The sequence below is a fragment of the Kitasatospora fiedleri genome (assembly GCF_948472415.1).
Classification (GTDB): domain Bacteria; phylum Actinomycetota; class Actinomycetes; order Streptomycetales; family Streptomycetaceae; genus Kitasatospora; species Kitasatospora fiedleri.
Window position 1 is genome coordinate 57,672 of the sequence record NZ_OX419519.1, and the last position, 56,627, is coordinate 114,298.

General features: G+C 74.2%; 45 protein-coding genes and 21 pseudogenes (1 of these 66 only partly in view). 39 read left to right on the forward strand and 27 right to left on the reverse strand.

Going from position 1 to position 56,627, the window contains the following annotated elements; translation table 11 throughout:
* Positions 1-80: 80 nt before the first annotated feature.
* The 7 genes and pseudogenes from QMQ26_RS37695 (at position 81) to QMQ26_RS00345 (ending at position 4,778) form a co-directional block, all read left to right on the forward strand.
* The gene (locus QMQ26_RS37695; RefSeq protein WP_404814028.1) at positions 81-401 is read left to right on the forward strand and encodes a hypothetical protein; all 321 of its coding nucleotides are present in this window, start codon (positions 81-83) and stop codon (positions 399-401) included.
* Positions 356-1,550: pseudogene (locus QMQ26_RS00320) on the forward strand (DUF2252 domain-containing protein). Before QMQ26_RS37695 ends, QMQ26_RS00320 begins: the two are co-directional and overlap by 46 nt.
* A gap of 56 nt (positions 1,551-1,606) precedes the next feature.
* Positions 1,607-2,112: pseudogene (locus QMQ26_RS00325) on the forward strand (GNAT family N-acetyltransferase).
* An 82-nt stretch (positions 2,113-2,194) separates the two neighbouring features.
* A pseudogene (locus QMQ26_RS00330) lies at positions 2,195-2,422 on the forward strand (ATP-grasp domain-containing protein); the annotation flags it as partial.
* 273 nt (positions 2,423-2,695) lie between these two features.
* A complete protein-coding gene (locus QMQ26_RS00335; protein ID WP_282206695.1) occupies positions 2,696-3,115 on the forward strand; it encodes a RidA family protein in 420 nt (139 codons plus the stop codon).
* Positions 3,116-3,296: 181 nt separating this feature from the next.
* Positions 3,297-4,546 (forward strand): annotated as a pseudogene (locus tag QMQ26_RS00340) (cytochrome P450).
* A gap of 88 nt (positions 4,547-4,634) precedes the next feature.
* Entirely contained in the window at positions 4,635-4,778 is a 144-nt protein-coding gene (locus tag QMQ26_RS00345) for a ferredoxin (protein ID WP_282206696.1), read from the forward strand.
* A 78-nt stretch (positions 4,779-4,856) separates the two neighbouring features.
* Here QMQ26_RS00345 and QMQ26_RS00350 read toward each other — a convergent pair.
* Positions 4,857-5,199 (reverse strand): annotated as a pseudogene (locus QMQ26_RS00350) (hypothetical protein).
* Between the two features lie 127 nt (positions 5,200-5,326).
* Between QMQ26_RS00350 and QMQ26_RS00355 the strand changes: the two are divergent.
* Entirely contained in the window at positions 5,327-5,623 is a 297-nt protein-coding gene (locus QMQ26_RS00355; protein ID WP_282204314.1) for a hypothetical protein, read from the forward strand.
* Positions 5,624-5,642: 19 nt separating this feature from the next.
* Here QMQ26_RS00355 and QMQ26_RS00360 read toward each other — a convergent pair whose 3' ends face one another.
* From QMQ26_RS00360 to QMQ26_RS38580, 4 genes and pseudogenes are all read right to left on the reverse strand, one after another.
* A complete protein-coding gene (locus QMQ26_RS00360) occupies positions 5,643-6,692 on the reverse strand; it encodes a LacI family DNA-binding transcriptional regulator (protein ID WP_100834475.1) in 1,050 nt (349 codons plus the stop codon).
* A gap of 847 nt (positions 6,693-7,539) precedes the next feature.
* Positions 7,540-8,422, reverse strand: a pseudogene (locus tag QMQ26_RS00365) (DUF1996 domain-containing protein); the annotation flags it as partial.
* Positions 8,423-8,518: 96 nt separating this feature from the next.
* Positions 8,519-8,941 (reverse strand): annotated as a pseudogene (locus QMQ26_RS37700) (discoidin domain-containing protein); the annotation flags it as partial.
* 137 nt (positions 8,942-9,078) lie between these two features.
* Complete coding sequence (locus QMQ26_RS38580; RefSeq protein WP_282204315.1) at positions 9,079-9,651, reverse strand: discoidin domain-containing protein; 573 nt, start codon at positions 9,649-9,651, stop codon at positions 9,079-9,081.
* 1,192 nt (positions 9,652-10,843) lie between these two features.
* Here QMQ26_RS38580 and QMQ26_RS38585 point away from each other — a divergent pair.
* Entirely contained in the window at positions 10,844-10,972 is a 129-nt protein-coding gene (locus tag QMQ26_RS38585; RefSeq protein ID WP_282204316.1) for a hypothetical protein, read from the forward strand.
* A gap of 839 nt (positions 10,973-11,811) precedes the next feature.
* Here QMQ26_RS38585 and QMQ26_RS38590 read toward each other — a convergent pair.
* Positions 11,812-12,489: pseudogene (locus QMQ26_RS38590) on the reverse strand (discoidin domain-containing protein); the annotation flags it as partial.
* A gap of 444 nt (positions 12,490-12,933) precedes the next feature.
* Between QMQ26_RS38590 and QMQ26_RS00385 the strand changes: the two are divergent.
* The 5 genes and pseudogenes from QMQ26_RS00385 (at position 12,934) to QMQ26_RS00405 (ending at position 18,596) form a co-directional block, all read left to right on the forward strand.
* Positions 12,934-14,022, forward strand: coding sequence for an ABC transporter substrate-binding protein (locus QMQ26_RS00385; RefSeq protein ID WP_282204317.1), 1,089 nt, complete (start codon positions 12,934-12,936; stop codon positions 14,020-14,022).
* Positions 13,932-14,162 (forward strand): hypothetical protein, encoded by a 231-nt coding sequence (locus QMQ26_RS00390; RefSeq protein WP_282204318.1) that lies wholly within the window; start codon positions 13,932-13,934, stop codon positions 14,160-14,162. Before QMQ26_RS00385 ends, QMQ26_RS00390 begins: the two co-directional genes overlap by 91 nt.
* 104 nt (positions 14,163-14,266) lie before the next feature.
* Positions 14,267-15,227 (forward strand): annotated as a pseudogene (locus tag QMQ26_RS00395) (carbohydrate ABC transporter permease).
* Positions 15,224-16,122, forward strand: a pseudogene (locus tag QMQ26_RS37710) (carbohydrate ABC transporter permease). The pseudogenes QMQ26_RS00395 and QMQ26_RS37710 overlap by 4 nt, the downstream one beginning before the upstream one ends.
* 11 nt (positions 16,123-16,133) lie before the next feature.
* Positions 16,134-18,596: pseudogene (locus QMQ26_RS00405) on the forward strand (glycoside hydrolase family 3 C-terminal domain-containing protein).
* 93 nt (positions 18,597-18,689) lie between these two features.
* On the opposite strand, the gene QMQ26_RS00415 reads toward QMQ26_RS00405, so the two are convergent.
* Complete coding sequence (locus QMQ26_RS00415; RefSeq protein ID WP_100834482.1) at positions 18,690-19,190, reverse strand: peptidylprolyl isomerase; 501 nt, start codon at positions 19,188-19,190, stop codon at positions 18,690-18,692.
* A 146-nt stretch (positions 19,191-19,336) separates the two neighbouring features.
* Here QMQ26_RS00415 and QMQ26_RS00420 point away from each other — a divergent pair, with 146 nt between their 5' ends.
* From QMQ26_RS00420 to QMQ26_RS00435, 5 genes and pseudogenes are all read left to right on the forward strand, one after another.
* Positions 19,337-20,536 carry a hypothetical protein gene (locus tag QMQ26_RS00420; protein WP_282204319.1) on the forward strand — a complete coding sequence of 400 codons (1,200 nt, stop codon included), beginning with the start codon at positions 19,337-19,339 and terminating at the stop codon, positions 20,534-20,536.
* Positions 20,537-20,840: 304 nt separating this feature from the next.
* Positions 20,841-20,963: pseudogene (locus QMQ26_RS37715) on the forward strand (helix-turn-helix domain-containing protein); the annotation flags it as partial.
* 148 nt (positions 20,964-21,111) lie between these two features.
* Complete coding sequence (locus tag QMQ26_RS00425; RefSeq protein WP_282204320.1) at positions 21,112-21,963, forward strand: NB-ARC domain-containing protein; 852 nt, start codon at positions 21,112-21,114, stop codon at positions 21,961-21,963.
* A gap of 62 nt (positions 21,964-22,025) precedes the next feature.
* Complete coding sequence (locus QMQ26_RS00430; protein WP_282204321.1) at positions 22,026-22,328, forward strand: hypothetical protein; 303 nt, start codon at positions 22,026-22,028, stop codon at positions 22,326-22,328.
* Positions 22,250-23,059, forward strand: coding sequence for a tetratricopeptide repeat protein (locus QMQ26_RS00435; protein ID WP_282204322.1), 810 nt, complete (start codon positions 22,250-22,252; stop codon positions 23,057-23,059). The genes QMQ26_RS00430 and QMQ26_RS00435 overlap by 79 nt, the downstream gene beginning before the upstream one ends.
* 96 nt (positions 23,060-23,155) lie before the next feature.
* Here the strand turns inward: QMQ26_RS00435 and QMQ26_RS00440 are convergent, their stop codons facing one another.
* Entirely contained in the window at positions 23,156-23,383 is a 228-nt protein-coding gene (locus tag QMQ26_RS00440; protein WP_100834484.1) for a phosphopantetheine-binding protein, read from the reverse strand.
* 103 nt (positions 23,384-23,486) lie between these two features.
* Positions 23,487-24,333: pseudogene (locus QMQ26_RS00445) on the reverse strand (hypothetical protein).
* Positions 24,334-24,928: 595 nt separating this feature from the next.
* On the opposite strand from QMQ26_RS00445, the gene QMQ26_RS00450 reads away from it, so the two are divergent.
* From QMQ26_RS00450 to QMQ26_RS37730, 9 genes and pseudogenes are all read left to right on the forward strand, one after another.
* Positions 24,929-26,029: a phytanoyl-CoA dioxygenase family protein gene (locus QMQ26_RS00450; protein WP_282204323.1), complete on the forward strand. Its 1,101-nt coding sequence runs from the start codon at positions 24,929-24,931 to the stop codon at positions 26,027-26,029.
* Positions 26,011-26,208 (forward strand): annotated as a pseudogene (locus QMQ26_RS00455) (DUF6271 family protein); the annotation flags it as partial. The gene QMQ26_RS00450 and the pseudogene QMQ26_RS00455, both read left to right, overlap by 19 nt.
* A gap of 97 nt (positions 26,209-26,305) precedes the next feature.
* Positions 26,306-26,584, forward strand: a pseudogene (locus QMQ26_RS37720) (DUF6271 family protein); the annotation flags it as partial.
* 181 nt (positions 26,585-26,765) lie between these two features.
* Positions 26,766-27,290 carry a DUF6271 family protein gene (locus QMQ26_RS00465; RefSeq protein ID WP_282204325.1) on the forward strand — a complete coding sequence of 175 codons (525 nt, stop codon included), beginning with the start codon at positions 26,766-26,768 and terminating at the stop codon, positions 27,288-27,290.
* A 57-nt stretch (positions 27,291-27,347) separates the two neighbouring features.
* A complete protein-coding gene (locus tag QMQ26_RS37105; protein WP_318552160.1) occupies positions 27,348-27,764 on the forward strand; it encodes a hypothetical protein in 417 nt (138 codons plus the stop codon).
* Positions 27,755-28,864, forward strand: coding sequence for a condensation domain-containing protein (locus QMQ26_RS37110; protein ID WP_318552161.1), 1,110 nt, complete (start codon positions 27,755-27,757; stop codon positions 28,862-28,864). Before QMQ26_RS37105 ends, QMQ26_RS37110 begins: the two co-directional genes overlap by 10 nt.
* A gap of 54 nt (positions 28,865-28,918) precedes the next feature.
* Complete coding sequence (locus tag QMQ26_RS37115; RefSeq protein WP_318552162.1) at positions 28,919-29,044, forward strand: hypothetical protein; 126 nt, start codon at positions 28,919-28,921, stop codon at positions 29,042-29,044.
* Between the two features lie 264 nt (positions 29,045-29,308).
* Positions 29,309-29,803 (forward strand): MFS transporter, encoded by a 495-nt coding sequence (locus QMQ26_RS37725; protein ID WP_282204326.1) that lies wholly within the window; start codon positions 29,309-29,311, stop codon positions 29,801-29,803.
* A 194-nt stretch (positions 29,804-29,997) separates the two neighbouring features.
* Positions 29,998-30,294 (forward strand): hypothetical protein, encoded by a 297-nt coding sequence (locus tag QMQ26_RS37730; protein WP_282204327.1) that lies wholly within the window; start codon positions 29,998-30,000, stop codon positions 30,292-30,294.
* A gap of 519 nt (positions 30,295-30,813) precedes the next feature.
* Here the strand turns inward: QMQ26_RS37730 and QMQ26_RS00485 are convergent.
* From QMQ26_RS00485 to QMQ26_RS00515, 5 genes and pseudogenes are all read right to left on the reverse strand, one after another.
* Positions 30,814-31,443, reverse strand: coding sequence for an LLM class flavin-dependent oxidoreductase (locus QMQ26_RS00485; protein ID WP_282204328.1), 630 nt, complete (start codon positions 31,441-31,443; stop codon positions 30,814-30,816).
* 132 nt (positions 31,444-31,575) lie between these two features.
* Positions 31,576-32,764, reverse strand: a pseudogene (locus QMQ26_RS37735) (MFS transporter).
* 283 nt (positions 32,765-33,047) lie between these two features.
* Positions 33,048-33,302, reverse strand: a complete 255-nt coding sequence (locus QMQ26_RS00505) for a hypothetical protein (RefSeq protein ID WP_282204332.1) — start codon at positions 33,300-33,302, stop codon at positions 33,048-33,050.
* Between the two features lie 2 nt (positions 33,303-33,304).
* On the reverse strand, positions 33,305-34,804 hold the full coding sequence (locus QMQ26_RS00510) for an FUSC family membrane protein (RefSeq protein WP_282204333.1): 1,500 nt from the start codon (positions 34,802-34,804) through the stop codon (positions 33,305-33,307).
* Positions 34,801-34,944 (reverse strand): hypothetical protein, encoded by a 144-nt coding sequence (locus QMQ26_RS00515; RefSeq protein ID WP_282204334.1) that lies wholly within the window; start codon positions 34,942-34,944, stop codon positions 34,801-34,803. The genes QMQ26_RS00510 and QMQ26_RS00515 overlap by 4 nt, the downstream gene beginning before the upstream one ends.
* 461 nt (positions 34,945-35,405) lie before the next feature.
* On the opposite strand from QMQ26_RS00515, the gene QMQ26_RS00520 reads away from it, so the two are divergent.
* The 6 genes and pseudogenes from QMQ26_RS00520 (at position 35,406) to QMQ26_RS00540 (ending at position 37,511) form a co-directional block, all read left to right on the forward strand.
* Positions 35,406-35,546: a GNAT family protein gene (locus QMQ26_RS00520; RefSeq protein ID WP_282206698.1), complete on the forward strand. Its 141-nt coding sequence runs from the start codon at positions 35,406-35,408 to the stop codon at positions 35,544-35,546.
* Positions 35,492-35,743: a GNAT family protein gene (locus tag QMQ26_RS00525; protein ID WP_282204335.1), complete on the forward strand. Its 252-nt coding sequence runs from the start codon at positions 35,492-35,494 to the stop codon at positions 35,741-35,743. Before QMQ26_RS00520 ends, QMQ26_RS00525 begins: the two co-directional genes overlap by 55 nt.
* 111 nt (positions 35,744-35,854) lie before the next feature.
* On the forward strand, positions 35,855-36,373 hold the full coding sequence (locus QMQ26_RS00530; protein WP_282204336.1) for an MFS transporter: 519 nt from the start codon (positions 35,855-35,857) through the stop codon (positions 36,371-36,373).
* Between the two features lie 103 nt (positions 36,374-36,476).
* A pseudogene (locus QMQ26_RS37740) lies at positions 36,477-36,728 on the forward strand (MFS transporter); the annotation flags it as partial.
* A gap of 95 nt (positions 36,729-36,823) precedes the next feature.
* Positions 36,824-37,051: pseudogene (locus QMQ26_RS37745) on the forward strand (MFS transporter); the annotation flags it as partial.
* Positions 37,052-37,241: 190 nt separating this feature from the next.
* Positions 37,242-37,511: an acylphosphatase gene (locus QMQ26_RS00540; protein WP_282204338.1), complete on the forward strand. Its 270-nt coding sequence runs from the start codon at positions 37,242-37,244 to the stop codon at positions 37,509-37,511.
* Positions 37,512-37,533: 22 nt separating this feature from the next.
* On the opposite strand, the gene QMQ26_RS00545 is transcribed toward QMQ26_RS00540, so the two are convergent.
* From QMQ26_RS00545 to QMQ26_RS00580, 8 genes and pseudogenes are all read right to left on the reverse strand, one after another.
* On the reverse strand, positions 37,534-37,929 hold the full coding sequence (locus QMQ26_RS00545) for an amidohydrolase family protein (protein ID WP_282204339.1): 396 nt from the start codon (positions 37,927-37,929) through the stop codon (positions 37,534-37,536).
* A 61-nt stretch (positions 37,930-37,990) separates the two neighbouring features.
* A complete protein-coding gene (locus tag QMQ26_RS00550) occupies positions 37,991-39,019 on the reverse strand; it encodes an ABC transporter permease (RefSeq protein WP_282204340.1) in 1,029 nt (342 codons plus the stop codon).
* Positions 39,016-40,590 (reverse strand): sugar ABC transporter ATP-binding protein, encoded by a 1,575-nt coding sequence (locus QMQ26_RS00555; protein ID WP_404814029.1) that lies wholly within the window; start codon positions 40,588-40,590, stop codon positions 39,016-39,018. Before QMQ26_RS00555 ends, QMQ26_RS00550 begins: the two co-directional genes overlap by 4 nt.
* Before the next feature lie 112 nt (positions 40,591-40,702).
* Entirely contained in the window at positions 40,703-41,752 is a 1,050-nt protein-coding gene (locus QMQ26_RS00560; RefSeq protein ID WP_282204341.1) for a substrate-binding domain-containing protein, read from the reverse strand.
* 251 nt (positions 41,753-42,003) lie between these two features.
* Positions 42,004-43,176: a ricin-type beta-trefoil lectin domain protein gene (locus tag QMQ26_RS00565; RefSeq protein ID WP_282204342.1), complete on the reverse strand. Its 1,173-nt coding sequence runs from the start codon at positions 43,174-43,176 to the stop codon at positions 42,004-42,006.
* Between the two features lie 140 nt (positions 43,177-43,316).
* Positions 43,317-43,721: an RICIN domain-containing protein gene (locus QMQ26_RS00570; RefSeq protein ID WP_318552163.1), complete on the reverse strand. Its 405-nt coding sequence runs from the start codon at positions 43,719-43,721 to the stop codon at positions 43,317-43,319.
* A gap of 88 nt (positions 43,722-43,809) precedes the next feature.
* The gene (locus QMQ26_RS00575) at positions 43,810-45,243 is read right to left on the reverse strand and encodes a ricin-type beta-trefoil lectin domain protein (RefSeq protein ID WP_282204343.1); all 1,434 of its coding nucleotides are present in this window, start codon (positions 45,241-45,243) and stop codon (positions 43,810-43,812) included.
* 2 nt (positions 45,244-45,245) lie between these two features.
* Positions 45,246-46,217 (reverse strand): annotated as a pseudogene (locus QMQ26_RS00580) (galactosylceramidase); the annotation flags it as partial.
* Between the two features lie 749 nt (positions 46,218-46,966).
* Between QMQ26_RS00580 and QMQ26_RS00585 the strand changes: the two are divergent.
* From QMQ26_RS00585 to QMQ26_RS00605, 5 genes are all read left to right on the forward strand, one after another.
* On the forward strand, positions 46,967-49,576 hold the full coding sequence (locus tag QMQ26_RS00585; RefSeq protein WP_282204344.1) for a lectin: 2,610 nt from the start codon (positions 46,967-46,969) through the stop codon (positions 49,574-49,576).
* A 34-nt stretch (positions 49,577-49,610) separates the two neighbouring features.
* On the forward strand, positions 49,611-51,065 hold the full coding sequence (locus QMQ26_RS00590) for a glycoside hydrolase family 76 protein (RefSeq protein WP_100834499.1): 1,455 nt from the start codon (positions 49,611-49,613) through the stop codon (positions 51,063-51,065).
* A gap of 263 nt (positions 51,066-51,328) precedes the next feature.
* Positions 51,329-51,952, forward strand: a complete 624-nt coding sequence (locus tag QMQ26_RS00595; protein WP_282204345.1) for a DinB family protein — start codon at positions 51,329-51,331, stop codon at positions 51,950-51,952.
* A gap of 105 nt (positions 51,953-52,057) precedes the next feature.
* Positions 52,058-52,750, forward strand: a complete 693-nt coding sequence (locus QMQ26_RS00600) for an IMP cyclohydrolase (RefSeq protein WP_282204346.1) — start codon at positions 52,058-52,060, stop codon at positions 52,748-52,750.
* Positions 52,751-52,904: 154 nt separating this feature from the next.
* Entirely contained in the window at positions 52,905-53,474 is a 570-nt protein-coding gene (locus QMQ26_RS00605) for a hypothetical protein (protein ID WP_282204347.1), read from the forward strand.
* Between the two features lie 89 nt (positions 53,475-53,563).
* On the opposite strand, the pseudogene QMQ26_RS00610 reads toward QMQ26_RS00605, so the two are convergent.
* The 5 genes and pseudogenes from QMQ26_RS00610 to QMQ26_RS00630 all read right to left on the reverse strand — a co-directional run.
* A pseudogene (locus QMQ26_RS00610) lies at positions 53,564-54,954 on the reverse strand (NAD(P)/FAD-dependent oxidoreductase).
* Between the two features lie 67 nt (positions 54,955-55,021).
* Positions 55,022-55,396 (reverse strand): cupin domain-containing protein, encoded by a 375-nt coding sequence (locus QMQ26_RS00615; RefSeq protein ID WP_100834503.1) that lies wholly within the window; start codon positions 55,394-55,396, stop codon positions 55,022-55,024.
* On the reverse strand, positions 55,393-55,587 hold the full coding sequence (locus QMQ26_RS00620) for a hypothetical protein (RefSeq protein ID WP_282204348.1): 195 nt from the start codon (positions 55,585-55,587) through the stop codon (positions 55,393-55,395). The genes QMQ26_RS00615 and QMQ26_RS00620 overlap by 4 nt, the downstream gene beginning before the upstream one ends.
* A 2-nt stretch (positions 55,588-55,589) precedes the next feature.
* Entirely contained in the window at positions 55,590-56,252 is a 663-nt protein-coding gene (locus QMQ26_RS37750) for an APC family permease (RefSeq protein ID WP_404814030.1), read from the reverse strand.
* A pseudogene (locus QMQ26_RS00630) lies at positions 56,138-56,627 on the reverse strand (APC family permease) (its annotated part continues 302 nt past the right edge of the window); the annotation flags it as partial. The pseudogene QMQ26_RS00630 and the gene QMQ26_RS37750, both read right to left, overlap by 115 nt.

Consider the following 56,627-nt stretch of genomic DNA (forward strand, 5'->3'; position numbering starts at 1 on the left):
CGGCGGTTTCGGAGGCTCCGGGGGTCCCGGGGGTGGCGGACCGGTTCGGGGGCCCGGCGGGTGCGGGGGCCGTCGCGGTGGTGGAACTGCCGTCGCGCTCGCGGGAGTTCGCGGTGGAGGGCTTCGCGGGGGACGCCTCAGCGGTGCCGGCCCGCCCGTCGGCGGTGCTGCTGGAGCCGGACGCGGTCGCACGCGGGGAGGGTCCGAAGCGGCGCGGCAAGCTGCTGCGCGAGCGGGTGCCGCTGGAGTCGCACGCGCGGCTGGTGCTGTCGGCGTCCCGGCCGGAGGTGGTCGCGGCGTGGAGTCGGCGAACGCGGGACGGCTGGCGCACCTGGTACCGCTGCGGGTGGGCCGGATGGCGGCGTCGCCGTTCGCGTTCCTGCGCGGTTCGGCGGGCCTGATGGCGCACGACCTGGCGACCACGCCGGTCAGCGGTGTGGCCGCGCAGCTGTGCGGGGACGCGCACGCCGCCAACTTCGGCCTGTACGGGGACGCCCGGGGCCGGCTGGCGCTGGACCTGAACGACTTCGACGAGACGGTCTCCGGCCCGTGGGAGTGGGACCTCAAGCGGCTGGCGGCCAGCCTGGTGCTGGCGGGCCGGCAGGCCGGGGCGGACGAGTCCGCCTGCCGGCAGGCGGCGTTCGACGCGGCGGCGACCTACCGGCGGACGGTGCGTCGGTTGGCGAAGCTCCCGGCGCTGGACGCCTGGAACGCCTGGGACGCCATCGCGGACCACCAGTTGGTGGAGTTCGCGGGTGCGCACGAGTTGAGCGAGCTGCTGGCGGCGGTCTCGGCGAAGGCGCTGCGCAACACCGGGGCGAAGTTCGCGGCGCGCTCCACCGTCCGTACCGGGGAGGAGGGTTGGCGGTTCGTCGCGGCGCCGCCGATCCTCAGCGAGGTGACGGATCGTCAGGCCGAGCTGGTGGCGGAGTCGTTGGCGTCCTACCGGCACACCGTTCCGGCGGAGCTGCACCCGCTGCTGGCCCGGTTCCGGGTGCAGGACGTGGCGTTCCGGGTGGTGGGCACCGGCAGTGTCGGCACCCGCTCGTACGTGGTGCTGCTCACCGACCGCCGGGCGGGCCGCTGGTGCTGCAGGTGAAGGAGGCCCGGGCGTCGGTGCTGCTGCCGCACCTGGTGCGGGCCGGGTTCCCGGTGCCGCCGGAGGGCGGGCACGAGGGGCGGCGGGTGGTGCTCGGGCAGAAGCGGATGCAGGTGGTGTCCGATCCGCTGATGGGCTGGACCAGTGTCGCCGGACTCCCCTACCAGGTACGGCAGTTCCGCAACCGCAAGGGCAGTGTCGACCCGGCCGCGCTGTCGCCCGCCCAGCTCGACGACTACGGCCGCCTCACCGGCGCCCTGCTGGCCGCGCCCACGCCCACACCGCGGACGCCGCGCTGATCGCCGGTTACTGCGGCAAGGACGACCGCCTGGACGACGCCGTCGCCCGGTTCGCGGTCGCCTACGCCGACCGGTCGGAGGCCGACCACGCGGCCCTGCTCGCCGCGATCCGCTCCGGCCGCCTCGCCGCGGAGCCCGCGCCGGGCGCGTGAACCGGCCGCCGGGGTGGCGGCGATCACGGCGGTCCCACGTGTGCGCACAATGGGGCATGCGCATACGTGAGGCCCGGGCCGAGGAACTGCCGCTGCTCCAGGAGATCGAGCGGGCGGCCGGACGCTGCTTCCGCGAGGTCGGCATGGACGTGATCGCGGACGACGAGCCGCTCTCGGTCGAAGAGTTGACGGCGTTCCTGGACGCGGGCCCGGCCCTGGTCGCGGTGGACGGCGCCGACCGCCCGGTCGGCTACCTGATCGCCGAGCGGATCGACGGCGCGCTGCACGTCGAGCAGGTCTCGGTGCACCCGCGCACGCCCGCCGCGGCATCGGGCGCGACCTGCTGGAGCACCTGGCCGCGCTGGCCGCCGCCGAGGGGCTCCCGGCGCTGACCCTCACCACCTTCGCCGAGGTGCCGTGGAACGCCCCGTACTACGCCCGCTGCGGTTTCCACCCGGTGCCGCCGGACGCGCTCGGGCCGGGCCTGCGCGAGGTCCGGGCCCGCGAGGCGGCCCACGGCCTGGACCGGTGGCCGCGCCTGGTGATGCGCCGCGACCTCTGACGCCCCCGCCCGGCCGCTCCCGGCCCGCCGGATTCCCGGGCCCGAACTGCTGGACGGCGGCCCGCCGGTGCCGGTCGGCGAAGTGCTGCGGTTCGAGGACGAGTTCCGCCTGTCCGTGCTGGACGGCGCGGTGCGCGCCGCGTCCCGCTACGCCCTGGGCGGTGAACTCTCGTTCGCCGCAGCGGAGTCGGACGCCCCGGAGCTGCCGGCCTTCGCCGCCGGCGTGCCGGCCGCGGCCACCGGCCCCGCCGCGCTGCCGAACGCCGCCGTGGTCGACCTCGGCCGCACCGAACGCGGCTGGGCCGTGGCCGAGGCCAACGCCGCCTGGGCGAGCGGCGGTTACGCCTGCGACCCGGACGCCGTGCTGAACGTGGTGCTGCGCGCCGCCGGTCCGCTCGCCGGACTCCCGGCCGCCGACCGCCCGTTCCTGCGCCCGCTGCCCGAGGTGGTCGGCCGACACTTCCCCGCCCTGAACCGGACTCCCCCACCCGGTGGGCCACTTGGCCGTCCGATCGGGCGCGCGGCGGCCGTGGGCGGGGAAACTGCGGTGCGCCCGGGGCGGGGGTGGGTGAGGATGACCGCCATGAGCACTTCTCACCTCACCCACATCACCGAGCCGCCGGGCGTCGCCCCCGGCACGGGCTACACCCAGGTGGTCACCGGGACGGGCCGGCTGGTCCAGGTCTCCGGGCAGGTCGCGTTCGACGAGCGGGGCGACCTGGTCGGCCCAGGCGATCCGGCGGCGCAGGCCCGGCAGGTGTTCGAGAACCTGCGGCGCTGCCTGGCGGCGGCCGGGGCGGGCTTCCCGGACGTCGTGAAGTTCACCGTGTTCGTCACCGACGTGGCGTACCTGCCCGCGATCCGCGAGGTCCGGGACGAGTACGTCGACACCGCGCGGCCCCCGGCGAGTTCGGCCGTCCAGGTCGCGGCGCTGTTCCGGCCGGAGGTGCTGATCGAGATCGAGGCCCTGGCCGTCGTCGCCGACCGAGCCGCCGCCGACTGAGCGACCGGCTCCCGACTCGCACCAACATCCGCCGATCGAACGCCAGTTGGCAGAGCCACGGGTCCGGCGGTGGCTGATTTGCGTTCTACTCGCGGGCGGGGTCGGCCGCATACGGTCGGGGGACGAGGGGCCGCCGCCCGGCGGCGTCCTCGGCCCGTGCAGGTGCCTTGCAGGAGGACGGATGACCACCGACGCGACCACCGACGCGACCGCCGCCACCACCGGAGCCCCCGGCACGCCGCCGCTGGTGCCGCTGCACTGCCTGCTGCGGGCCGAGGCCGGCCCGCCCCGGCTGGCCGCGCTGCCGACCGGGACGCCGGTGTGGGTGCTGACCCGGCACGCGGACGTCCGGCAGGCCCTCGCCCACCCGGACCTGGGCCGGGCCACGCTGTACGCGCCGGACGCGCCGCCGACCACCCTGACGCCGAACATCCTGGACGACCCGTCCTCGATCCTGAACAGCGACGGGCCCGATCACCAGGCGATCCGCCGCACCGTGCAGCGCGCGTTCACGCCGCGGGCGATCGAGCGCTGGCGGCCCTGGGTGGACGGGGTGGTGCGGGAGCTGGTGGACGGCCTGGTCGCCTCGGGTCGCCGGTCGAGGTGATCGGGGCGCTCACCAAACCGCTGCCGGTGCGGGTGATCAGCCGGCTGATGGAGCTGGAGGGGCTGGACACCGAGCGGCTCGGCTACTGGAGCGACCACGCGCTGTCCACCACGGCGTACAGCGCCGAGGAGATCCGGGCCGCGATCGAGGAGTTCGGCGCGTTCGGGCAGCAACTGGTGCAGGAGCGGCGCGCGAACCCGGGCGAGGACCTGGTCAGCTCGCTGGTGCTGGCCGCCGACCGGACCGGCGGCATGACCGAGCGGCAGATCACCTCGCTCACCATCGGGCTGGTGATCGCCGGGCACGAGACCACCATGACCAGTTTCGGCAACGCCCTGGTCTACCTGCTCGACCCCGAGCGGGCCGAGCAGCCGGAGCACGCCGGGGCCTGGCGGCGGATCGGCACCGACCCGGCGGCGGCGGTCGCCGCGACCGAGCAGATCCTGCGCACCGTCCCGCTCGGCGACCGCACCAACGCGCCGGGCGCGCTCCGCCGGGCGACGGCCGACCTGGAGATCGGCGGCGTGACCATCCCGGCGGGCGCGATCATCGCCGCCGACACCACGGCCGCCAACGCCGACCCGGAGGTCTACCCGTCGGGCCCGCTCGACCTGTTCGCCCCGCTCGGCACCCCGTCGCTGACCTTCGGCGCCGGCCCGCACCACTGCCTGGGCGCCTGGCTGGCCCGGATGGAGCTCGAACTGGGCCTGCACCACCTCGCCCGCGCCCTGCCCGAGCTGCGCCTGGCCACCCCGGTCGACCGGATCGAGTGGCGCACCGGCCTGCTCACCCGCAGCCCGCTGCGCCTGGAGGTGGCCTGGTGAGCGACGCCCCGCAGCTGGTCGTGACGGTCGACCGGTCCGCTGCATCGGCAGCGGCCTGTGCGCCCGCACCGCCCCCGACGAACTCGCCCTGGCCCCCGACGGCCGGGCCACCCCGGTCCGGCCGTCCACCGCGGGCTCCGAGCAGCTCACCGAGGCCGCCGAGATGTGCCCGGTCGAGGCCATCACCGTCCGCGACGCCACCACCGGAGACCTGGTCGCCCCCGCCTGGTGACCCGCCGCCGGCCCCTGCGCACCGCCGGTCGGCGCGGCGCGCGGGGCCGACGCGATGCCCGGGGCCGGACGGCGGCCCTCAGCGTCCTTTCCGGGCGCGGTCCGAGTGCCAGTTCGCCGACCCGCTGGTCTCCCCGGTGGGGCGGAAGCCCAGCCTCAGGGAGAAGCGCTCGGGGCCGTCCTCGCCGACGTGCCAGGTGGTGGTGAGCCGGGTGCCGCCGCGTTCGCGGATCTCGGCGGCCACCGCCTCGACCGCGAAGCGCCCGCAGCCGCGGCCAGGCCACCCCGGGGTGGACGTACGCCTCGGCCGGCGACGCCACCACCGGCGCCACCGGGTGCTCCTGCTCCGGCCGGACCTTGAGGGCGAGCGCGGTGTCGAGGTTGGCGGCGGTGACCGCTTCCAGCCGGAGTGTGCTTGTCATACGGAAACCGTCATCAGCCGATCAACCGATTTCCCGCCCGGGCCCGGAGCGGCCCGACCCGGAACGGCCCGGCCCGGAACCGCCCGGCCGCCCGGGCAAAACCTTGGTCAAACCCCCTGGACGGCAGGTGTCCCCCGCTGCCATCCTCACCGCCGTGCTGATCTTCGTCATCCTGGCCCTGTTCCCGCTCGGGTTCTTCCTCTTCGGCCTCGCCCTGTTCACGGACTTCCGCGGCGTCGCCACCTACTACACCGCCCGCAACCGCGCTGTCGTCGAGGAGATGGCCCGCAACGGCCAGGACGCGCGCGCGTTCCTGGTGCTCGGCAACAACCGCCGGATGGGCCCGCTGCTGATGGTGCTGAGTGCCGGGGCGGTCGCCTTCATCGTCTTCCAGATGATCAGGATCGCGCAGGACGGCGGCTGACCGCGCGCCGGTCCCCCGTTCAGGCGGACTGGCGCTCGATCAGGGTCGGTTCGAACAGGACGGTGGTGGCGGCGCGGCCGGGTCGGGCCAGGTGGTCGAGCAGGACGCGGGTCATCTCGGCGGCCATCTCCTCGACCGGCTGGCGCACGGTGGTCAGGTGGGGGCGGCCGGCCGTCGCGGCGGAGGAGTCGTCGAAGCCGATCACCGCGATGTCCTCGGGGACGCGGCGGCGCTGCTCGGCCAGGACGGCCAGCGCGCCCTGGGCCATCAGGTCGTTGGCGGCGAAGACGCCGTCCAGGTCGGGGTAGCGGCGCAGCAGCGAGGTCATCGCGCGCTCGCCGTCCTCGCGGGTGAAGTCGCCTTCGACGTGCGGGAGTTGGTGGATGCCGTGGTCGGCCATCGCCTCCCGGAAGCCGGACAGCCGGTCGCGGGCGGCGCGGACGCCGAGCGGGCCGGAGATGGCGGCGACCCGGCGGCGGCCGCGGGCGGTGAGGTGGTCGGCGGCGATCCGGCCGCCCTCGCGGTTGTCGAGGTCGACGCAGGAGAGCGAGAGCGGCGTCGGGGGGCGGCCGAACAGGACGGTGGGGATGCCGGCGGCGAGCAGTTGGGCGGGCAGCGGGTCGCGGCTGTGGGTGGAGACCACCATCGCGCCGTCGGCGTTGCCCTGCCGGAGGTAGGTGAGCGCCTTGTCGCGGGCCTCGCCGCTGTCGGCGAGCATCAGGACGGGGTGCAGGTCGAGCGGGCGCAGGCCGGTGAAGACGCCGCTGACGACGCGTCCGAAGAACGGGTCGGAGAAGATCTCGCCGCCGACGTGGTGGTCGGGGGTCTCGGGGGCGTCGCTGCCGGAGATCACCAGGGCGAGGGCGCCGGTGCGCCGGGTCACCAGGGAGCGGGCGGCGCTGTTGGGGACGTAGCCGGTGCGGGCGATGGCCTGGCGGACGGCTTCCTGGATGGCGGGGTCGACGTTGCGGACGCCGTTGATGACGCGGGAGACGGTGGCACGGGAGACGCCCGCGACCCGCGCCACGTCCTCCAGGGTGGTGGCGCGCTTGAGGGCTTCGCTGCTCATGAGGCCCTTTATAGCACGCTCGGAGAGCGCTCTCCCAACACCTTCCGAAGCGTGATCGGCGCCCCGGCCCGCCGGGTGCTCCGGCGCGCGCTGCGGCCCGCGGCCGGGGGCGGTCCCCGGTCGCGTCCGGTCGGCAGCGGGCGTCCGCGTCCGGTCACGAACTGTGCTCCTTCCAGCAGATCATGACGGTGGTGGCGGTCATCACGGCGACGTCGGCCCGGCTGCGCGGGGCGTGCCGAAGGTCTCGGGCAGCTTGGCGACGTCGACGGTGAGCACGAAGCTGTCCTTGCGGACCACGGTGGTGCCGTCGGCGCGCTTGTAGGCGGCCTCGCCGAGGCCGTTGAGGTCGGTGACGGCCCCGGCGCTGCCGCGCAGCCCGTCGTACTGGGCGAGCGCGGTGGCGGGGTCGGGGAGTTCCTTGACCGAGAGCGTGATGCTGCCGGCGGGGTAGTGGTACTCGCAGCTGTAGACGCGCTTCTCCCAGCTGGGGCGAGCGGCCGGTCGATGTCGGTGCCGAGGGCGCCGGCGAGTTCCTGCCGGAAGTACGGGTTGCAGATCATCGAGGTGGCGTCGGAGGGCCGGTCGGACGCGGCGGCCCCGGCGGAGGCTCCCGCGGCGGCCCCGGCGGACGGGCTCGCGGGCGCGCCCGTGGCGGGGGGCGCGGCGTCGGCGCCGGGGCTGGTGGCGCTTCCACAGCCGACGGCGGTGAGCAGCAGGAGCAGCGCTGCGGTGCGGCGAAGCCTCATCGGTGGTCCTCCGTGGGGGTGGTGCGCGGGCCGGCCCCGCGCCGGACGTGGGGGTCCGTGGCGGCGGGGCCGGTGTCGCGCGTTCGGGCTACGGCTCGGTGCTACGGCAGAAGGTACTGCTCGTTGAGCGCGGCGCCCTTACCGGGCTGGTTCTCGTCGTACCCGCGGGCGTTGCACTGGAGACCGCCGACGATGCAGTGGTTGACCAGTGCGGCCAGGGTCGGCGCGTCCCAGGCGTTGAAGAAGTCGTAGTGGAAGGAGAAGCCCCGTCCGCTGGAGAGGTGGAGCTGGGCGAGGTTGTTCAGGTTGGCCGGGAAGGCCATCTTGAACTCGATCATCGGCAGCGCGACCGGGTGGTCGGCGGGGCAGACCCCGTCGATCGGGTAGGCCATGTGGCTCTTGTGGTCGGGCGTGTCGAGGTACAGGCCGTTCCAGCAACTGGGCGCCTGGAAGCGGATGTTGAGCGCGCCGCCGCCGGGGCAGCTGGTGGGCAGGTCGGAGGTGTGGTAGCTGGTGCCGCACTCCCAGCCGGCCACGTACCCGGGGTGGGTGGTGAAGTCGGTGGCGCTGTCGTTGGGGCTGGCGACCAGGAACCGCCGCAGGCCGGGCGGGAACGGCCGGACGGCGGTGTAGTCGTTGATCGCGCTCTTGTAGTAGATGGTCTGGAGGCCGACCGGGTCGACGGGGGTGTTCCCGTCGTACATGGTGGGCATCCAGTAGCCGGACTTGTCGCCGGGGGCGATGCAGGTGGTGCCGCCGGCCTGCAGCGAGGCGAGCGTGGAGTTGGCGTTGTGGTGTGGTGTTGCCCATGAAGGTGTGCATGTGCGAGGCACCGGACTGGCCGGGGAAGACGATCGGGTCGTCCGGCAGGTCGTGGTTGGCGGTGCAGTTCGCCTGGAACTCGTGGAAGTAGGCGTGCGGCGGGTTCCCGGTGGCCGGGGTGGCGCCGGTGACCTGGGGGTTGGCCAGGACGTAGCCGTTGCCGGGCGTGGTGACCTGCCCGTAGACCTTGAACTCCTCCAGCGAGTACCCGTACTGGGTGCCGCGCTTGGTGAGGTTGAGCCGGATGTAGCGTCCGCCGGCGTTGAGGTCGATCTGCTCGGTGCCGCCGGTGCCGTTCGCCTTGGTGTAGACGGTGTTCCAGCTGGTGGCGTCGCTGCTGGTCTGCACCTGGTAGCCGCTGGCGTACGCGGCCTCCCAGTCCAGTTCGACGTGGCTGATGGTGGCGGTGCCGCCGAGGTCGATCTGGACCCACTGGGAGTCGGTCCAGGCGCTGGCCCAGCGGGTGGCGAGGTTGTTGTCGGCGACGGCCGCGGCGGGGAAGCTGGCGCTCTCCACGGACGAGGCGGTGACCGGCTTGGACTGGCTGATCAGCGGGTCGGACGCCGCCGGCGGCCGACTGGGTGAGGACGCCGCCGGTGAGGGCGCCGGCCGCGAGGATCGCGGCGACGGTCCCGGCGAGGGCGGTGCGGTGGGGCGCGCCGCGGGACGTGCGGTGTTCATCGGACCTCCGGATGAGGAACGGTGGGTGGGGGGACCCGGTGCCGCGCGGCGCTCCCTGCCGCGCGGCACCGGGGGCTCATCGAGGGGGTGTCCGGTCCGGTGGCACGGGCCGGACGCCCCTCCTCGCCGGTGCCGGTTCAGGCGTAGACGCCGAACTCGTACAGCGAGTCGCCGTAGGCGGTGCCGCGCTGGGTGATGTTCACCCGGACGTAGCGCCCGCTGCCGTTGACGTCGAAGTCGTCGATGCCGCCGGTGCCGTTGGCCTGGGTGTACACCGTGGTCCAGTTGGTGCCGTCGTTGGAGGTCTGCACCTGGTACGCCTTGCCGTAGGCGGACTCCCAGCCGAGCTGCACGTGCTTGAACGAGGTGCTCTGGCCCAGGTCGACCTGGATCCACTGCGGGTCGGCCCACTCGCTGGCCCACCGGGTGGACCAGTTGCCGTCGGTGGCGTTGGACGGCGGGTAGGGGGCGCCGTTGCCGACGGCCTGGTAGGTGGAGGCGGTGGTGGCCTTGCCCTTGGCGACGTTGGTGCCGCTCGGGGTGGGGGCGACGGTGCGGAAGGACTTCGACTCGATGCCGACGTTGCCGTGGCCGTCGTAGGCGTAGACGTAGACCTTCCAGACGCCGAGCGTCTTGGGCGCGGTGACGGTGAACTGGCCGTCGCCGGTCTGGGTGAAGCGGACCTGGCTGAAGCCGGTGCCGCCGTCCACGTACTTGGAGCTGTAGTACAGCTGGTAGCGGACCAGGTCGCCGTCGGGGTCGGTGGCGGCGAGCTGAGCGTGAAGGTGCCGCCGGCCGGGACGTCTGCGGTCCGGCTGAGGGTGACGCTGTTCATCACCGGCGGGGTGTTGCCGCTCTTGGCGCTGCCGCCGTAGGACTTGGCGACGGAGTAGTACGCGGGCTGCTTCCAGCCGCCGGGGATCAGGTTGAACCAGGTGCCCGCGAAGTCGTTCTCGGTGCCGTAGTTGAAGATGGTGGCGCCGAGCGCGACGCGTGGGTGGCCGGCGATGCAGTTCCAGGCGCTGGTGTAGCCGTCGCGCTTCTGGGTGTCGGTGGGCTGGGTCGGGACGCCGTTGGCGTCGTTGGGGACCTCCACTCGCCGGCGTCGCCGGTCTCGGTGACGATGTACGGCTTGGTGTAGCCGCCGTTGATCCAGTCCTGCTTGACGTTGCAGACCGCGCCGTAGGAGTTGACGGCCAGCAGGTCGAGGCTGGGGGCGTACTGCTTGTAGTACGTCCAGGCGCCGGTGTAGGCGTCGGGTGGAGGTGACCGGGTGGTCGGGGGTCGATGGCGTGGATGGCCTGGGTGACCTGCTCGACGAACTTGGCGTAGGCGACCCGTTCCTGCTCCACCGTGGCGCCGTTGTAGGCGTGGTCCTGGGTGGTGAGGATGACCTCGTTGCCACGTCCCACATCAGGGTGCCGGGGTGGTCCTTGTAGGTGGTCACCCACTGCTTGATGGAGTCGAGGGTGCTGTTCTTGTAGGCGGTGTCGTTGACGTAGTCGGCGCCCTGGTTGAGCCAGAAGCCGTTGACCACCTTGAGGCCGTACGCCGGCGGCGGCGTCCAGCAGCGGCTTGCTGCTGGCGTCGGTGCCCCAGGTGCGGACGGTGTTGACGCCCAGCGCCTTGAGGTCGCGCATGTGCGCGTCGGCGGTGGACTTGGGCCGCCCCAGTGACGCCCTTGAGCTGGTAGGGCTGGCCGTTGACGCTGAGCGCCCAGTTGCCCTGGCCGCCGGTGACCTTGACGTGCTCTTGCTGGCCGCGGGCGGGTCGGCGAGCGGGGCGGGGGCGGTGCCGGTGGTGGTGGCGACGGTGACGGCGCCGATGGAGAGCGCGCCGCGGAGGTGGGGGTGGCGCCCGGGTGTGGTGCAGCCGCAGACGCTGTCCGGGAAGGAGCCGCCGATGGCGAGGTTGAAGACCAGCTTGAAGCCGTGGTCGACGGCGTTCTTCCAGTCGGTGGTGCCGACCTGGGACTCGTTGACCTGCCAGATCTGCTTGCCGTCGAGTACCAGCGGATCTGCTCGTCGCTGACGTGCGGTCGATGACCTGGCTGTAGGTTGGTTAGTCGCTCTGGCAGCCGGGCAGGAGGCGAGTCCGCTGGTCATGCCGTTGTACTCGTTGCAGTTGCCGCCGGGGGCGGTGCCGCAGTGCAGGGTGGCGGAGGTCTGGCTGCGGCGTTGACGTCCTCGAGGATGTCGGTCTCGCCGGTGGCGGGCCAGCCGCCGCTGCGGTCGTTGGCGCCGATGGCGCGGAAGGACGGCCAGTAGCCGGTGGCGTCGGCGACGCCGGGCTGCTTGATCTGCGCGGAGAATCAGCAGCTGTCCGCCGGCGGGGGCGGCGAAGTCTGCTCTCCACCCGGCCGGAGGTCCAGTTGCCCGCGCCGTCGCGCACGGCGGTCAGGTTGAGGTGGTGGTTGCCGTCGAGCGAGACGTTGGCGGGGTTGGCGGTGTCGGTCTGGACCTCGCCGGTGCCCCACTTGGCGGCGCCGCCGGGCTCGGAGGTGCCGGTGCGCACCGTCCAGTTGGCGCGGAGGGGGCGCCGCCGCTGCCGCCCGCGAAGTCGTCGCTGAACACGGTTGGTCCAGTTGCCGGGCGGGGTGGTGCCGGTCGGCGGCGGGCTGGTCGGCGGCGTTGCTGGTCGGCGGGTTGCTGGGCGTGCCGGTGGAGCCGCCGCCGGCGGCTGAAGACCTGGAACTCCCAGACGGAGTAGCCGTAGCCGGTGGCCCGGGCGGTGCCGTACAGCCGGACGTAGCGGGCGGTGCCGGAGACGTTCTGGTCTCGGTGCCGCCGGCGCCGTTGGCGGTGGTGTAGGCGTCGGTCCAGGTGGTGCCGTCGGTGGACAGCTGGATGCGGTACGCCTTGGCGTAGGCGGCTCTCCCACTTCACCGCGGTGCCGCAGACGTTCTGCGCGGAGCCGAGGTCGACCTGGAGCCACTGCGGGTCGGAATTCGCCGAGGACCAGCGGGTGTTCGCGTCGCCGTCGACGGCGTTGGACGCGGGGTGCCGTAGTTCTCGGTGCTGGAGGCAGGTGGCGGTCCTGCCCTGGGCGGCGTTGGCGGTGCCGCAGCCCTGGTTGCCGCCGCCGTCGGCGCCGTAGACCTGGAACTCCCAGAGCGAGTAGCCCGTAGCCGGTGGCCCGGACGGTGCCGTACAGCCGGACGTAGCGGGCGGTGCCGGTGACCGGGACGGTCTCGGTGCCGCCGGCGCCGTTGGCGGTGGTGTACGCGGTGGTCCAGGTGGCGCCGTCGGTGGACAGCTGGATCTGGTAGCCCTTCGCGTACGCCGCCTCCCACTGGAGGGTGACGGAGCTGAGGGCGGCGGGCGCGCCGAGGTCGACCTGGAGCCACTGCGGGTCGGAATTCGCCGAGGACCAGCGGGTTCCGGTGTTGCCGTCGACGGCGTTGGAACGGGGGTGCCGTAGTTCTCGGTGCTGGAGGCGGTGGCGGTCTTGCCCTGCGAGAGCAGGACGCGGCGCGGCCTGGGCGCGGGTGGCGGGCAGCAGCAGGACCAGCAGGCCGCGACCAGCGGCGGCGCCAGGGCGGCCGCCAGGGTGCGCGGTCGGGGGTGCGGTGCGGACCGGCCCGGTGGCCGGGGTGCGCGGGGGGCGGGCGGGCATGGGGGCTCCCGATCGTGGGGGCGGCACCGTCGAGGGCCGGTGCCCGGATCAGGGAGAGCGCTCTCTCACTACGCCAGTGATGGTTGCCCCGTTGTTTCATCCGTGTCAAGGGCGGCGACCATTGGTTCGCTGGCGAAACTCTGCCAAACCCCTAGCCCGCCAGTGATGTTCTACGTCCGGACCCCTTGACGGGACCGGGTGGAGCGGCCAAGCTCCGGTTGCCACCCCGGGAGAGCGCTCTCCCACCCGAGCGTCCCGGGGCTTACTCAGCCATCCCCCGCGAGGAGCCGTTCCATGCCCGTTTCCCTGCCCCGCACCGCCCCAGAAGCCGCCGCCTGCTCGCCGGCTCGGCGCTGCTGGTCCTGGCCCTGACCGCCGTGACCTCCTGCTCCAGCAGCGGCGGCGGCTCGTCGGCGGACGAGGACCCCAACGCCAAGATCACCCTCACGGTGAACCTGTTCTCCGACTTCGGCTACGCGGACCTGTACAAGGAGTACGAGCAGGCCCACCCGAACATCACCATCAAGGAGAACCGCGCCGACATGGGCGCGCACCACCAGAACCTGCACGCCCACCTGATGGCCGGTTCCGGCACCGCCGACGTCGAGGCGATCGAGATCGGGCAGGTGGCCGGCTTCCAGCCGGAGGCCGGGAAGTTCCTCAACTTCCTGGACAACGGCGTCAGCAAGGACCAGTGGGTGCCGTCCAAGACCGCGCCCGCCTCCAGCCCGGACGGGAAGGTGCTGTTCGGCCTGGGCACCGACATGGGCGGCATGGCGCTGTGCTACCGCAGCGACCTGTTCAAGGCCGCCGGGCTGCCCACCGACCGCGAGCAGGTCGCGGCGCTGATGAAGGACTGGCCGTCCTACCTGGCCGCGGGCAAGCAGTTCCTGGCCAACAGCCCGAACAAGGACGCCCGCTGGTTCGACAGCGGCGGCAACCTGTTCAGCGCGATCCTGGCCCAGGCCCCGCAGGGCGTCTACGACGCCGAGGGCAAGGTCGTGGTGACCTCCAACCCGGCCGTCAAGCAGTCCTTCGACCTGGTGGCCGGCGCGATCAAGGACGGCGAGTCGGCGGGCATCCAGGCGTTCACCCCCGCCTGGGACACCGGCTTCCAGAAGAGCCAGTTCGCCACCGTCGCCTGCCCGGCCTGGATGAGCTACGAGTTCAAGGCCAACCCGCCCACCGACGGCGGCACCTGGGACCTGGCCCGGATTCCCGGCGGCGGCGGCAACTGGGGCGGCTCGTACCTGTCGGTGCCGAAGTCCGGCAAGCACACCAAGGCCGCCGCCGAGCTGGCCAAGTGGCTGACCGCGCCCGAGCAGGAGGCCCGGCTCTTCAAGGAGAAGGGCTACTTCCCCTCCGACCAGGCGCTGTGGACCCAGCCCGACATCGCCGAGCACACCGACCGCTGTTCAACAACGCGCCCACCGGCAAGATCTTCTCCCAGTCGGCTCGGGACCTGAACCCGCAGCCGCTCGGCGCGCACGGCGCGGAGATCGGCACCGCCCTGGGCAACGCGCTCACCTCGGTCGAGCAGGGCCAGGCCGACCCGGAGGGCGCCTGGAAGAAGGCCCTCGCGGACGTCGACAACATCGTCAACTGACGGCCGCTCCCCCGTAGCCGCGGTGCCGGTGCGGACCTGACGCCGCACCGGCACCGCGATCACCCCTTCTCCCCCGCCCCCGCTTCTGCCCCTGGGAGCTCCCCTTGGCCGCATCGACCGCCGCCGCGCCCGGCGCCCGCGCCCCCGCCCGCGCCGCCGGCCACCGCTGGCACCGGCTGGACCGCACCGTCTCGCCCTACCTGTACCTCTCCCCGTTCTTCCTGGTCTTCGGCGTCTTCGGCCTGTTCCCGATGCTGTACACCGGCTACGTCTCGTTCACCGGCTGGCGCGCCGACCGCCCCGGCAGCTCGGGCGACTGGGTCGGGTTCGAGAACTACCGCAAGCTGCTGGACGACCCGTTCTTCTGGAACGCGGTCAAGAACACCCTGGGCATCGGCGCTGGCCACCGTCCCGCAGCTGCTGCTCGCGCTCGGCCTGGCCCACCTGCTGAACTACCGGATGCGCGGGCGCACCCTGCTGCGGCTGGGCGTCCTGCTGCCGAACGTCACCTCGGTGGCCGCCGTCACGCTGATCTTCGTCCAGCTGTTCGGCCGCGACTTCGGCATGATCAACTGGTTCCTCTCGCTGTTCGGCGTCGACCACGTCGACTGGCAGGCCGGCACCCTCTCCTCCTGGACGGCCATCGCCTCGATCGTCACCTGGCGCTGGACGGGCTACAACGCGCTGCTCTACCTGGCCGCGATGCAGTCCGTCCCGTTCGAGCTGTACGAGGCGGCGGCGCTGGACGGGGCGAGCCGCTGGCGGCAGTTCCGCTCCATCACCGTCCCGATGCTGCGGCCGACGATCCTGTTCACCGTCATCGTCTCCACCATCGGCGCGCTCCAGCTCTTCGGCGAGCCGATGCTGTTCAGCCAGCAGCAGGACCCGACCACCGGCGGCTCCCAGCACCAGTTCCAGACCCTGGCGCTGTACTCCTACAACCAGTTCTGGGGCCGCTTCAAGTACGGCTACGGCGCGGCCATCTCCTGGGCGATGTTCCTGCTGATCGTGCTGGTGGCCGCCGTCAACTTCCTGGCCGCGCGCCGGATGCGAGGTGCCGAATGACCACCACCGCCCCGGCCCCCGGTCCCCCGGTCCCGGCCTCCCCGGCGCCCCGGCGCCGCCGACAGCGGAGCAACCGGCAGCTGACCGCCGGGCGCGGCGTCTACGTCGTCCTCGGCGTCGCCGTCCTGCTCTCGCTCTTCCCGCTGTACTGGACGCTGGTCGCGGCCTCCCGCACCAACACCGAGATCCACCGGATGCCCCCGGTGCTGCTGCCCGGCGGCCGGCTCTGGCACAACCTCACCCAGGTGTTCGCCCAGACCGACCTGCGCCTGGCCATGGTCAACTCGCTGGTCGTGGCCGGCACCGTCACCGTCAGCGTGGTCCTCACCAGCACCCTGGGCGGCTTCGCCTTCGCCAAGCTGCGCTTCCCCGGCCGGGGCCCGCTGCTCGCCTCGGTGGTCGCCACCATGATGGTCCCCACCCAGCTCGCATCATCCCGCTCTACATCATGATGGCCAACTGGTTCCACTGGGCCGACCACCTCCAGGCCCTGATCGTGCCGGCCGCCGCCAACGCCTTCGGCCTGTTCTTCATGCGCCAGTACCTGATCGGCGCCGTGCCCGACGAACTCCTGGACGCCGGCCGGATGGACGGCTGCACCACCCGCGGCCTGGTCTGGCACGTCGTGCTGCCCGCCGCCCGCCCCGCGATGAGCGTCCTGGGCATGCTCACCTTCATGGCCGCCTGGAACGACTTCTACTGGCCCAAGGTCGTCATGACCCAGCAGAACCCCACCGTCCAGCTCACCCTCTCCGAGCTGGCCAGCGGCTACATCAAGGACTACTCGCTGGTCCTCACCGGCGCCCTGGTCGCCAGCGCGCCCGTCCTGGTCGCATTCCTCCTGATGGGCCGCCAGATCATCGACGGCATCATGCAAGGAGCCACGAAAGGATGACCCAGCTCTCCATGCCACCTCACCTCACTTCGCCCGCGGCCCAGTCGGCGCCCCCGGCGCACCACGTGCTCGACCTGGAGCGCAAGGCCCGGCTGGTCTCCGGCGGGGACACCTTCCGGACCAGCGGGGAGCCGGCCGTCGGGATGCACCGATCGTCTGCTCGACGGGCCGGTCGGGGTGCGCGGCGAGCGCTGGGACGAGGCGGACACCGCGCTGCTGCTGCCGTGCGCGACCGCGCTGGCGGCGTCCTGGGACGAGGAACTGGTCGCCCGGATGGGCGGGCTGCTGGCGGCCGAGGCCCGGCGCAAGGGCGTGCACGTGGTGCTGGCGCCGACGCTGAACCTGCACCGCTCGCCGCTCGGCGGGCGCAACTTCGAGTGCTTCTCGGAGGACCCGCTGCTGACCGCCCGGATCGGGGCGGCGTACATCGCGGGCGTGCAGGGCGGCGGGGTCGCGGCGACCGCGAAGCACTACGTGGCGAACGACTCGGAGACCGAGCGGCTGACGGTGGACGCCCGGGTGGACGGGCGCACCCTGCGCGAGGTGTACCTGGCGCCGTTCGAGGCGGCGGTGCGGGCCGGGTGTGGGCGGTGATGTCGGCGTACAACCGGGTCAACGGCACGTCGATGGTCGAACACCCGCTGCTGGCCGAGCCGTTGAAGGGCGAGTGGGGCTTCGACGGGCTGGTGGTCTCCGACTGGGGGGCGGTGCACGAGGCGGACGGTCCGGGTGCGGGGGGCTGCGACCTGGCGATGCCCGGGCCGAACCCGGCCTGGGGTCCGGCGCTGGCGGCGGCGGTGCGGGCCGGGCGGGTCCCGGCGGCGGTGCTGGACGACAAGGTGGAGCGGCTGCTGCGGCTGGCGGGCCGGGTCGGCGCGTTCGACCCGCCGGCGGCGGGCGGCCCGGCGCCGGTGCCGGCGGACCCGGCGACCCGGGGCGCGCTGCGGGCGGCGGCCGTGGCGGGCACCGTGCTGCTGCACAACCCGGACCGGCTGCTGCCGCTGGACGCCCCGGCGCTGCGCCGGGTCGCGGTGCTGGGCCCGAACGCGGCGACCGCCCGGGTGCAGGGCGGCGGCAGCGCCTCGGTGTTCCCGGCCGCGCCGGTCTCGCCGCTGGACGGGCTGCGGGCGGCGCTCGGCCCGGCCGTGGCGGTCACCCACGCGCCGGGGGTGCGCACCGGCCTGCGCCCGACGCCGCTGACGGCGGCCGACTGCGTGCTCCCGGACGGTTCGGGGCCGGGGGTGCTGGTGCGCTACCTGGCCGCCGACGGCTCGCTGGTGCACGCCGAGTCCCGGTCGACGGGGCGGGTGCTGGAGCCCTCGGCGGAGGTCGACCTGACGCCGGTGCGCACCATCGAGGTGGCGACCCGGTTCACCGCGCCGACCCCGGGCCGCTGGCGGCTGGGCGTGGTGGGCCTGGGCGCGCTGCGGCTGGAGGCGGACGGGAAGGAGCTGCTGGCGGAGTACGTCGAGCCGCTCTCGGACGATCCGACGTACCTGCACGTGACGCCCTCGTTCCGGCAGGTGGAGCTGGAGCTGGCGGCCGGCCGGCCGGTGGCGCTGCTGGCCCGGCGGACGGTGGAGTCCGCGCACGGGCGGGTGCTGGTGCTGGCCGCCGACCCGCCGGAGGCGGAGCTGGAGCGGGAGTTCGCGCACGCGGTGGAGCTGGCCGCGGCGGCGGACGTCGCGGTGGTGGTGGTCGGCACCACGGACGAGCACGAGAGCGAGGGCTTCGACCGCTCCTCGCTGCGGCTGCCGGGCCGCCAGGACGAGCTGGTGGCGGCGGTGGCCGCCGCCAACCCGCGCACGGTGGTCGTGGTGAACACCGGCAGCCCGGTGCTGCTGCCCTGGCGCGAGCGGGTCGGCGCGGTGCTGACCTGCTGGTTCCCGGGCCAGGAGGGCGGCGACGCGCTGGCCGAGGTGCTGCTGGGCCGGGCCGAGCCGGGCGGGCGGCTGCCCACCACCTGGCCGGACGCCGCCGAGGACTGCCCGGTCTACGCGACCGCCCCGACCGACGGGCGGCTCGACTACGCGGAGGGCCTGCACCTGGGCCACCGCGGCTGGCTGCGCGCCGGGCGCGCCCCCGCGTACTGGTTCGGGCACGGCCTGGGCTGGGGCGAGTGGCGCTACCTCGCGCTCGGCGCGCCCTCGGCCCCGGCGGCGGACGGCTCGCGCACGGTGCGGGTGACGCTGCGCAACGAGGGGCCGCGCCGCTCCCGGGAGACGGTGCAGCTGTACCTGTCCCGGCCGGGCTCGGCGGTGGACCGGCCGGTGCGCTGGCTGGCCGCCTTCACCGCCGCCGAGGCGGGCCCGGGCGAGCAGGTCGACGTCGAACTGACGCTTCCGGCAAGGGCGTTGGAGCACTGGTCGGCGGACGGGCCCGGCTGGCGGACCGAGCCGGGCACCTTCGTCCTGCGGGTCGGCCCGCACTGCGGGGAACTCCCGCTGACGGCGGCCCTGACCGTCGAGCCCTGACCGTCGGGCCCTGACCGGCCCGCCCCGCGCGTCCCGCGAGCCCTGCCCCGACCCGCTCCCCCGGGGTCGGGGCAGTACGCCTTCCGGCCCCCGCTACTCGACGACCTCGGCGCTGACCAGCACCACGTCCTCCTTCGGGACGTCCGCGTGGCCGCCCTTGGAGGTGGTGGGCACCGACTTGATCGCGTCCACCACGTCCTGCCCCTCGACGACCTCGCCGAACACCGTGTAGCCCCAGCCCGGGCCGTTCTTGGCGGTGTGGTCGAGGAAGGCGTTGTCCGCGACGTTGACGAAGAACTGCGCGGTGGCCGAGTGCGGGTCCGCGGTGCGGGCCATCGCCACCGTGTAGCGGGTGTTCTTCAGCCCGTTGTCGGCCTCGTTCTGGATCGGCGCCCGGGTCTCCTTGCGGCGCAGGCCCGGCTCCATGCCGCCGCCCTGCACCATGAAGCCGTCGATGACCCGGTGGAAGACGGTGCCGTCGTAGAACCCGTCCTGCACGTACTGCAGGAAGTTCGCGACCGTGGCCGGGGCCTTCTCGGCGTCCAGCCGGATCACGACGTCGCCGTGGTTGGTGCTCAACTTGACCTTGGACAAGGCAACCTCACTGTCTGTCTGCTGGTGGGGACGAAGATCGTCACCCCCATTGTCGCAGCCCGGCCCCGCCCCCCGGCCCCGCCACCCCGGCCCCGCCCCCGGCCCCGGACGGCGGGTCGCCCGCGCAGGGTGCCTAGGCTGGGCGGATGGACGACGCACCCGCGCCCCGGCTGTTCGAGAACCGCTTCACCGAGCGGGTCGGCCCGGTCGACTCCTGCGACTGCGTGCGGGCGCGGCGGGCGCGGTTCCACGGGGAGCGGCAGGACGTCTCGGCGCCGGGCTGGCTGCGGTTGCTGGAGCTGGTGGAGGAGGCGGTGGCGGACGGGCGGGAGGAGTTCGCGCCGCTGAAGGAGCTGACGGACGAGCAGCGCCGCCAGGTGGTGACGCTGCCGGCGGGCATCGGACGGCTGACGGAGGTGCGCCACCTGCACCTGTACCGGTCGAACCTGGTGCGCCTCCCGCCGGAGATCGGCGGGATGCGGGCGCTGGAGGAGTTCACCCCGTACACCTCGTACCGGCTGCACTGGTTCCCGTACGAGCTGGCGCGGCTGCCGTTGCTGCGGCGCAGCACGGTCAGCACCCGGGCGGTGTTCGGGAACCCGAGGACGCGGCCGCCGTTCCCGGTGCTGGCCGAGCCGTCGGCGCGGGCGGACCCGCGGGCGCTGGACCCGGGGGTGTGGGGGGCGGAGTCGGTCGGGGCGTGCTCGGTGTGCGACGGTCCGGTGGCGGGGGCCGCCGGGCTGCACCAGGCGTGGATCTCGCTGCGCACCTCGGGGCGGGACGTGCTGCCGCTGCTGGTGAACGCCTGCTCCCGGCAGTGCCTGGCCGCGCTGCCGTCCCCGCCGGAGGGCTACCTGCCGGGCCCGCACCGGGGCCGGGGGCTGGACGGGCTGCTGGCGACGGCGGAGCTGGAGCTGTTCGCGGACTCCTCCCAACTGCACGTGCGCGACGGGGACTCGGACGAGGACCTGCTCGGCGCGTGGACGGCGCGGGCCCGGGCGGACGGCCTGGCCCCGGCCCGGCGGGGGCTGGGCGTCGGCACGGCGGGCGAGGGGGACGTCGAGGTGACGGTGGAGGTCTTCGCGGCGGAGCCCGCGGTGGACCACGGGGCGTTCGAGCAGGTGGTGGAGGCGACGATCGAGGCCCCCTCGGGCCGGGTCGCCGTGCTCTCGCCCACCGGGCACCTGCCCGACGCGGAGTTCTTCGACCTCCCGCCCGGCCCGGTCCGGGTCCGCGCCTCCCGTACCGCGTCGGCGGCGGGGCGGGGCGGGGCGGAACGGCTGCGGGTCCGGCTGTGGCCGGTGGCCGGGCACGAGGGCCCGCGGGTGTTCCGCCGCCGGGGCTGAGCGTTCGGCGGCGCGGGGCGCCGGTCGGTCGGGGCCCGCGGTGGGGCGTTCGGTGGGGTCGGTCTCGGGGCATCGCACTCCGCTGGCCTGGTCGGTTCCGGTGGGCGGCCTGTCCGTCGCTTCCCCGGCGGCGGATAGGGTGGCGCGACGGCGTGTCTGCGGAGCCGGGCACCGTCCTCATCCTTCGGGTTCGTGCGGGGCGGCGACAAGGTGTTGCCTGTTGCCAGCGCCGGGTGTCAACACCTCCGGGCTCCGCGCGCCGCCGGGCAGTGACAGCACATCAGGAAGTGGGGGGCCGGGGCCGGTGACGTTCGGCGAGCGGCTGCGGGGGTTGCGGGAGGAGCGCGGGATCTCCCTCGCGGAGCTGGCCCGGGCCACCAGTTACAGCAAGAGCTACCTGAGCCGGGTGGAGACCGGCCGGCGGCCCGGCAACGCGGCGCTGGCCGCGGCCTGCGCCCGGGCGCTGGGCGTCGACCCCGACCGGCTCGGCCCGCCGGACGCCCCCGGCACCGGTGTTGCCGGCCCTGGCAACACCGTCGCCGCCGGGCCCGCCGCCCGCCGCCCCGGCCGTCCCGGTGCAGCTGCCGCCCGCGCCGGGCGTCTTCGCGGGGCGCGAGGCCGCGCTCGCCGAGCTGGACGGGGCGCTGTCCTCGGCCCGGGCCCGGTGGGGCGAGGGCGGTCCCCGGGTGTGGGTGATCGACGGGATGGGCGGGATCGGGAAGACCGCGCTGGCCGTGCGGTGGGCGCACCGGGCCCGGGACCGCTTCCCGGACGGGGTGCTGTTCAGCGACCTGGCGGGCCACGGCAGCGCGGGCGCGCCCCGGGAGCCCGGCGAGGTGCTGGACGGTTTCCTGCGGGCGCTGGGCACCGACACCGGCCTGATCCCGCCCGGGGTGGCCGACCGCAGCGCGCTGCTGCGCACCCTGCTGGCCGAGCGCCGGGTGCTGCTGGTGCTGGACAACGCGGCGGCGCCCGCCCAGGTCCGTCCGCTGCTGCCGGGGGCGCCGGGCTGCGTGGTGCTGGTGACCAGCCGGACCAGGATGGCGGGCCTGGTGGTGCGGGACGGGGCCCGGCGGGTGACGCTCGACCCGCTGCCGGAGGAGCAGGCCGTGGAGCTGTTGCGCCGCACGCTGGGCCCGGAGCGGGTGGACGCCGATCCGGCGGCGGCCCGCGAGCTGGTGCGGCGCTGCGGGCGGCTGCCGCTGGCGCTGCTGGTGGCGGCCGAGCGGGCGCTGTCCCGGCCGGGCCTGACGCTGACCCGGGTCAACGAGGAGCTGCGTTCGGACCGCACCCGGCTGCACGTGCTGGCCGCGGCGGCCGACGGCGACTCGGCGCTGCGGGTGGTGTTCTCCTGGTCGTACCGGGCGCTGGCCCCGGAGCCGGCCGGGCGTTCCGCCTGCTGGCCCTGCACCCGGGGGCGGCGCTGACCGCGGAGAGCGCCGCCGCGCTGCTGGGCACCACGGCGGGCAACGCGGGCGAGCTGCTGGACGTGCTGGCCGACGTCCACCTGCTGGAGCTGGAGGCCCCGGAGCGGTTCCGCTTCCACTCGCTGCTCCAGGCGTACGGCCGGGAGCTGGCGGAGAGCCAGGACCCGCCGCGGGACCGGGCGGCGGCGCTGGACCGGCTGTACGACTGGTACCGGCAGGGCGCGGACGCGGCGGGCCGGCTGCTGGAGCCGGGGGCCCGCCCGGCGGGGCGGCGCCGCTGCCGGGGGTGCGTCCGCCGGTCTTCGGGGGCGTCCCGGACGCGGTGGCCTGGTGCGAGGCGCACCTGGCGGACCTGCTGTCGGTGATCCGGTACGCGGCGCTGGCCGGCCGTCCGCCGGCGGCGTGGCAGCTGCCGTTCGCGCTCTGGTCGTTCTTCCACCGGCGTCACCACCGGGCGGAGTGGCTGAACGCGGCCCGGATCGCGGTCGCGGCGGCGGCCGACAGCCCCGACCCGCGGGCGCTGACGGTCTCGCTGGTCCTGTTGGGCACCGCCCAGGTGCACGCCGGGCGGCCGGTGGAGGCGGAGATCCACCTGCGGCGGGCGCTGGAGCGCTGCGCGGTCGACCGGAGCGACCCGGAGAGCGAGTGCGCGGCCCGCAACCACCTGGCGGAGCTGATGCTCCGCCAGGGCCGGGCCGCGGAGGCCCTGGAGCTGCTGGAGCCGGCCCTGCCGCTGGGCCGGACGATCGGCCACCGCTGGGCGGAGCGGGTCACCCTGACCAACCTGGGCGACGCCTCGCTGCGGCTGGGCCGGCTCGCCGACGCGGAGCGGCTGCTGCTGGAGGCGCTCTCGCTGCGCCCCACCGGCACCGACCACCGCACCGAGGGCCTGGCGCTGCTCCACCTGGGCACCGTGCACCGGGCGCTGGGGCGGCTGCCGCGGGCCGTCGGCTGCCTGCGCCGGGCCCTGGAGCTGCACCGCGCCGCGGGCGACCGGTGGGCGCAGGGCCGCACCCTGGAGCAGCTCGGCCACGCCTTCGCCGCCCTGGAGCGGCCGCGGACGCGCTGCCGCTGTGGCAGGAGGCGCTCGACCTGATGACCGAGACCGGGGACCCGCGGGCCGCCACCCTCACCGCCCAACTGGCCGGCGCCCGGGGCGGGCGGGAGCTGCCGCCGCCGGAGGCGCCGGGCCTCAGGCGGTGGCGAGGAAGCGCTCCTGGACGCGGTTGAGGGTGCGGAAGTCGTCGATGGTGACGTCCTGGAGGTCGATGTTCTCGCCGGTGAGGTCCTCCAGGAGGTCGATGAACTCCAGGAAGTCCATCGAGTCGATCAGGCGGGCCTCGATGAGGTCCTCGTCGGGGCCGATCGGGCCGTCGAGGTCGGGGTTCTTCTCGTGCAGCCAGGCGGCGATGCGGTCCATGTGCGTGGTTCTCCTCTGCTCTGCGGAACGGGGGTGGACGTGGCGGGCGGCCGGGCCGGGGGCTCGGGCGCCGGGCGATTCAGGCGGTCGGGCGGTCGGGCGGTCAGGCCCGGGTGGCGGTGTGGAGCACGTCGAGGGCGGCCTCGGCGCTGCCGTGGGCGAGCTTCATCGCGTGCACCCAGCGCTCCAGGCCGAAGGCGACGCACGCGCTGTGGGCGGGGCCGTGCTCGCCGGCCCGGATGTCGAGGCGCTCGCCGAAGAAGTTGCGGTGGCGGTTGACGGAGGCGATGGCGGTGCCGTCGGGGGGCTGAACTCGTGCTTGACGGGGTCGAGCTTCATCAGCTTGGCGCGCGAGCCGCCCTTGTCGTAGAACGGGTCGTCGGCGGCGGCCCGGGTCAGTTCCAGGCCGAGCTGCTCGGCGGTGGCGGTGATGAACCGGGCGCCCTGGTCGAGGTGGTCGACGGCGCCCTGGTGGGTGCCGAGGTAGAGCACCTCGCGCATGTGGAAGCCCCACAGCCGGCGCAGCCCGTCGTAGTGGGTCTCGTTGCGGAAGCAGCGGCCGACGGCGGACAGCCGGGTGCCGTCGCCGACGTCCTGGCCCTCCAGGGAGAGCAGCAGGCCGTAGCAGGTGGCGGAGGGCAGCAGGTGGCCGGTGGGTTCGAGGGCTGTCCGGCGGGGGCCTGGCCGGCGGCGAGCCCGGCGTGGGTCTCGGGGGTGAAGCGGCCGGCGCTGACGCCGAGGTGCGGGAAGTTGCGGAAGTAGTCGAGCTTGGCGAGGCCGTCGGCGGCCAGCAGCGGCGGGCCGAGCACCTCGGGGGCGGCGAGCCGCGCGGCGAGGCCGGTGAGGAGCTGGTCGAGGCCGCGGAAGAGCGCGGTGTGGACGGGGTCGAGGGTGACCAGTCCGGGTCCGGGGTTGGCGAGGCGGATGCCGGGCTCGGCGGTGGTGCTCATGGCGGAGGTTCCCTCTCGGCGGGAGCGGTCGGGGTGCGGCGGCGGACAGCACGGCGCGGGACGTGGGCGTCCCGTCGGGTGCGGGGCCGCGGGGAGCGTGCGGGGCGGCGCGGGTGCGGGACGGCGTCGGCGGGGGCGCGGCGCAACGGGAGGGGCGGCGCGGGCCAACGCTCCGTCAGGGACCGGAGCCGATTGGGAGATTAGGGCAGCCCCGCGCCAATTGTCTAGACCAGGTCGCCACCGCACCGGGCTCGACCCGCGGCCACGGCGGGTCCGGACCGCCGCCGGACCGCGGTCGACCTGCGGCCGGCCCGGGTTACCGATCAGGAACTTGACAACATTTGTGGTCTGGACCAATGTGGCGACCGGAGCGACCGCGGCGCCTTCTTCGGCGCCGCCCTTCCCCGTCGCCCCCGTCTCTCGTGCCGGCCCCGCTGCGGGGGCCGTCCGCGCCCGGCCGTCTTCCCGGCCCGGGGCGCGTCCCCGTCCCGCTGCCGCACCCCCGTCCGCCGGGCCCCTCCGGGCCCGCGCCGCCGACGGGCGGGGCGGCCGTCCACCCGCCTCCCGCTTTCTCCTCAGGAGGGGCTGTCCCATCATGATGTCCGCACCGTCCCGCCGCGCCCACCTGTTCCGGGCCGCGAGCGACCGCCCGTACTTCAGCAACGACGGCGAGTCCTACCTCGCCCAGCACACCCTGCGCGAGCTGTCCAAGTCCCGTCCGCTGCGCGTGCTGTCCGAGGAGGACTTCGCGCACTGGCAGACCTACGGCTACGTGATCGTCCGCGAGGCGGTGCCCGCCGAGCACGCCCGCCGGATGCTCGACTTCGCCTGGGAGTTCCAGGGCCTGGACCCGCAGGACCCGGCCAGCTGGTTCGCCGACCGGCCGTTCCGCTCCGACCTGGACCAGCAGCTGCACATCTACGGCTTCGTCGAGGCGTACCACCACCAGCTGCTCTGGGACAGCCGGCAGAACCAGCGGGTCTACGACGCGTTCGTGGACGTCTGGGACTGCGAGGAGCTGTGGGTCACCCTGGACCGGCTCAACCTCAACCCGCCCAACCGCGGCAACCGCGACCGGGCGCTGATCGACCCCACCGACCGCGGCTTCGACATCGAGCTGCACTGGGACATCGACACCACGCTGGGCGTGCCGCCGCAGCGGGTGCAGGGCATCATCGCGCTCAACGACACCACGCCGGAGACCGGCGGCTTCCAGTGCAACCCGGAGCTGTTCCGGCGGTTCGAGTCGTGGAAGCTCGCCCAGCCGGCCGACCGGGACCCGATCCGCCCGGACATCGACCGCGCCGAACTGCCGGTGGTCCGGCCCGACCTGCACCCCGGCGACCTGCTGATCTGGAACGGCCTGCTGGCGCACGGCGTCGCCCGCAACCTGTCCGAGCGGGGCGTGCGCGCCGTGCAGTACCTGTCGATGATGCCCGCGCTGGAGGAGCACGAGCGGCTGCGCAAGTCCCGCGTCGACTCCTGGCGCCACCTGCGCACCCCGCGCTGGAACCGCACTCTGGTCGGCGACCCGGTCCTGCACGAGTCCAAGCGCTACCCGACCGCGGAGCTGACCGAGCTCGGCAGCAGGCTGCTCGGCCTCAGCTCCTGGCACGAGCCGGCCGAGCGGTCCGCCGGGGCCGCCCCCGAGGCCGCCGCCGTTCCCGGGGCGGACCAGTGCGCCGCGTCTGCCTGACCCTGCCCACCAACCGCGCCTGCGCCCCCGCCCTGCTCGGCCTGCTCGACGAAGCGGCTTACGGCGCACGGGAGTTCGGCGTCGAGGTGGAGGTCCTGGTGCTGGACTCCGCCCCCGCGCCGGTGGTCGCCGAGCACCGCCGGGTGCTCGGCGGTCGGCCGGCCGCGCCCGGGGTGAACGTCCACCATCTGGACGAGGACGCCCAGCGCGCCGTCCTGGCCCGGGCGGTGGCCCGGGCCGGGGTGCGCCGACCCGGACGGCGTCCTGGAGCTGCTGCTGCCGGACGCCGTCTCGTACGGGGCCTGCACCGACCGGGCGTTCCTGCTCGCCGAGGCCCTGGGCTGCACCTCCGTGCACCGCCGCGACTCCGGACAGCCGCTACCAACTCCTGGACGGCGCACCGGTGTTCCCGATCCAGCAGGAGCTGGCCGCGATCGGCCTCCCGGCCGGGAGGTCGCCGGGCGGATCGGCCGGGGCCGCCTGGCCCGGCTCGGCCCGGACGCCGCCGAGCTGCCCGTCGCGGTGGTCGGCGCCTCCTTCGTCGGCGAGCTCGACCTCGCGGAGATCCTGGCGCTCGACCCACGGGTGCACGGCGAACTCGTCGACCTGGCGCTGCGCCGTCCACGCCCGCGCTCTGGCGCGAGCAGGCGATCCGGGAGGCGTTCCGCGGCGCCGGGACGGAGCCGTTCCGCGCCGACCGGCCCAGCTCGGCGCGGTCGCCCCGAACCGGATCGACATGTGCAACCTGGCGCTCTCCCGCGAGCTGTACGGCCGCGTCCCGCTGCCGCCCGCGACCGAGACCATCGGCACCGACTACTTCCTGCTGCACGTGGCCCAGCACGCCGCCCTGCCCGGCGTGCTGCACAACCGGCACATCGTCAACTTCCACACCGGCGAGCGCCGCACCGACTCCGGCCGGCTCGCCTACCACCTGCGGCTGGCGAAGTTCCTGCTGCTGTCGGGGCGGCTCGGCGACCTCTACACCGCGATGCCGCGACCGGACCGGCCCTGCTCGCCGAGCCCGGACGGCTGGCCGCCCTGGTCGCGCGACGGCGGCCGACCCCGCCCCGACGACCCGCGGCGCCTCGCCACCGTCGAGCACGCCTACCGCCGCCTGGGCCCCGCCTGGACCCCGGTCGCCGACGCCCTGGCCGCCCACCGCCCCGGCTCCTGCACCGCGCCCGCACCGACCTGGAGGACTTCGCGACCCTCCTGGACGCCTGGCCCGCCCTGCTGGAAGCGGCGGGGAGCGCCCCGCTGACGCCCGCCCCGGCGCCCTCCTCCCGCTGAATCCCTCTTCATGAATGTAGGTGCCCTCGTGTCCCCCTCCACCTCCCGGGTCGTCACCGTCCGCTGGGCGGGCGGTGACGTGCGGCGCGGGCCGCTGACCCTCGGTCAGGCGAACATGGTGCGGTGCATCCTGCGGGACGGCGCCGCGGACGTGGACATCCACGACGTGTGGGCCGTCCCGGCCGGGGTCTCCGTCGCGGCGGTGATCGACGCGCTGCGGGCGCTGACGCTGCGGCACGAGGCGCTGCGGACGGTGTTCCCGCACCCCGAGGGCGCCCTCCCCGAGGAGCAACTCGTGCACTCCGAAGGGGAGTTCACCGTCCGGGTGGTCGACCACGACCCGCTGCCGAGGACCCGGCGGCCGTCGCCGACGCGCTGGCCCGGGAGGTCCGGCTGGCGCCGTTCGACCTGGGCCGCGACCACCCGCTGCGGGCGGTGCTGCTGACCGGCGGCGGGGTGCCCGTGCAGCTGGGGCTGGTGGCCGGGCACGCCGCCGCCGACGGCAGCGCGCTCTCGGTGCTGCGCGAGGAGTGGCTCGACCTGCTGCACGGCCGTGAACTGCCGCCCCTGGAGGGCACCCTGACGCCGCTGGAGCTGCGCCGCCGAGGAGGCCGCCCCGGCCGGGCGGCGCAAGGCGGAGGCTTCGCTGCGGTACTGGGAGCGGGTGCTGCGCACCGGCCCGCAGGCGATGTTCGCCGAGCCGCGGGCGCTGGTCGCGGCGGTCCGGCACCGCGGTTGACGCTGCGCTCGGCGCGCGGCGGCGCGGCGCTGGCCCGGGCCGCGGCCCGGCTGGGGGTGCCGGGTTCGACGGTGCTGCTGACCGCGTGGTGCGCGCTGGTGGCGCACCGGGCGGGGCAGGACGCCTACGTCGGCGCGGCCCCGACCGCCAACCGCTACAAGTCCGCGCTGGCCCGCACCGTCACCCCGCTGTCGCAGGACGCGCTGCTCCACCTGGAGGTGGCGCGGGCGGCCGGCTTCGACGCGCTGCTGAAGTCCGCGTGGGCGGCGGCGCTGAACGCCTACCGGCACAGCCGGTTCGACGCGCTGGAGCTGTGGGCGATGATCGACCGGGTGACCGCCGAGCGCGGCAGCCGGTTCGGGCGGGACGTGGTGTTCAACGACGTGTCCGGCCTGCCGGGGGCGCTGCGCCCGGCCGCCGGGACAACCGACCCGGAGCCCGGGTTCGAGCTGACCTGGGGCCCGGAGCAGGTGCTGCCGACCGCGCTGCTCTGCTTCGTCCACCGCCTGGAGCCGGTGCTGGAGCTGGCGCTGTGGCCGGACCCGCAGCTGTTCGACCGGGACGAGGCGGCGGGCTTCCTGGCCGGTCTGGTCCGGCTGCTGGAGGCGGCGGCCGAGGGCGACGTCCCGCTGGCCGCGCTGGGCGAGGTCACCGGTGTCCGCCCGCCCGGGCGCGGCGGCGACTGGCGCCTGCTGGACGGCTGCTGGGTCTCCCCCGCCGCGGTCGCCGCCGCGCTGTCCGCCGCCCTGGACGGCCGCCCGTCACCGACGCGCGACCTCCTACCTCCGGCGCCGGGGCGGGGTTGACGCCCGAGCTGGCGCACGCCGCCCTGCTGCGGCACCTCCCCCGAGCGGCCGGGCGTGCTCGCCCCGCGCCGCTACCTGATCGTGCCGGACGCCCCGGCCGAGCCCGGCCTCCCCCTGGCCTGGCAGCAGCAGCCGACACTCCTGGAAGGAAGCGGCCGCCCGGCGGCCGACCCGCGATGACCCTTGACGATGACCTGACGGCGCGTCCCCCGTCCGCCCCGCAGTCCGACCCGTCCGACTCCCCGCCCGGTACGCCGCCGGTACCAGCGCCGGCACCCCGCCAGCCCCTGGCGCTCGCACCGGTTCCGGATGCTGTCGTGGCCCGCAGCTCCTCGCTGCTGGCGGACGGCATGCTGATGGTGTCGCTGACCGCGGCCGTACTGCGGACCGGCTACGGCGAGAGCGGGGTCGGCTACGCGCTGGCCGCGTGGATGGCGCGCGATCGTGCTGCTGGTGCTGTTCGGCGGCGTGCTGGCGGACCGCTTCACCCCGCAGCTGATGATGGTCGGCGCGGACGCCGTCCGGATGCTGGCCATGCTGGCGCTGGCGCTGCTGCTGGCCACCACCGACGTGACGCTGTGGCAGATCATGGCGCTGATGGCGCTCTCCGGCGCGGCGACGGCGATGTTCCAAACCGGGCCTGGCGGGCCTGGTCCGCGGGTCGCCGAGGACGTCCAGCGGGCCAACGCGCTGCTGCGGATCTCCGAGGCGGTCTGCACGCTGCTGGGCCCGGGCCTGGCGGCCTGGTGGTCGGCACTGGAACGTGGCCGGTTCGTTCACCGTCATCGCGGCGGCGTTCGCGCTCAGCGCGCTGGGCCTGCTGCCGCTGCGCAACCTGGCGCGCGGACAAGGGCGCGGAGGAGCCCGCCGCGCCGATCTGGCAGCGGCTGGCGGTCGGCTGGCGGGAGTTCAGCTCCCGGCCGTGGCTGTGGGGCGTGATCGCGGTGTGGTCGGTGTACGGGCTGCTGGTGTTCGGCCCGTCGGTGCCGCTGGGCGGCGGTCGCGCTGACCGACCAGCACGGCAGCTCCGGCTACGGCTGGATCGCCTCGGCGGACGGCGCGGGCACCATCGTCGGCGGCCTGCTGGGCATGCGGGTGCGCCCGGCGCGCCCGCTGGTGGCGGGGCCTGCGCGATGCTGTTCTTCTCGCTCAACCCGCTGGCCCCGGCGCTGCACTGGTCGTTCGCGCTGACGGCGGCCACCGGGCTGGTCGCGGGCTGCGGCTTCGCGTTCTGGGGCGTGATGTGGTCGACCAGCGTGCAGACCCACATCCCGCTTGAACGTGCTGAGCCGGGTGTCGGCGTACGACGTGGCCGGTTCGATCATGGTGATCCCGGTCGGCGGGCGCTGTCCGGGCCGGTGGCCGCCGCGTTCGGCATCGACCGGGTGCTGCTGTTCGCCGCGCTGGTGGGCCTGCTGCTGCTGGGCTGATGATCGCGCTGCCCGCGGTCCGCGCCTGGGCCGGACGCCGGTGCCGCCGCCGACTGACCCGAGCGGCCCGGGCCCGGGCCACCGACCGGCGGACGGGGGTCCGGCCGCGCCGCGCCGCGCGTCGGGCCCCCGTCCGTCTGCTCCGCCCTCGGGTTCAGCCGCGGCCGGGCAGGGCCGGGGGCCAGCGACTCCAGTGCGGCCAGCGGGTCCGGCCGGCGGTCGGTCGGGGTGAGGACCACGCAGGTGGCCCCGGCCGCGTGCCGGCGGCGATCGCCGGGCCGGGCCTGCGCGGGCGTGCCGGTGACGGTGAGCGCGCGGACCCACGCGGCGGGCATGGTGCGGGCAACCGGGCGCCGTCGCGGCGGCGCCCGGTGGGCGCGGAACTCCGCGGCGAACGGAGCGGGTCGATGTGGCGCCCAGTCGGGTTCGCCGATCGCGGCCAGCCCGGCCCGGACCCGCTCGACGGCGGCCCCCCGTCCCCGTGCTCGTCCCCGTCCACGGCCGCGACGTCGTAGGTGATCACCTCGGCGTCGCGGCGGCCCAGGTGCGCCAGCGAGGCGGCGACGTAGGCGGGCGCGGCGGGTTCGGCGCGAGCAGCAGCCCGTCGGCCGTCTCCCCGGCGACGGCCTGCGACTTGGGGCCGCGCACGCCCAGCACCACGGGCGGCACCACGTCGGGGGTCTCGGTCAGCCGCACGTCCCGACAGCGCACGTACCGCCCGTCGGCCGGACCGGCCGCGCCGCGCAGCAGGCGCGCGCAGCGCGGTGGTGTACTCGCGCAGCAGGGTGAGCGGGCTGGCGGGCCAGGCGCCGCCGGACTGCTCCATCCAGGCGCGCATGCCGTGCCGACGCCTGCCGGTGAGGCGGCCGGGGTGGAGCTGGGCGAGGGTGGCGCAGGCTCCATCGCGGCGAAGCAGACGTTGCGGGCGCCGGCGGGCAGGATGCCGATGCCGACGGTGATCCGGCGGGTGGCGGCGAGCACGGTGGCGGCCTGGGCGACGCCGCCGCGCCAGCCGAGGTCCTCGACCACCCACAGCTCGTCGAAGCCGAGTTCCTCGGCGCGGCGGGCGTACGGGAGGATCTGGCGGACCGGCAGGTCGCGGGCAGCATCACGCCGACCCGGGCGCCGCGGGCGGTCGGTGTCCGTCATCGGGTGCTCCTTCGGGGTGCGCGGGGCCTCCCGCACGAGGAGCCCCCGGCGCCTCATCAGATCATCGACCGCCGGTCCGCGTCGAGGACGTCTCCGGGACCACCGGGGCTGTCACCGCGTCAGCCCGCCGCGTCAGCCCGCCGCGACGGCCGGTTCCGACGGCTCCGCCGCCGACACCGGCCCGCGCCGGTCCGCCGCCCAGGACACCGCCGCGATCACGAACCCGAGCAGCGACAGTCCGCGCGCCGACCAGCGACGGCGAGGTCAGGCCGTACCCGGCGTCGAGCGCCAGGCGCCGAGCCAGGCGCCCATCGCGTTGGCCAGGTTGAACGCGCCCTGCACGGTCGCGGAGGCCAGCGTCGGCGCGGTGCGCGCCTTCCGGATCACCAGGGTCTGCACGGTCGGGACGGTCGCGAAGCCCGCCGTGCCGATCAGCACCACCGTCGCGGCGGCCGACCAGCGGGCGTGCGCGGTCAGCGCGAACAGGGCGAGCGCGCCGGCCATCGCCAGGAAGGCCGCGCAGATCGACGGGCGCAGCGCCCGGTCGGCCGCGTAGCCGCGATCACGTTGCCGAGTGTCATCCCGACGCCGAACAGGGCCAGCACCAGGGTGACCGAGCCCTCGGCGAACCCGGCGACGTCGGTGAGGGCGGGGGTGATGTAGGTGTAGCAGGCGAACAGCCCGGCGCAGCCGAACACCACGGTGGTCAGCGCCAGCCAGAGCTGTCCGCTGCGGAAGGTGGCGAGTTCGCTGCGCAGGCCCGCGCCGGGGTGGCTGGGCAGGTGCGGGACGAGGCGGGCGATGGCGGCGGCGCCGAGCAGGCCGATCGCCACCACGACGGCATCGCGGCCCGCCAGCCGAGGTGCTGGCCGAGCAGGGTGGCGGCGGGCACGCCGAGGATGTTCGCCACCGTCAGCCCGGAGAACATCACCGACACCGCCCGGGCCCGCAGGTGCGGGGCGACCAGTTCGGCGGCGGCCACCGCGCCGGCCCGAAGAACGCGCCGTGCGGCAGCCCGGTGATCAGCCGGGCCGCCGCCAGGAAGGCGAAGTTCGGCGCGAGCGCGCACAGCAGGTTCCCGAACGTGAACAGCCCCGCCAGCCCGATCAGCACCGTCTTGCGCGGCAGCTTCGCGGCCACCGCGGTCAGCAGCGGCGCCCCGATCACCACGCCCAGCGCGTACAGCGAGATCAGCCAACCCGCCTGCGGGATGGGTCCGGTCCAGGCCGTCGGCGATCTGCGGCAGCAGCCCCATCGCGGAGAACTCGGTGGTGCCGATCGCGAACGCGGTCACGGCGAGGGCGACGAGCGCCAGGGGCATGCGGGTGCTCCAGCCAACGACAGGGGACGGGAACCGTCCGGAACGACGCACCGACCGGGCCGCCAACCCGATGTCAACGTTGTCAGTGCCCCCGATCCTACCCGCCGCGCGTCCGCCCGGTCCGGGCGGACCCCGGCGTCCACGCCGTCGCGCGCTCGGACGGGCGGCAGCAGGTCGCTCGCGCTGACGGTGCACGTCCATCGGGTGCTCGCTGCCGAGGAACAGCTCGTTCGACGCGGCCGGCCGGTCGGTGGCCGTCCGGACCGGCCCGCCGGGCGCGGTCTCAGCCGGTCGCCAGGGCCCGGATGCGGCGCACCTCGGCGGCCACGCCCGCGAGTTCGGAGGGCAGTTCGGCCGGCAGCGCGACGGCGGGCGTCCGGGCGGGGGCGGCGGTCGGGCCGGGGCGGTCGAGGGCGTCGGCGGCGGCGGCGAGGTCCCGGGTGAGGGTGCGGACGGCGGGGGCGGCCGGGGCGGGGGCGCCGTGGTCGCGTTCGACGGCGTACGCGGTGGCGGCGTCGGCGAGCCGTTCGGCGTGCACGGTCAGGCGCAGCCAGTCCGGCCCGGCCGGTCCGCCGGGGCGGAGTTCGGCGGCGGCGGTCTCGGCGGCGGCGCGGGCCTGGGCGAGGGTGCGGTAGGCGGTGCGGCGCAGTTCGGCCCGGTCGGCGGCCGGGGCCCGCTCGCCGTGCCGGTCCTCCGGACCGGCCAGCAGGACGTGGTCGAGGTAGCGCTGGGTGTGCGGAGCGCGTGCGCGGCGCGCTGGCCGACCCGGGCCCGGGTGTCGGTCAGGCCGGGGAGGTGGCCGACCAGCAGGACCAGGGCGCAGGCGAGCGCGGTGTCGGCGAGCCGGGCGGGAGCGGCGCCGTGGTCGCCGCCGGTGGTGGTGAAGGCCAGCACCGTGCGGTGATGACGGCGGTCTGCGCGGCGAAGTGCCGCTGGGCCACGGGTATCAGCGCGCCGGTGGCGGCCACCGCGGCGACCGGCCACCACGGGCCGGACAGCACCGGGCCGAGCAGCGCGACCAGCAGCACGCCGGCGACCGTCCGGCGAAGCGGTTGACGACCCGGGAGAACAGCGGCCCAGGTCCGGCTTGACCAGGAACGCGGCGGTGACGGGCAGCCAGTACCAGTGCCCGGTGCGCAGCGCGAGCGCCAACGCGGTGCCTCGCCGCGACGCACACCCCGACCCGCACCCGTACGCCCGGCCGGCCCGGCCCCACGGCCGCACGCCCGGCACCGGGCCGCGCCACTCCCCCCGGCGCGCCCAGCACCAGCGCGGCCAGCGCCCGCGCAGCCCGCGCCGCGCGTCCGGCCGCGGGCGGCGCCGGGCCCGGCCGGTCCCGGCGTCCCGCCGAAGGCGAGGGCCGCGTGCAGGACGGCGCGGTCGAAGGCGGCGGTGGCCGGGGTCTCGGCGGCGGGGACGGCAGCGGCCGGGGAGGCGGTCGGTGCGGACGGCGGTGGCCAGGCGGCGCGGGCCGGTGGCGAGGCGGGCGGGCAGCGGGCGGGCGGCGCGCAGCAGGGCGACGCTCGCCTCGCACAGGGCGGACGCGGCGGCGAGCCGGGTGCGCAGGGCGTGGTCGTGGCCGGTGCGCAGCTGTTCGCCGGCCCGGTCGAGGGCGGCGGTCAGCCGGCGGCGGGCGCTCTCGGCGCGGTCGGTCCCGGCGGCGTCCAGGGCTTCGGCGAGGGCGTCGAAGACCGCGGCGACGGCCTGCCGTTCGGCGTGCAACGGCCTCGGGTGGCTGGTGAGTTGACGCAGCAGCAGGAGCCAGGCGGCACCGGCCAGGTAGCAGCCGGCCCGGGCCCAGCCCGGCAGCGGGACGGGCAGGCCGCAGCCGAGCACGGTGAGCACCATCAGCTGCACGGCGGCGGCGGAGGCGACCGGCCCGGCGACGCTGATCGCCCCGCAGAGCACCCCGACCGCGCCGAGCAGCGGCACCGCCCACCACCCCCCGGCGACGCCGACCAGCAGGCCCAGCGCCCCGGCGAACGCGGGAACGGCCTGCTGCACGGCCCCGGTCCGCCGCCCGGCGGGCCGGTCGTTCACCCCGCGAACATCGCCCCCAGCCCGGCCAGCACCCCTTCGGCGGGCCGCCCGGCAGCCAGCGCGACCCCCAGCGGCACCGCCATCCCGGCCGCGCCCCGCACCGTCGCCGCCCAGGGCACCGGGCCGCGCTGCCAGCGCAACGGATGGGTCAGCCAGTCCGGTCGCGCCTGCCGCCTGTTCGTGGGAACTCCCTCCACCGATGAGCCTGCCCCCGCAGCCTAGGCCCGCCTCTTGTCCCGCCCGCTGCACCCGCGTTACGCCCGGATGACACCGACGGCGGCGGGCCTGCGGGAACCCGGTTGCCCCAGCCGCCGGAGGCGGGCGTCATCCGCCGGATGAGCGATCCGTCCTCCGCACCGGCAGCCCCCTTCCTCGTCCTGCGCCCGGGCGACGTCCCGAGCGCCTAGAGGCCGAGGGCTGGTCCTGCGGCGCTGGCGGGCGGCGGAGGAAGGGGTGCGCTACGCGGCGATCGCGGCCTCCTTCGCGCACCTGAACCCCTGGGCGGGCTGGGCGGAGCGGCTGCCGACCGAGCGGGAGCACGCGGAGCGGTTCGCCGCGTTCGCTGGCCTGGCCGAACGCCGGGGGCAGCTACTCCTTCGGGATCTTCGCGGCCGACGACCGGACGGCGCTCGGCATGGCGGGCCTGCACGACCGGTCGGGCGGCGGCGCGGTGGAGATCGGGTACTGGTGCCACGTCGACCACCTCGGCCGGGGCGTGGCCACCCGGCCGCCCGGGCGCTGACGACCCTGCCGGCGGGGCTCCCGACCGTCGACCGGGTCGAGATCCACTGCGACGAGGCGAACCTGCGCAGCGCCGCGGTGGCCCGCCGGCTCGGCTACCGGCTCGACCGCGTCGAGGCGGCCGGCGTGCGGGCCCCGGCGGAGTCGGGCCGCGGCATGGTCTGGGCGTGGGACTGCCCGGGCCGCCCCGCCGCCTGAGCGCGGCGGGCGCTGACGGGCGCTGACGGAAAAACCGTGCGCGCGGGGGATCGGCCGCCGGTTAGCCTCGCGGTTCGGGCGGAGACCGGACGCGAGGGGTGGAAGGCCGTGGTGGGCAAGCGTGGTGGCCGTGGGCTGGGACGCGGCTTCGCCTCGCTGTGGTCGGCGGCGGCGGTGTCCGCGCTGGGGGACGGGATCGTGGCGGCGGCGGCCCCGCTGCTGGTGACGTCGTTGACCAGGGAACCGGTGCTGGTCGGCCTGGCGGTGTTCGTCCAGCAGGTGCCGTGGCTGCTGCTGGCCCCGGTCAGCGGGGTGCTGGTGGACCGGGTGGACCGCCGGCGGCTCGCGGTGGCGGCGAACGCGGCGCGGGCCGCGCTGACGGCGGTGCTGGCGCTGGCGGTGTACGCGGACACGGTGTCGCTGCCGCTGGTCTACGCGATGGGCCTGCTGCTGGGCGGTTGCGCGGCACTCGGTGACAACGCGTCCTCGGCGCTGCTGCCCGCCGTGGTCGGCTCGGCGGACCTGCGCGCGCCAACTCCCGGATGTTCGGGGCCGAGTCGGTGCTCAACCGGCTCTGCGGCCCGCCGCTCGGCGCGGCCCTGTTCGGGGTCGCGGCGGGCCTGCCGCTGACGGTCGACGCGCTGAGCTTCACCGGCGCCGCCGCCCTGCTCTCGACGCTGCGCCTGCTGCCCGCGCCGGGGCGCCGTCGCCCGTCCCGGCGGGGCGGGAACCGATGGGCCGCCAGTTCGCCTCCAGCGTCCGCTGGCTGTGGGCGCAGCCCGCGCTGCGCACGCTGACGCTGGCGCTGTGCCTGATGAACGTGACGCTGGTGGCGGGCTTCTCGGTGATGGTGCTGTACGCCCGCGAGCACCTGGGCCTGTCGGAGTTCGGCTACGGCGTGCTGCTGACGGCCTCGGCGGTCGGCGGCCTGGCCGGGGCGCTGGTCGCCCCGCGCCTACAGGCCCGGTTCTCCGCCTCGCTGCTGCTGCGGGTGGGCCTGGTGCTGGAGACGCTCACCCACCTCGGCCTGGCCCTGGCGGGTTCCCGTGGGTCGCGGGCGCGGTGCTCGGCGGGTTCGGCGTGCACGGCGCGATCTGGATCGGCGTCGACCGGACGCTGGTGCAGCGCGCCGTCCCGGACGGGCTGCGCGGCCGGGTCAACAGCGTCTTCATGGCCCTGGCGGTCGGCGGCTCCGCCCTCGGCGCCCTGATCGGCGGCCCGCTCGCCCGCGCCTTCGGCCTCACCGGCCCGTTCTGGTTCTCCGCCGTCGTGATGGCCGCCCTGACCGCCTTCGCCTGGCGCCCCTTCGGCCGCACCATCGACACCGTGCCCCCGGCCCCCGCCTCCGCCCCGCCCCCGCCCCCGCCCCCGCCACGACCGTCCCCACCGCCACCTGACCGCCCGCCACCCACCACCCGCTGCTCCGGCGCGCCCTCCGCTCCCCGTCCTCCCGCCTGCGGTATACCTGCTGGCAACGGCGACGAGAGGTGGGTGGCGGGTGATCCGGCGGCGGGTGCTGGTCTCGGGCACGGTGCAGGGCGTCTTCTTCCGCGACTCCTGCCGCCGGACGGCCGCCGAGGCGGGCGTGGCGGGCTGGGTGCGCAACCTGCCGGACGGCCAGGTGGAGGCGGTCCTCGAGGGCGATCCGGCGGCGGTGGAGCAGCTGGTCGCCTGGATGCGGCACGGCCCGTCCCGCGCGGTGGTCGAGCACGTCGAGGTGGTCGAGGAGCAGCCGGAGGGCCTGCTGGTCTTCGCCGTCACCACCTGAGCCCGTTGTCCGGCCTCGCACCTCACCCGACCCGCTGGTCTATGCCTCTTCCCGGGACGGCGGAGGCCACCGCGCTTCGCGCTCCGAGGTGCCGAACGCGCCGGGCCCCGACCGGCCCGCCGGTGCCGAGGCGGCGGGCCGGGTGCGGGTAGATCGGCACGCGCAGTCCGGCGGCGGTGCGCAGGATCGGGTCGAAGCACTCGGCGGACAGGAACCCGCCGCCGGTCCGGCCGTGGATGAGCGCACCGACGCGACCCAACTCCCGTACCGCGCGGCGGAGTTCGTCCGGCGCGCGCTCGGGGGCGGTGGTGGGCAGGGACGCGAAGGCCGCGAACCGGCCGGGGTGGCGCTCACCGGCCGCCGCGAGGGGGTCGTTGACGTCGCGGACCAGCTCCGGCGCGGTGGCTAGCCGGATCACCGCCGAAGAGGTGGCCGCCCTCGCCGCACCCCGCCGGGCCGTCGAGGCCGTGTCGGTGGTGTTAGGCGGGGAGTCCGATGGGGCGTTCGCCGTTGCGTCGTTGTTGGATGACGACGGCGATGACGAGGAGGGCGCCTTGGGCGACGTTCTGCCAGAAGGCGTTGATGCCTTGGACGGTGAGGCCGTTTTCGAGGCAGCCGAGGAGGGCGACGGCCAGGAGGGTGCCGCCGATGCCGCCTTTGCCGCCTTTGAGGGCGCAGCCGCCGAGGGCGGCGGCGGTGATGGCTTTGAGTTCGAGTCCTTCGCTGCCGGAGGTGGGTTGGCCGCTTCCGGTGCGGGCGGTGAGGAGGATGCCGGCGATGGCGGCGACGGCGCCGATGAGGGCGTAGACGGCGATGAGGTATTTGTTGATGTTGATGCCGGCGAGGCGGGCGGCGGTGTCGTTGCCACCGATGGCGTAGATGTTGCGGCCGATGTCGGTGTATTTGAGCAGGAGGTGGACGGCGGCGGCGGTGAGGATGAGGATCCAGACCATGACGGGCAGGCCGGCGATCTTGCCGCGGCCGAGGAAGATGAAGACGTCGTCGTTGAGGACGTAGCCCTGGGCGCGGCCGTTGGAGATGAGTTGGGCGAGTCCCTTGTAGGCGGCGAGGCCGGCGAGGGTGGCGATGGTGGGGTTGACGCGGCCGTAGACGATGATGACGCCGTTGAGGGTGCCGATCAGCAGGCCGGCGCCGATGGCGGCGGCCATGCCGGCGAGGGGGTTGGCTCCGGCGGAGGTGAAGGCCATGGCGGAGACGACGGAGGCGACGCCGGCTTGGGAGCCGACGGAGATGTCGAGGCCGCCGCAGATGATGACGACGGTCTGGACGACGGCGAGCAGGCCGGTGATGGTGGCGGCTTCGGCGATGACCTGCATGTTGGACAGGCTGAGGTAGTTGTCGTTGAGGGTGCCGAAGAGGGTCAGGACGACGGCCAGGGCGCCGATGAGGCTGAGGTTCTGTCCGCCGACGGAGGCCAGCAGCGAGCGGGCGGCGGCGCCGGTGGTACCGGTGGGCTTGGCGGGTGCCGGCTGGGTGGTGGTGGTCACGGGGTGGCTCCAGGGGCGGGGGCGGTGGTGAGGTCGTCGGCCATGGCGAGGTGGAGGATGGCTTCCTCGGTGGCGTGGGCGCGGTCGAGTTCGCCGGTGACGCGGCCGCCTTGCATGACCAGGACGCGGTCGGCGAGGCCGAGGACCTCGGGCAGTTCGGAGGAGATGACGAGGATGGCGACGCCTTGTTCGGCGAGGTCGGCGATGATCTGGTAGATCTCGGCCTTGGCGCCGATGTCGATGCCGCGGGTGGGCTCGTCGAGGATGAGGACTTTGGGTTTGCGGGCCAGCCAGCGGGCCAGGACGACTTTCTGCTGGTTGCCGCCGGAGAGTTTGCGCACCTCCGTCTCGATGGAGGGGGTGCGCACCCGCAGCCGGTCGCTGTAGTGCTGGGCCAGTTCCCGCTCCGCGCCGCGGCGCACGAAGCGCAGGCGGCGCAGGCGCTCCAGGACGACGGTGGAGGTGTTGTCGCGAATGGAGCGGTGCAGGAACAGGGCCTGGGCTTTGCGTTCCTCGGGGGCCAGGCCGAGTCCGGCGCGGATGGCGGCGCCGGGTCTGCCGGAGGGCAGGCGCTGTCCGTCGAGGGTGACGGTGCCCGCGCGGATGGGGCGGTCGCCGGCCAGGGCGAGGGCCAGCTCCGAGCGGCCGGCGCCGATCAGGCCGGCCAGGCCGACGACTTCGCCGGCGCGTACCTGCAGGTCGATGTCGTGGACGTCGTCGGTGCTGACGCCGCGCACGTCCAGGACGATGCGGTCGGTGGCGACGTGTTCGCGGGAGAACATGGCGGACAGGTCGCGGCCGACCATCAGGCGTACCAGTTCGCCCTCGTCGGTGGTGGCGGCGTCCAGGACGCCGGCCAGGGCGCCGTCGCGCAGCACGGCGATGCGGTCGGCGAGTTGGAAGATCTCCTGCATGCGGTGGGAGACGTAGACGACGGCGACGCCGCTCTCGCGCAGGCGGCGGATCAGGGCGAACAGCGCCTCGACCTCGTGGTCGGACAGGGAGGAGGTGGGCTCGTCGAAGGCGATGACCTTGGCGTGGCCGGTCAGGGCGCGCATGATCTCGACGAGTTGGCGCTGGGCGGGGGTGAGCTGGGAGCCGAGCAGGTCGGGGTCGAGGATCTTGGCGAAGCCCAGGCGTGCGAGGTCGGCGCGGATGCGGCGGCGCAGTTCGGCGCGGTCCAGGCGGCGTGCGGCCCCGCGGGGCAGGGAGCCGGCGTAGACGTTCTCGGCGACCGAGACGTGCGGGATGATCTCGGGTTCCTGCGGGATGATCCTGATCCCGGCCCGGCGCGCGTCAATGGGCGAGGAGAGCTGGAGGGGCTCGCCGTCCAGTAGCACCCGGCCCTCGGTGGGCTGGTGGTCACCGGTGAGGATCTTCAACAGGGTCGACTTCCCGGCCCCGTTCTCCCCCATCAACGCGGTCACCCGACCGGCCGGGAAATCCAGGGTGACGGCGTCGAGGGCCCGTACCGGGCCGAACCGCTTGGAGAGGTGGTGCACGCCGGCCCCGGCGGGGGGCCCGGCTGTGGGCGGCCGGGGGTGCGGGTTCGGGTCGTGCGCTGTGCTCACGCTGGTCACCTTCGGGTCGTGCGGGAGGACGGGGGCTGCCTGTCGCGCAGGGCGGGCGAGGCGCCGCCCCGGCCCCGCCGGGGCGGCGTGCCGGGGCGGCGGGTGGCCGGGGTCAGGTGCAGGTGACGCCCGCGGACTGCCAGGTGGTGGCGTCGACCATGGTGGTGGGGGCGAACGCCTCCTTCGGGAAGTCCTTGCTGTTCTTGAGCTTGTCGTACATGGTCTGCACTGCCAGCGCGCCGACGTCCTTGCCGTTGATGAACAGCGCGGCCTTCATGCCCGACGGCTTGCCGCCGCTCCAGTCCTTGCAGGCGAGGTAGGCACCCAGGCCGACGCCGATCACGTTGTCGGCGCTGATGCCGGCGTTCTCCAGCGCGGTCACCCCGCCCTGCACGTTCTCGTCGTTGCAGCCCCACACGACCCAGTGCTTGACCCCCGCGTTGGCGGTGATGGTCGCGGCGATCTTGTCCTGGGCGCCGGTCGGGGTGTTGTCGGTCGCCACGTCGATGCTCTGGAGCTGGGCGCCCGATCCGGCGGCGAACGCCTCCTTCGCGGCTTTCACCCGGTCGCCGCAGACGGTGACGTCCTGCTTCCAGGCGGAGATGATCCGGGTGTCGGCGGGGTTCCAACCGGCCTTCTTGAACTCCTCGGCGGCCCGCTTGCCGACCTCGCCGCCCATCTGGGCACCGGAGAAGCCGATCCGCGGCACCAGTTGCTCCTTGTCGCAGGAGGCCGGGTCCGGACCGGTCGCGCAGATCTGGTCGTCCGAGGTCAGCAGCGCCACCTTCGCGTCCTTCGCGGTCTGCACCACCTGCGGGCCCACCGCCGGGTCCGGCACCACGATGATCAGACCGTTGCTCTTCTGCGCGATCGCCGACTGCACCTCGCTGATCGTCTTGTTCGCGTCGTTGCCCAGGTTCACGACCTTCAGGTCGATGCCCAACTCCGCGGCCTTCGCCTTCGCGCCGTCCGCCTCGCCGATGAAGTACTCCTGGTCACCCTGCTTCTGCAGGTACGTCAACGAGATCTTCCCGCTGACCGGGGCCGCGGGCGCGCCGTCGGACTTCACCGACTCCTTGCCGGTGGAACAGCCGGTGGCCAGGCCGAGGGTGAGCAGCAGGCCGGTCGCGGCGGCGGCCCGACCGGCGGTGGTGCGGAACATGGTGGCTCCTTGAGCATGTGCCGGGATCGGCAAGGGGGTGCGGGGACAGCGGTGGCAGCGGGTGGGACCAGTCCGGGGACTTCGGGAGTTTCGACGGCTCGCGCCACCAACAACGAACATCTTCAAACGAGATACGACACATGACACTCTTGTCATGCACTTCCGTCAAGGGGGAGGACAGGCTTATCTGCCCCTGCGACCATCGGCCCGCGTTCCGGACGGCGGGTGCCGCCGGGTGCGGGCGCAGGGGCTCACGCCACGGCCGACGGCGGCGTCCAGCGCTGGTTGACACCGCCGTTGCAGGTCCACAGGGCCAGCTGGGTGCCGTCGGTGCTGGAGAAGCCGGGGTCGTCCAGGCAGCGGCCGGAGACCGGGTTGCGGTAGCCGCCGTTGTACGGCTGCCACTGCTGGTTGGTGCCACCGGTGCAGTCCCACAGCTCGACCTTGGTGCCGTCGGCGGTGCCGCCGGCGGTGGCGTCCAGGCACTTGCCGAGGGCGTTCAGGGTGCCGTCGGGGTTCGCGCTCCAGTTCTGGGCCGGCGTGTTGTTGCAGGACCAGATCTGCACGGCGGTGCCGTTGGCGCTGCTGCCGGCGTTGACGTCGAGGCACTTGCCGGCGATGCCGGACCGCACCGGGCCGCCCACCGTGACCGGGGCGCCGATCCAGCCGGCGCTGTCGGCGGCCTGGACGCCGCTGTTGAAGGCGGTGGCCATCTTGGCGAAGCCGCTGTCGTTGGGGTGCAGCGCGTCGGAGAGGTCGGCGGTGGTCAGGGTGCCCAGGTCGACCAGGCGGACGTGCTTGCCGGCGGCCTGCTTGGCCTGGACGATGCCGGGGAGCTTGGCGTTGAACGCCGGGCGGTTGGGCTCCTCGGTGGAGCTGGTGGAGACGATCACGGTGCCGACCAGCACGGTCGCGTCGGGGGCGTCGCGGTTGATCTGGTCGATGAGCGCGGAGAGGCGGTCGGTGGCGGTGGCGACCTGGTAGTTCTGGTTGAGGTCGTTGGTGCCGATCTCCAGCGTGACCACGTTGGGCCGGTAGCGGGCCAGCACGGAGTCGGCGATGCCGGCGATCTGGTCGATGCGCCAGCCGGAGTGGCCCTCGTTGTCCGGATCGGACAGCGTGCCGTTGCGGACCGAGCCGACGAAGTCCTCGGGGTGGCCCTCGGCGGCCAACTGGTTCCACAGCTCGGAGCGGTAGCTGTTGCCGCTGCTGGTGCCGACGCCCCAGGTGATCGAGTCGCCCAGCGGCAGCAGGCGGAGGGTGGCGGGCGCCGCGGCGACCCGGGTCGTCACAGTCGCCGTGGCCGTGGCCGTAGCCGTCGGCCCCTCGCTCGCCGCGGCCGGCAGCGCGGTGCCCAGGGCCAGGGCCAGGGCGGCGATCAGCGGGGTGAGTGCGGTGGCGGTTGTCGCCGTACGCGGCTTCATGAGCGGTCCTCACGGGAGTGGGGGGATCAAGCCGGTTCCGGTGGAAGCGACTTGGCGTGCCTCGGGTTCGGCGGCCGGTGCGGCCGCCGGTCACACCGGCCGCGGCGGCTTCGCGGTGGTGGTGCGGTGGAGCGCCGGGGTCACGGCACGGCCGGCAGTGTGGTCCAGCGCTGGTCGGCGCCACCGTCGCAGGTCCGCACGTCCAGCCGGGTGCCGTCGGCGGTGGCGAAGCCGGGGTCGTCCGGGCAGCGGCCGGACAGCGGGTTGCGGTAACCGCCGTTGTACGGCTGCCAGCGCTGGTTGGCGCCGCCGGTGTAGTCCCACAGCTCGGCCTCGGTGCCGTCGGCCGTGCCGAAGCCGGTCACGTCGAGGCACTTGCCCAGCGCGCGCAGCGTGCCGTCCGCGCGGAGCGTCCACCACTGCGCGTCGCCCGCGGTGCAGCCCCGGAGCTGCACCGCGGTGCCGTTGGCGGGGGCGGCGCCGTTGACGTCCAGGGCGTCCGCCGTCAGCAGGGCCGTCACGGTGGCCGCTCCGATTCTTCTCATCGTGCACCTCGTTCCGGTGGGGGTGGGGCTCTCCGCCGGCCGGTGCGGCCACGGCCGGCGGGGAGGGCGTCACGTGGTGGAGGGGGCCTCACGTGGTGGGGACGGTCCAGCGCTGGTTGGTGCCGGTGTTGCAGTCCCAGATGTCCAGCTGGGTGCCGTCGGTGGTGCTGAAGCCGGGGACGTCCAGGCAGCGGCCGGACTGCGGGTTGACCAGGGCGCCGGTGGAGGGGTTGTAGCTCCACTTCTGGTTGTTGCCGCCGTTGCAGTCCCACAGCTCGACCAGGGTGCCGTTGGCGGTGCCGCCGTTGCCGGTGACCTCCACGCACTTGCCGAGCAGCCGCAGCGTGCCGTCGGAGGCGACGGTCACCTGCTGGGCGGACGAGTTGTTGCACGTCCAGATCTGGATCTTGGTGCCGTTGGCGGTCGAGGCCGTGTTGTCGTCCAGGCACTTGCCGCCGTTGGCCGACACGACCGCGCCGGTGCCGCCCGGGGTGCCGCCGGTGCCGCCGCCGGTGCCGGGGGTGATGTTCAGGTTGTCGAACTGGTCGGTGCGGTAGCCCTGGATGCCCAGGCCGGCCTGTCCGCTGGAGAAGGAGCCGTCGGTGACGGAGCCGAACTGGTTGCCGTCGAGCTTGGCGCTGATCGTGGTGCCCTGGAAGGTGAAGGACAGGTTGTGCCACTGTCCGGTGCCCAGCGCGGTGGTGGTGCCGGTGGCCAGGGTGTGGTTGGAGCCGTCGGTGTACATCTTCTCGATCCACCACTGCCCGGTGTCGCGGATGCGCAGGTAGTACGCGTTCATGTGCGACTGCGGGCGCTGCTGGGTGTTGGCGCGGCCCAGCAGTTCGGTGGTGCCGGCGCCGCGCAGGTACACGTCGGCGCTGACGGTGTAGTTCGCCCAGCCGGTGTCGCCGATCAGCGCGTAGGTGTCGGAGTCGTCCTGCCACTCGATCGGCTTGACCGGCGCCATCTGCTGCACGCACTGCCCGGAGCGGCCGGTGCAGGGCTGGACCTCGAAGGAGCCCTGCATGTCGGAGAGGTACTTCGCCTCCGCGCCGTTGCCGTAGCCGTCGAAGGTGTCGGAGTACGGCAGCGCGAGGGCGTGCGCGGCGGGCGGCGTCGCGGTGCCCTTGCCGCCGCCGGCGACGGTGGTGAGGGTGTAGACGTAGCCGGGCTGCAGGGTCAGCGTGTACGCGCCGTTGGTCGGCGTGATGTCCTGGGTGTGGATGAACGACGTCGCGTTGGTCGGGTTGTTGACGTTGGTCGCCCAGACGTGGACCGTCCCGGTGGACAGGCCGCCCTTGACGTTGAGGTTCACCGTCTGCGTCGAGCCGGACGTGGTGGTCTCCAGGATCGTCGAGTAGTCCGCGGAGGTGTTCGACCTGACGGTGACGTAGGTGCCGTTGGACTCGGCCCCGCCGAGGTAGCCGGAGGCCGAGTCGATGAACTTCCACCCGGCTTGGTGAACTGGGTGACCTGCGCGGTGGCCCAGGTGCTCGCGCCGATGGTGTAGTTGCCCGACCAAGGCGAGTTGGCGGTCGCCAGGCCCACCGTGTTGTAGGGCAGGTTCGGGTAGATCGCCGCCAGCAGCGGCCAGTTGAAGTAGCTGACCATCTTGGCGTCGACGTAGCCGCGCGTGATGGCCCGGATCAGCGCCGGCGCGCCGGTGTTCATGTCCTGCGAGCCGTTCTCGCTGTCCCACAGCGGCTTGCCGTTGTTCTTCGCCGCGGTGCTGCTGGAGCAGGAGTTGGCGTTGCCGCCGTCACCGCCCTCGCAGGAGTAGTGCGCCCCGATGATGGAGACCGCGTTGTTGAACGCCGCGTTGGCGGCCATGTCGTCGGCCACGCCCCAGCCGCTGTCGTCGGCGACCAGCTGGACGCTGTTGTAGCCGTGCGAGTTGAGCGCCGAGCGGAGCTGGACGAACCAGTTCGCGTCGTGACCGCGCTCGTTCCAGCCGCCCAGGTACTTGATGTTCAGGTTGTGCTGCTTGGCGCAGTCCAGCCAGGAGATCAGGTAGTTGATCGTGTCGGTGGACCAGAACCCGCCGTTGATCCACCCCGGTGCCGCCCAGGCCAGGCCGTACAGGCCGATGTCGGGGTTGCGGGCCTTGGCCTGCTCCCCCAGCCAGAACTCGTACCCGGCGTTGCAGTTGATCACGCCGCGGGAGTGTTCGACGGAGGGCTCGGAGCCGTCGGTGGAGTTGGCGTCACCGCCGATCTCCAGCTTCAGCAGCTGCAGGTTCGCGCCGTACCCGGGCTTGAACAGGTAGTCCAGGATCTGGGCCTGCTGCGCCGCCGGATAGTCGGTCAGCAGCCGGGAGTTGCCGCCACCGCCGCTGATCGCGCCGATCCCGTCGAACGTCCGGCCGCCCTGCGTGCCGTCCACGGTGACGGACGTGGTGGCCGCCTGCGCGGGGACGGTGGCGACCGCGAGCACGGCCGCCAGCAGTGTGAGCACCCACAGTGGGGCGAGTCTCCATAGTCGTGGCATGAGTGACATCCTTCGCCGGAGGGATTACCGCCTACTGTTCATTCATGTGTGATTGAGCATCAGATGGCACAACAAATGAGCACAAACGAACATGCTGCGCCGGCCGGCTCGGACAAGGCCGCGGGGGAGCCCGCTCCGCCACCCCCCCTGCGACTCCTGCCGGGGAAGCAGCTTAGACAACGTTGTCAAGCAGGGGCGGCCTGAACGGCCGACAGGCATGGGAGCTGCCCGCCGGAGTGTCGCGGCAAGGGGAACGCTCGACAGGAGAGAGCGCTCTCCGAAGTTAACCAGCAGCTACGGTCGCGTCAATGGTCTGGACAAGGGAGGAAGCAGCCCGAAACTAGCCAGCAACCATGACCGCGTCAATGGCCTGGACGGGCGAGCGTGCCCCGCCGCCGTCCACGCCGGGGCCGGCACCCGGCGGCCGCGCCCCCGAGGGGACTTGACCAGGACCCCGATCCGGTGCCCCCCGCTCTGCCCCGTACCGCCTCCAGCAGCCCGCCGCACCCGCTCCGACCTGAGGTCATGAATGGCACGGCCGCCACGGCGCGCACCGCGCACCGTCCTTCGGTACCGCTTGACCACTTGCCGCGGGCGCACCACCACACTCCAACAGATTCCTTGCCGCACCTGTTGATTGTTGTTGCCATTTCGGCCCAGAGCGTTGACAGGACTTCCGCAACTGCCTTTTGCTGTGCGGGACTTGCCACCCCCCACCGGCGCCGCGACAGCCGCGCCGCCCGCATCGGGAGCCACACGTGAAACGATGGCGCATCCCCCTGGCGAGCTGCCTCCTCCTGCTCGGGTTCGCCGCCCCCACCGTCCCCGCCGAGGCCGCCGCACCGGCCGCGGTGTCCGACCCCGCCGGCCTGGTCAATCCGCTGCTGGGCACCTCCAACGGCGGCAACACCTTCCCCGGCGCGGTCACCCCGTTCGGCATGGTGTCGTGGAGCCCCGACACCTCGTCCCGGCCGCCCGGCGGCAACTACGCCTACTCCGACAACGTCGTCACGGGATTCAGCCTCAACCACATCTCCGGGCCCGGCTGCGGGGCGATGGGCGACATCCCCGTCCTGCCGACGCTCGGGGGCGTCGACGGCGGCGCCACCCAGACGTTCAGCCACGGGAACGAGTCGGCGGGCGCCGGTTCGTACGCGGTGACGCTCGGCAACGGAGTGCGGACCGAACTGACCGCCACCGCCCGCTCCGGCATGGCGCGCTTCACCTTCCCCGCCACCACCCAGGCCAACCTGCTGTTCAAGCTGAACGCGGACAAGGCCACCAACCTGCACTTCAACCGGGTCAGCAGCACCGAGGTCAGCGGCTCGGTCGACGCCGGCCTGTTCTGCGCCTCGGCGCCCTCGTACACCGCCTACTTCGACATGGTCTTCGACCGGCCGATGACCTCCAGCGGCACCTTCAACGGCGGCGGTTCGGTCACCTTCGACACCACCGGCAACCAGGTGGTGCAGGCCAAGGTCGGCCTGTCCTACGTCTCGATCGCCGGGGCCGCCGCCAACCGCGCCGCCGAGAACGGCGGTTGGGACTTCAACGGCACCCGCACCGCCGCGCACAACGCCTGGAACTCCGTGCTCGGCCGGATCGCCGTGGCCGGCGGCACGTCCGACCAGCAGAAGGTCTTCTACACCTCGCTCTACCACTCCCTGCTGCACCCGAACCTGCTCAGCGACTCCGACGGCCGCTACTGGGGCTTCGACCACCAGGTGCACACCGTCTCCGGCGGGCAGCGGGCCCAGTACGGCACCTACTCCGGCTGGGACATCTACCGCACCCAGGCCCAACTGGAGGCGCTGGTCGCCCCTCAGCAGGCGTCCGACAGCGCGCAGTCGCTGGTCAACGACTACGCCCAGGCCGGCTTCTTCCCCAAGTGGTCGCTGAACTCGGCCGAGACGCAGGTGATGAACGGCGACCCGGGCCCGGCGATCGTCGCGGACTACTACGCCTTCGGTGCCCGGAACTTCGACACCGCCACCGCCAAGGCCGACATGGTCAAGGAGGGCACCACGTCCAACCCGATCCGGATGGGCCTGGACCTGCAGACCAAGTACGGCTACCTGCCCTCCGACGGCAGCTACCCCCGGGACTTCTACGGTTCGGCGGCCACCCTGCTGGAGTACAGCGCCCAGGACTTCGCCACCTCCGCGTTCGCCAAGGCGCTCGGTGACACCACGACCGCCGCGCAGTTCGCCAACCGGGCCCAGGACTGGAAGAACGTCTTCAACCCCTCCAGCGGCTTCATCCAGCCCAAGCAGGCCAACGGGGCCTGGAAGGGCGGCTTCGACCCGACCAGCAGCGACCAGTTCGTCGAGGGCACCTCCTGGCAGTACACCGGCGCGGTGCCGCACAACATCCGCGGCCTGGCCGACGCGATGGGCGGCAACGCCAGGTACGCGGCCTACCTGGACAGCGTGCTGTCGGACTTCCACGGCTCCGGCGGGTCGCACGCCGACCTCGGCAACGAGCCCTCCATCGAACTGCCCTGGGAGTACGACTACGTCGGGCAGCCCTGGAAGACCCAGAAACTGGTCCGCCAGGTCCAGGACCAGCTGTGGCCGAACGACCCGGCCAACTGGGGAGTCGGCAACGACGACCTGGGCACGATGAGCGCCTGGTACGTCTGGTCGGCCATGGGCTTCTACCCCGAGACCCCCGGCACCGCCGACCTCGCCCTGGGCAGCCCGCTGTTCACCTCCGTCGACGTCACCCTCGGCAGCGGCGGCCACCTCGTCGTCAACGCCCCGGCCGCCGCCGACAACGCCCCCTACGTCCAGAGCGCCAAGCTCAACGGCGCCACCTGGAACAACGCCTACCTGCCCCCGTCCTTCGCCACCGGCGGCGGCACCCTCGACCTGGTCCTGGGCACCGGCGCCAACACCGGCTGGGCCACCGCCGCCTCGGCCGCACCGCCGTCCTACAACGGCGACGGCGGCAGCAAGCCGCCCGGCCCGCCAGTGGGCTCCACCGGCCCGGTCACCTCCGACAACGGCGGCAAGTGCCTGGACGACAACACCGGATCGACCGCCGACGGCACCCGCATCCAGATCTGGTCGTGCAACAACTCCGCCGCCCAGCAGGTCACCGTGGGCGGCGACGGCACCCTGCGGATCGTCGGCAAGTGCGTGGACGTCAGCTTCGGCGGCACCGGCAACAACACCCTGGTGCAGCTGTGGGGCTGCGACGGCACCGGCAGCCAGAAGTGGACCTACAACCCCGCCACCAAGGCCCTGGTCAACCCGCAGTCCGGCCGCTGCCTCGACATCCCGAACTCCAGCACCACCGACGGCACCCAGCTACAGATCTTCGGCTGCAACAACACCAACGCCCAGCGCTGGAACCTCCCCTCCTGACCACTCCCCTCCCCCACGAGAGGCGGGAAGACCGATGAGCACCCCCACGCTCGAACGGCGGCCGGCCCGGGCGGCGGCCGCCCTGCTCGGCCTGCTCCTGCTCGGCCTGTTCCTGCTGGTCCCGGGTACCGCCGGCGCGCAGGCCGCGTCGTCCCCGGCGGCCGACAGCGTCGCGGTCCTGATGAAGTCGTACGACGCGAACACCGGCCGGATCGACGCGGGCGGCTGGTGGACCGCCGCCGTCTCGCTGAGCACGGTGATCACGTACGAGCAGACCACCGGCGACCGGCAGTACGACTACGCGGTCTCCGGCGCGTTCGCCAGGAACGGCAACTTCACCAACGAGTACATCGACGACACCGGCTGGTGGGCCCTGGCGTGGCTCCAGGCCTACGACCTCACCGGCAACAGCGCCTACCTGAACACGGCCAGGACCACCGTCAACTACATGCACGACTACTGGGACGGCACCTGCGGCGGCGGGGTCTACTGGAGCACCGCCAAGCAGTACAAGGCGTCCATCGCCAACGAGCTGTTCCTCGCCGCCACGGCCGGGCTGCACAACCGCATCGCGGGCGACACCACCTACGGCGGCTGGGCCGGCGCCGAGTGGAACTGGTTCAAGAACTCGGGCCTGATCAAGGGCAACCTGGTCCAGGACGGGCTCAACGTGCCCAATTGCACCTTCAGCACGGCCAACTACTCCTACAACCAGGGCGTCATCCTCCAGGGCCTGGCCGAGCAGTCCCGCGCCACCGGCGACACCTCGCTGCTGACCACGGCGCAGGGCATCGCCACCGCGGCCGTCGCGCGCTTCCAGCACAACGGCGTGCTGTACGACGGCTGCGAGCCCAACTGCACCGGCGACGGCTCGGCGTTCAAGGGCATCTTCGCCCGCTACCTGCGCGCCCTGGCCACCGCCACCGGGAGCACCGCGTACGACGCGTTCCTCACCACCACGGCCGACTCGATCGTGGCCAACGACACCAACGCCTCCGGCCAGCAGGGCAACTCCTTCGTCGGACCGTTCGCCCTGTGGACCCCCACCACCCAGGCGAGCGCCGCCGAGGCCCTGGTCGCCGCCCTCGGCAAGCCCGGCGGCACGGGCGTCCTGCGCGGGCAGGAGTCCGGGCGGTGCGTGGACGTCCCCAACGCGACCCAGGCCAACGGCACCCAGGTCGCGCTCTGGGACTGCAACGGCGGCGGCAACCAGTCCTGGACCTCGGACGCCTCCGGACGCCTGACCGTCTACGGCGGCGCGAAGTGCCTGGACGTCCGCTCGGCCGCAACCGCCGACGGCACCCCGGTGCAGCTCTACGACTGCAACGGCACCGGCGCCCAGCAGTGGAGCCTGCGCACCGACGGCACCGTCGTCAACCCCGCCTCCGGCAAGTGCCTGGACGCCACCGGCCACGGCACCGCCAACAGCACCCTGCTGGAGATCTGGACCTGCAACGGCGGCACCAACCAGAAATGGAGCCGGACGTGAACCACCGCTGAGCCCCTCCCCCGGCGACCGACGACCGGCGACCGGCCGGCACTGCGGATGCCGACCGGTCGTCCGGCACTGCCGGGCGGGCGCGGGCGCGGGCGCGGGCGCGGGCGCGGGCGCGGGCGAAGCCACCGGTGCGGTCGGACGTCCCGCAGCCGCAGGGTCCGCCGGCGACGCGGGTCCGCCGGGACGGGGACGCCGGACCCCGGGGCGGCGAAAACGGTTTGTGGACCGGCCCGGACGGCGGCCAGACTCCGCGCATGACGGAGACCGACGATCGACTCGCCGCGACCAAGCGGGAGCTGAGGCTGTACCTGCAGGACGCGCGGGACGCGGTGGTGTGGAAGCTGGAGGGCCTGTCGGAGTACGACGTCCGCCGCCCGCTGACCCCGACCGGGACGAACCTGCTGGGGCTGGTCAAACACCTGACGGGCGCGGAGGCGGCGTACTTCGGCGCCACCTTCGGCCGGCCGTTCGAGGGCGGTCCGGGGCTGTGGGTGGCGGGCGCGGCCGAGCCGAACGCCGACCTGTGGGCCCGGCCGGAGGAGGGCCGGGAGTTCCTGCTCGCCGAGTACCGCCGGGTCTGGGCGCACGCGGACGCCACCGTCGACGCGCTGCCGCTGGACGCGCGCGGGAAGGTCCCGTGGCCCCCGCACGGCGAACTGACGCTGGGCCGGGTCCTGCTGCACGTGGTCGCCGAGACCCAGCGCCACGCGGGCCACGCCGACCTGGTCCGCGAACTGCTCGACGGCGCCACCGGCCTGCGCCCGACCGGCGCGGTCCTCCCGGAGGGCGACGCCTCCTGGTGGTCGGCCCACCGCGCCCGGGTCGAGCGGGCCGCCCGCACGGCGGCCACCGCCGCCGGCGAGTCCGTCCCCGGCTGACCGGACGACGGCCGCCGTGCCGGACGGCCACCGCCTCTGGAATGATCTTCCGGGGGTCGGTGACCGTCCCCCGGACGCCCACCCCGCCGAAGGGAATCCGTCTCCGTGTCGATCGACCTCGCCGAGGCCCTGGCCGCCCATCCGTACCCGGGCCGGGGCGTGCTGCGCTGCCGCACCGCCGACGGCACGTCGGCGGCCGCCTACTTCCTGACCGGCCGCAGCCCCGCCTCCCGGGCCCGCGCGCTGCGCCCGGGCGCGGACGGCACCCTGGCCGTCGTCCCCACCGACGTCCGCGCGCACGACGACCTGCGACACTATCCGGCGGTGCGGCGCGGCGGCGGACGGGTGGTGTACGGCAACGGCGAGCAGGTGGCCACGGTCGCGGACCGGTTGGACGCGGGGCTGTCTCCGCTGGAGGCGCTGGACGGCCTGGACTACGAGCCGGACCCGCCGATCTTCACCCCGCGCCTGACGGTGGTCGCGGACGTCCGCCCGGACGGCCCGACCTGGTTCGGCGCGGCCCGGCGCGGTGCCGCCACCCGCACCGCCACCGATCGCCTCTTCCTGCGGCTGGACGCCCTGCCGCCCGGCGAGGGCGTCCTCCTGACGACCTACCAGGGCGCCCCCTCCGCCCCCGCCACCGGCGCCCCCTACCTGGAGGTGTCCACTCCGTACCCGGACGCCGCCGCCCTGCTCGACCGCCTCTGGTCCGCCCTGCCGCCCGCGTACCGGGTGGCCGCCGCGGTCTTCGACCCGGCCGCCTTCCCGGAGGTGCTGCTGCGGCACGCCGCGGACTGAGCCGAGAGGAACTCCGGCGCACCGCACGGCTGTTCACCGGAGAACGCTGGACGAACGGCGAGTCGGCCGCTCACGATGGCGGTATGTCGGAGAGTGGTCGAACGGAAGAGCCGCCGGAGGCGGGGAGCGGGCGCCGGGCGCTCGACTGGGGGCGGTGGCGGCCCTGTCGGGGGTGGTGGCGGCGCTGGTGGCGCTGGTGGCGTACCTGCTGCCGCCGGACGCGCCCCGCCCCGCGCCGAGCCCGCTGCCCGTTCCGGTGGCGGAGTCGTCGCCGGAACGGACGTCGGCGCGTCCGCACAGCCCCACGCCGACGCCGACGCCCACGCCCGGGCCGACCGAGTCACCGGAAGCGGAGCCGGAACCGGAACCGGAGCCCGATCCCGCGCCGGGGTCCCCGGGGACGGCCGACGTCCCGGCCCCGCTGCCCGCGGTGGTTCCGGCGGGGTGCCGGGAGGCGTCGGCGGCGGTGGCCGCGTACCGGCGTGACCAGGGATCGACCCGGGGGGCGCAGGCGGACGCGGCGAACCTCGCCTACCAGGGGCTGATGCGGGCGGGCACCGACGCGGACCCGCCGGTGCGGCCGACGATCGTGCGGCTGGCGCAGGAGTTCCAGGAGTTGGGCTTCCGGCTGAGCGGCATGGTGCTGGCGGACCCGAACGAGGTGGTCGCCGACATCAACGCCGACCTGCCGGTCCTGGACCGGCAGTGCGCGGGCGGCTCCTGACCCACCGCCACCGACGACAACGACAACGACAACGCGCCGCTGCCGCCCGCCCGCACTGTGTACGGGCGGGCGGGCGGCAGCGGCCGGGGTCAGCTGTCGAAGCCGAGGCCGAGCCTGTCCATGGTCTTGAGCCACAGGTTGCGGCGGCCGGCGTTGCGGTCGGCGCGGTCCAGGGACCACTTGGTGATGCCGATGCCGGCCCAGCGGACCGGCTCGGGCGGGAAGGGCAGCGGCTTGCGGCGGACCATCTCCAGCGCGGTGCGCTCGGTGGGCTTCCCGGCCAGCAGGTCGAGCATCACCTCGGCGCCGAAGCGGGTGGCGCCGACGCCGAGGCCGGTGTAGCCCGCGGCGAGGGCGACCTTGCCGTGGTAGGCGGTGTCGAAGAAGGCGGAGAACCGGGTGCAGGTGTCGATCGCGCCGCCCCAGGCGTGGGTGAAGCGCAGGCCCTCCAGCTGGGGGAAGGTCTGGAAGAAGTGGCGGGCGAGGGTCTGGTAGGTCTGCGGCCGCTGGTCGTACTCGGTGCGGACCTTGGCCCCGTAGTGGTAGATCGCGTCGTAGCCGCCCCACAGGATGCGGTTGTCGGCGGACAGCCGGTAGTAGTGGAACTGGTTGGCGCTGTCGCCGATGCCCTGCCGGCCCTGCCAGCCGATCGCGGCGAGCTGCTCGTCGCCGAGCGGTTCGGTCATCAGCGCGTAGTCGTACACCGGCACGGTGTAGGGGCGGATCCGCTTGACCAGCGAGGGGAAGACGTTGGTGCCGAGGGCGACCTGGCGGGCGAAGACCCGGCCGTAGGGGGTGCGCACGGCCATGCCGGAGCCGGACTCGGCGATGTCGAGCGCCTTGGTGTGCTCGAAGACCCGCACGCCGAGCTGCTCGCAGGCCCGCTTGAGGCCCCAGGCGAGCTTGGCGGGGTGGAGCATCGCCACGCCGTCCTTGTCCCAGAGCGCGCCGAGGTAGGTCGGCGAGTCGACCTGGGCGCGGACGGCGTCGGTGTCCAGGAGTTCGTAGTCGCCGTACTCCTTGGCGAGTTCGTACAGTTCGGCGAGTTCCTCGACCTGGTGCGGCTCGGTGGCGACGTCGAGTTCGCCGGTGCGCTCCCAGTCGCAGTCGATCGCGTACGTCGACACCGCGTCCTCGATGGAGCTCAGGTTGCGGGCGCCGAGCTGTTCGAGCGCGGCCAGCTCGTCGGGCCAGCGTTCCAGGCCGTTGCCGAGGCCGTGGGTGAGGCTGGCGGCGCAGAAGCCGCCGTTGCGGCCGGAGGCGGCCCAGCCGGTCTGCTCGGCCTCGATCAGGACCACGTCGCGCCCGGGTCCCGCTCCTTGGCGATCAGGGCCGTCCACAGGCCGCTGTAGCCGCCGCCGACGACCAGCAGGTCGCAGCGGACGTCGCCGGTGAGGGCGGAGTTGGCGGCGGGTCGGCCCGGGTCCTCCAGCCAGAACGGGGTGGGTTTGGCGTCCCGCAGGGCGTGCACGGGGTCCATGCTCTCGGTTCCTTGCCTCGGGTGCGGCCCGGCCGTGGGGGCGGCCGGGCCGTCGGGTGCGTCCGGGTTATCGGTCCTCGCCCTCGGCCGCCTCCGGGCCGAGGTTGATGGTGTAGACCTTGCGGAGCGTCTCGTGGACGGTCCAGGTGGTGCGGTCGCCCTCGCGGAGCACGGCGAGGTCGCCGGGGCCGAGCTCCAGGACGGGCCCGTCCTGGAAGGCGACGGTGGCCCGGCCGCTGAGCACGACGAACATCTCGTCGGCCTCGGTGTCGGTGACCACGCCGGGGGTGATCTGCCAGATCCCCCGGATCTGGCGCCCGTCGGCGGACTCCCAGACCACCTTGCCGGTGACCTCGGGCGTGCCGGAGACGATCTGCTCGGGGTCGAGCGGCTCGGGCTCCAGTTCGGCGTCCGGGACGTGCAGGGCGAAGCTGTTGATCATGCCTCGACGCTATCCGTTCCGGTGCCGGTGGCGGCCCTGTCACTGTGTGCCGAGTCCGGCCGCCACTCTGACAGCCCGTACGCCTTGGTCCCGGCCGCGGCGATCGCGACGGCCCGTTCGGCGTCGGCCTTCTCCCGGGCGGCCTTGCGGGCGGCGAGCAGCGGGTAGAGCAGCAGCGAGGCGCCGACCACGATCAGGCAGTAGACGACCGCCCTGGTCCCTCCTCGTTGTACTGCTCGATGGCGGCCCAGACGCTGACGGCGGTCAGGCAGACGGTGATCAGGCCGATGCTCCACCAGCCGCCGGGGATCTTGTAGGGGCGCTCCAGCTCGGGTTCGCGGATGCGCAGCGCGATCAGCGCGGCGACCTCCAGCAGGATGCCGATGTTGGTGAGGAAGACGTCGAAGATCACCAGGTTGGCGAAGCTGGAGAAGCAGAACAGCGCGTAGATGACGGAGGAGCCGATGATCGAGGCGATCGGCATCTTGTAGCGCTTGCTCTCCTTGGAGACCCACTTGGGCAGGTAGCCGTCGTGCGAGAGCGAGGAGGGCAGCCGGGAGTAGGAGGCGAGCAGCGCGGAGAACATCGCGACCGAGGCGAACAGGCCGCCGATGGTGACGGTGTACTGGAGCCAGGGGCCGGCCAGTTCGCCGGCGATGTCGGAGAACGAGCCGTCCTCCCACTTCCGCCAGCCGTCGTCGCCGTCCGCGCCGACGCGAGGGCGGCCAGCGAGGGCAGCAGGTAGCCGACGATGATCAGCAGGACGGACCAGAACAGCGCCTTGGGCAGGTGCTTCTTCGGGTTCTCCATCTCGCCGGCCACGGTGGAGACCGAGTCCCAGCCCGAGTAGTTCCACATCACGATGAACAGGCCGGAGCCGAAGGCGTTCCAGGTGGACTGCCCCTGCTCGGCGGTCATCGAGGAGACCGGGTTGGTGCCGTCGGTGATCAGGTGCCAGCCGCCGATCGCGGTGAGGATCAGCATCGGGGTCAGGCAGATGACCGCGAACGCCACCGAGGAGTCGCCGACCCAGCCCGCGCCCATCAGGTTCAGCAGCGTGAAGACCACGATGACGCCGACGCAGATCACCCAGTTCAGGTCGACCTGGACGCCCAGGAGCTCGAACAGCACGTGCTTGCCGGGGGCGACGGCGCTGATCAGGCTCGACAGGTACGAGGTGAACATCACCGGGTACAGCGCCATGTCCACGAAGCTGCACACCCACTGCAGC

Bases quoted from the DNA above. Each gene is read 5' to 3' on its own strand.
- QMQ26_RS00335 (WP_282206695.1), top strand. From the start codon at position 2,696: ATGAGCACTTCTCACCTCACCCACATCACCGAGCCGCCGGGCGTCGCC.
- QMQ26_RS00360 (WP_100834475.1), bottom strand. From the start codon at position 6,692: ATGAGCAGCGAAGCCCTCAAGCGCGCCACCACCCTGGAGGACGTGGCG.
- QMQ26_RS38585 (WP_282204316.1), top strand. From the start codon at position 10,844: ATGGCGAGGTTGAAGACCAGCTTGAAGCCGTGGTCGACGGCGTTCTTC.
- QMQ26_RS00420 (WP_282204319.1), top strand. From the start codon at position 19,337: ATGGACGACGCACCCGCGCCCCGGCTGTTCGAGAACCGCTTCACCGAG.
- QMQ26_RS00440 (WP_100834484.1), bottom strand. From the start codon at position 23,383: ATGGACCGCATCGCCGCCTGGCTGCACGAGAAGAACCCCGACCTCGAC.
- QMQ26_RS00450 (WP_282204323.1), top strand. From the start codon at position 24,929: ATGATGTCCGCACCGTCCCGCCGCGCCCACCTGTTCCGGGCCGCGAGC.
- QMQ26_RS00465 (WP_282204325.1), top strand. From the start codon at position 26,766: ATGTGCAACCTGGCGCTCTCCCGCGAGCTGTACGGCCGCGTCCCGCTG.
- QMQ26_RS37730 (WP_282204327.1), top strand. From the start codon at position 29,998: ATGCTGTTCTTCTCGCTCAACCCGCTGGCCCCGGCGCTGCACTGGTCG.
- QMQ26_RS00485 (WP_282204328.1), bottom strand. From the start codon at position 31,443: ATGACGGACACCGACCGCCCGCGGCGCCCGGGTCGGCGTGATGCTGCC.
- QMQ26_RS00560 (WP_282204341.1), bottom strand. From the start codon at position 41,752: ATGTTCCGCACCACCGCCGGTCGGGCCGCCGCCGCGACCGGCCTGCTG.
- QMQ26_RS00565 (WP_282204342.1), bottom strand. From the start codon at position 43,176: ATGAAGCCGCGTACGGCGACAACCGCCACCGCACTCACCCCGCTGATC.
- QMQ26_RS00570 (WP_318552163.1), bottom strand. From the start codon at position 43,721: ATGAGAAGAATCGGAGCGGCCACCGTGACGGCCCTGCTGACGGCGGAC.
- QMQ26_RS00590 (WP_100834499.1), top strand. From the start codon at position 49,611: ATGAGCACCCCCACGCTCGAACGGCGGCCGGCCCGGGCGGCGGCCGCC.
- QMQ26_RS00595 (WP_282204345.1), top strand. From the start codon at position 51,329: ATGACGGAGACCGACGATCGACTCGCCGCGACCAAGCGGGAGCTGAGG.
- QMQ26_RS00615 (WP_100834503.1), bottom strand. From the start codon at position 55,396: ATGATCAACAGCTTCGCCCTGCACGTCCCGGACGCCGAACTGGAGCCC.